44 protein-coding genes and 1 rRNA gene are annotated in these 51,838 nt (G+C 72.3%); 17 read left to right on the top strand and 28 right to left on the bottom strand.

The features are described 5' to 3' along the window. Window positions 1–33: 33 nt before the first annotated feature. Both HGK34_RS15620 and HGK34_RS15615 read left to right on the top strand, forming a co-directional pair. A complete protein-coding gene (locus HGK34_RS15620; RefSeq protein ID WP_201849068.1) occupies window positions 34–2,676 on the top strand; it encodes a DEAD/DEAH box helicase in 2,643 nt (880 codons plus the stop codon). A 189-nt stretch (window positions 2,677–2,865) separates the two neighbouring features. Beyond that, the gene (locus tag HGK34_RS15615) at window positions 2,866–4,155 is read left to right on the top strand and encodes an SGNH/GDSL hydrolase family protein (RefSeq protein ID WP_201849066.1); all 1,290 of its coding nucleotides are present in this window, start codon (window positions 2,866–2,868) and stop codon (window positions 4,153–4,155) included. A gap of 116 nt (window positions 4,156–4,271) precedes the next feature. On the opposite strand, the gene HGK34_RS15610 is transcribed toward HGK34_RS15615, so the two are convergent. Then, window positions 4,272–4,688, bottom strand: a complete 417-nt coding sequence (locus HGK34_RS15610) for a YccF domain-containing protein (RefSeq protein WP_201849064.1) — start codon at window positions 4,686–4,688, stop codon at window positions 4,272–4,274. Between the two features lie 173 nt (window positions 4,689–4,861). On the opposite strand from HGK34_RS15610, the gene HGK34_RS15605 reads away from it, so the two are divergent. Further along, window positions 4,862–5,596: a YggS family pyridoxal phosphate-dependent enzyme gene (locus tag HGK34_RS15605; RefSeq protein WP_201849062.1), complete on the top strand. Its 735-nt coding sequence runs from the start codon at window positions 4,862–4,864 to the stop codon at window positions 5,594–5,596. A gap of 49 nt (window positions 5,597–5,645) precedes the next feature. Here HGK34_RS15605 and ybaK read toward each other — a convergent pair whose 3' ends face one another. Then, a complete protein-coding gene (gene ybaK, locus HGK34_RS15600) occupies window positions 5,646–6,155 on the bottom strand; it encodes a Cys-tRNA(Pro) deacylase (RefSeq protein WP_201849060.1) in 510 nt (169 codons plus the stop codon). A gap of 133 nt (window positions 6,156–6,288) precedes the next feature. Between ybaK and HGK34_RS15595 the strand changes: the two genes are divergently transcribed. Both HGK34_RS15595 and HGK34_RS15590 read left to right on the top strand, forming a co-directional pair. Beyond that, window positions 6,289–7,041, top strand: a complete 753-nt coding sequence (locus HGK34_RS15595) for a sulfite exporter TauE/SafE family protein (RefSeq protein WP_201849058.1) — start codon at window positions 6,289–6,291, stop codon at window positions 7,039–7,041. A 137-nt stretch (window positions 7,042–7,178) separates the two neighbouring features. Further along, window positions 7,179–7,709, top strand: coding sequence for a GNAT family N-acetyltransferase (locus HGK34_RS15590; protein ID WP_201849056.1), 531 nt, complete (start codon window positions 7,179–7,181; stop codon window positions 7,707–7,709). 31 nt (window positions 7,710–7,740) lie between these two features. Here HGK34_RS15590 and HGK34_RS15585 read toward each other — a convergent pair whose 3' ends face one another. After that, window positions 7,741–8,682, bottom strand: a complete 942-nt coding sequence (locus tag HGK34_RS15585; protein WP_244666813.1) for an N-acetylmuramic acid 6-phosphate etherase — start codon at window positions 8,680–8,682, stop codon at window positions 7,741–7,743. A gap of 362 nt (window positions 8,683–9,044) precedes the next feature. Between HGK34_RS15585 and HGK34_RS15580 the strand changes: the two genes are divergently transcribed. Then, the gene (locus HGK34_RS15580) at window positions 9,045–10,202 is read left to right on the top strand and encodes an N-acetylglucosamine kinase (RefSeq protein ID WP_201849055.1); all 1,158 of its coding nucleotides are present in this window, start codon (window positions 9,045–9,047) and stop codon (window positions 10,200–10,202) included. 36 nt (window positions 10,203–10,238) lie between these two features. Continuing rightward, entirely contained in the window at window positions 10,239–11,129 is an 891-nt protein-coding gene (locus HGK34_RS15575) for a MurR/RpiR family transcriptional regulator (RefSeq protein ID WP_201849053.1), read from the top strand. A gap of 53 nt (window positions 11,130–11,182) precedes the next feature. Here HGK34_RS15575 and cimA read toward each other — a convergent pair whose 3' ends face one another. The 4 genes from cimA to HGK34_RS15555 all read right to left on the bottom strand — a co-directional run bounded on the left by cimA (window position 11,183) and on the right by HGK34_RS15555 (window position 17,260). Next, window positions 11,183–12,823, bottom strand: coding sequence for a citramalate synthase (gene cimA / locus HGK34_RS15570; protein ID WP_201849051.1), 1,641 nt, complete (start codon window positions 12,821–12,823; stop codon window positions 11,183–11,185). A gap of 278 nt (window positions 12,824–13,101) precedes the next feature. Next, window positions 13,102–15,873 carry an FtsX-like permease family protein gene (locus HGK34_RS15565; protein WP_201849049.1) on the bottom strand — a complete coding sequence of 924 codons (2,772 nt, stop codon included), beginning with the start codon at window positions 15,871–15,873 and terminating at the stop codon, window positions 13,102–13,104. After that, window positions 15,870–16,649: an ABC transporter ATP-binding protein gene (locus tag HGK34_RS15560; protein ID WP_201849047.1), complete on the bottom strand. Its 780-nt coding sequence runs from the start codon at window positions 16,647–16,649 to the stop codon at window positions 15,870–15,872. Before HGK34_RS15560 ends, HGK34_RS15565 begins: the two co-directional genes overlap by 4 nt. Continuing rightward, the gene (locus HGK34_RS15555; RefSeq protein WP_201849045.1) at window positions 16,646–17,260 is read right to left on the bottom strand and encodes a PadR family transcriptional regulator; all 615 of its coding nucleotides are present in this window, start codon (window positions 17,258–17,260) and stop codon (window positions 16,646–16,648) included. The genes HGK34_RS15560 and HGK34_RS15555 overlap by 4 nt, the downstream gene beginning before the upstream one ends. 192 nt (window positions 17,261–17,452) lie before the next feature. Here HGK34_RS15555 and HGK34_RS15550 point away from each other — a divergent pair, with 192 nt between their 5' ends. Genes HGK34_RS15550 through HGK34_RS15520 form a run of 7 tightly spaced genes read left to right on the top strand, consistent with a single transcriptional unit; the run spans window position 17,453 to window position 24,734 of the window. Further along, window positions 17,453–18,691, top strand: coding sequence for an inositol-3-phosphate synthase (locus tag HGK34_RS15550; RefSeq protein WP_201849042.1), 1,239 nt, complete (start codon window positions 17,453–17,455; stop codon window positions 18,689–18,691). Next, window positions 18,688–19,635 carry an SCO3242 family prenyltransferase gene (locus HGK34_RS23280; protein ID WP_201849040.1) on the top strand — a complete coding sequence of 316 codons (948 nt, stop codon included), beginning with the start codon at window positions 18,688–18,690 and terminating at the stop codon, window positions 19,633–19,635. Before HGK34_RS15550 ends, HGK34_RS23280 begins: the two co-directional genes overlap by 4 nt. Next, on the top strand, window positions 19,632–20,489 hold the full coding sequence (locus HGK34_RS15540; RefSeq protein WP_201849038.1) for a sugar phosphate isomerase/epimerase family protein: 858 nt from the start codon (window positions 19,632–19,634) through the stop codon (window positions 20,487–20,489). The genes HGK34_RS23280 and HGK34_RS15540 overlap by 4 nt, the downstream gene beginning before the upstream one ends. Next, the gene (locus HGK34_RS15535; RefSeq protein ID WP_201849036.1) at window positions 20,486–21,244 is read left to right on the top strand and encodes an EboA domain-containing protein; all 759 of its coding nucleotides are present in this window, start codon (window positions 20,486–20,488) and stop codon (window positions 21,242–21,244) included. Before HGK34_RS15540 ends, HGK34_RS15535 begins: the two co-directional genes overlap by 4 nt. A gap of 2 nt (window positions 21,245–21,246) precedes the next feature. Then, window positions 21,247–22,125 (top strand): TatD family hydrolase, encoded by an 879-nt coding sequence (locus HGK34_RS15530; RefSeq protein ID WP_201849034.1) that lies wholly within the window; start codon window positions 21,247–21,249, stop codon window positions 22,123–22,125. A gap of 9 nt (window positions 22,126–22,134) precedes the next feature. Beyond that, window positions 22,135–23,322: a metabolite traffic protein EboE gene (gene eboE / locus HGK34_RS15525; RefSeq protein WP_201849031.1), complete on the top strand. Its 1,188-nt coding sequence runs from the start codon at window positions 22,135–22,137 to the stop codon at window positions 23,320–23,322. After that, on the top strand, window positions 23,319–24,734 hold the full coding sequence (locus HGK34_RS15520) for an alkaline phosphatase family protein (protein WP_201849029.1): 1,416 nt from the start codon (window positions 23,319–23,321) through the stop codon (window positions 24,732–24,734). The genes eboE and HGK34_RS15520 overlap by 4 nt, the downstream gene beginning before the upstream one ends. A 60-nt stretch (window positions 24,735–24,794) precedes the next feature. Here HGK34_RS15520 and HGK34_RS15515 read toward each other — a convergent pair whose 3' ends face one another. The 3 genes from HGK34_RS15515 to HGK34_RS23595 form a co-directional block, all read right to left on the bottom strand. Further along, entirely contained in the window at window positions 24,795–25,925 is a 1,131-nt protein-coding gene (locus HGK34_RS15515; RefSeq protein WP_201849027.1) for a branched-chain amino acid aminotransferase, read from the bottom strand. A 116-nt stretch (window positions 25,926–26,041) separates the two neighbouring features. After that, on the bottom strand, window positions 26,042–27,106 hold the full coding sequence (locus HGK34_RS15510) for a 3-isopropylmalate dehydrogenase (RefSeq protein WP_201849025.1): 1,065 nt from the start codon (window positions 27,104–27,106) through the stop codon (window positions 26,042–26,044). A 62-nt stretch (window positions 27,107–27,168) separates the two neighbouring features. After that, window positions 27,169–27,870, bottom strand: coding sequence for an ASCH domain-containing protein (locus HGK34_RS23595; RefSeq protein ID WP_307815998.1), 702 nt, complete (start codon window positions 27,868–27,870; stop codon window positions 27,169–27,171). 92 nt (window positions 27,871–27,962) lie between these two features. Between HGK34_RS23595 and HGK34_RS15500 the strand changes: the two genes are divergently transcribed. Then, window positions 27,963–28,988, top strand: coding sequence for a DMT family transporter (locus tag HGK34_RS15500; RefSeq protein ID WP_307815996.1), 1,026 nt, complete (start codon window positions 27,963–27,965; stop codon window positions 28,986–28,988). Between the two features lie 120 nt (window positions 28,989–29,108). Here HGK34_RS15500 and ilvC read toward each other — a convergent pair whose 3' ends face one another. From ilvC to HGK34_RS15475, 5 genes are all read right to left on the bottom strand, one after another. After that, the gene (gene ilvC, locus HGK34_RS15495) at window positions 29,109–30,137 is read right to left on the bottom strand and encodes a ketol-acid reductoisomerase (protein WP_201849023.1); all 1,029 of its coding nucleotides are present in this window, start codon (window positions 30,135–30,137) and stop codon (window positions 29,109–29,111) included. A 94-nt stretch (window positions 30,138–30,231) separates the two neighbouring features. After that, on the bottom strand, window positions 30,232–30,756 hold the full coding sequence (ilvN, locus tag HGK34_RS15490) for an acetolactate synthase small subunit (RefSeq protein WP_201849021.1): 525 nt from the start codon (window positions 30,754–30,756) through the stop codon (window positions 30,232–30,234). 20 nt (window positions 30,757–30,776) lie between these two features. Then, window positions 30,777–32,618: an acetolactate synthase large subunit gene (locus HGK34_RS15485; RefSeq protein WP_201849014.1), complete on the bottom strand. Its 1,842-nt coding sequence runs from the start codon at window positions 32,616–32,618 to the stop codon at window positions 30,777–30,779. A gap of 366 nt (window positions 32,619–32,984) precedes the next feature. Continuing rightward, on the bottom strand, window positions 32,985–33,980 hold the full coding sequence (locus HGK34_RS15480; protein WP_201849012.1) for an NAD-dependent epimerase/dehydratase family protein: 996 nt from the start codon (window positions 33,978–33,980) through the stop codon (window positions 32,985–32,987). Window positions 33,981–34,031: 51 nt separating this feature from the next. Beyond that, window positions 34,032–35,981, bottom strand: coding sequence for an AMP-binding protein (locus tag HGK34_RS15475; protein ID WP_201849010.1), 1,950 nt, complete (start codon window positions 35,979–35,981; stop codon window positions 34,032–34,034). A gap of 267 nt (window positions 35,982–36,248) precedes the next feature. Between HGK34_RS15475 and HGK34_RS15470 the strand changes: the two genes are divergently transcribed. Continuing rightward, complete coding sequence (locus HGK34_RS15470) at window positions 36,249–38,570, top strand: HNH endonuclease signature motif containing protein (RefSeq protein WP_201849008.1); 2,322 nt, start codon at window positions 36,249–36,251, stop codon at window positions 38,568–38,570. Between the two features lie 17 nt (window positions 38,571–38,587). On the opposite strand, the gene yidD is transcribed toward HGK34_RS15470, so the two are convergent. From yidD to ilvD, 8 genes are all read right to left on the bottom strand, one after another. Further along, window positions 38,588–38,911, bottom strand: coding sequence for a membrane protein insertion efficiency factor YidD (gene yidD / locus HGK34_RS15465; protein WP_201849079.1), 324 nt, complete (start codon window positions 38,909–38,911; stop codon window positions 38,588–38,590). A 239-nt stretch (window positions 38,912–39,150) separates the two neighbouring features. After that, entirely contained in the window at window positions 39,151–40,335 is a 1,185-nt protein-coding gene (locus HGK34_RS15460; RefSeq protein WP_307815994.1) for a cytochrome P450, read from the bottom strand. A gap of 113 nt (window positions 40,336–40,448) precedes the next feature. Next, window positions 40,449–41,255, bottom strand: a complete 807-nt coding sequence (locus tag HGK34_RS15455) for a glycosyltransferase family 2 protein (RefSeq protein ID WP_307815993.1) — start codon at window positions 41,253–41,255, stop codon at window positions 40,449–40,451. Further along, window positions 41,252–42,355 carry a 3-oxoacyl-ACP synthase III family protein gene (locus tag HGK34_RS15450; protein WP_307815992.1) on the bottom strand — a complete coding sequence of 368 codons (1,104 nt, stop codon included), beginning with the start codon at window positions 42,353–42,355 and terminating at the stop codon, window positions 41,252–41,254. The genes HGK34_RS15455 and HGK34_RS15450 overlap by 4 nt, the downstream gene beginning before the upstream one ends. 29 nt (window positions 42,356–42,384) lie before the next feature. Beyond that, entirely contained in the window at window positions 42,385–43,377 is a 993-nt protein-coding gene (locus HGK34_RS15445) for an ABC transporter ATP-binding protein (RefSeq protein ID WP_201849004.1), read from the bottom strand. After that, window positions 43,374–44,216, bottom strand: coding sequence for an ABC-2 family transporter protein (locus tag HGK34_RS15440; RefSeq protein WP_307815991.1), 843 nt, complete (start codon window positions 44,214–44,216; stop codon window positions 43,374–43,376). Before HGK34_RS15440 ends, HGK34_RS15445 begins: the two co-directional genes overlap by 4 nt. Continuing rightward, the gene (locus HGK34_RS15435; RefSeq protein ID WP_307815990.1) at window positions 44,209–45,000 is read right to left on the bottom strand and encodes an ABC transporter permease; all 792 of its coding nucleotides are present in this window, start codon (window positions 44,998–45,000) and stop codon (window positions 44,209–44,211) included. The genes HGK34_RS15440 and HGK34_RS15435 overlap by 8 nt, the downstream gene beginning before the upstream one ends. 74 nt (window positions 45,001–45,074) lie before the next feature. Then, on the bottom strand, window positions 45,075–46,937 hold the full coding sequence (ilvD, locus tag HGK34_RS15430; protein ID WP_201848995.1) for a dihydroxy-acid dehydratase: 1,863 nt from the start codon (window positions 46,935–46,937) through the stop codon (window positions 45,075–45,077). 194 nt (window positions 46,938–47,131) lie between these two features. Here ilvD and HGK34_RS15425 point away from each other — a divergent pair, with 194 nt between their 5' ends. Beyond that, window positions 47,132–47,671, top strand: a complete 540-nt coding sequence (locus HGK34_RS15425) for a DoxX family protein (protein WP_201848993.1) — start codon at window positions 47,132–47,134, stop codon at window positions 47,669–47,671. Window positions 47,672–47,692: 21 nt separating this feature from the next. Here HGK34_RS15425 and HGK34_RS15420 read toward each other — a convergent pair whose 3' ends face one another. From HGK34_RS15420 to rrf, 5 genes are all read right to left on the bottom strand, one after another. Continuing rightward, entirely contained in the window at window positions 47,693–48,277 is a 585-nt protein-coding gene (locus HGK34_RS15420; protein ID WP_201848991.1) for a GNAT family N-acetyltransferase, read from the bottom strand. After that, on the bottom strand, window positions 48,274–49,785 hold the full coding sequence (gene gatB / locus HGK34_RS15415) for an Asp-tRNA(Asn)/Glu-tRNA(Gln) amidotransferase subunit GatB (RefSeq protein ID WP_201848989.1): 1,512 nt from the start codon (window positions 49,783–49,785) through the stop codon (window positions 48,274–48,276). The genes HGK34_RS15420 and gatB overlap by 4 nt, the downstream gene beginning before the upstream one ends. After that, window positions 49,782–51,308, bottom strand: a complete 1,527-nt coding sequence (gene gatA, locus HGK34_RS15410; protein WP_201848987.1) for an Asp-tRNA(Asn)/Glu-tRNA(Gln) amidotransferase subunit GatA — start codon at window positions 51,306–51,308, stop codon at window positions 49,782–49,784. The genes gatB and gatA overlap by 4 nt, the downstream gene beginning before the upstream one ends. Window positions 51,309–51,311: 3 nt before the next feature. Continuing rightward, window positions 51,312–51,608, bottom strand: coding sequence for an Asp-tRNA(Asn)/Glu-tRNA(Gln) amidotransferase subunit GatC (gene gatC, locus HGK34_RS15405; RefSeq protein ID WP_201848985.1), 297 nt, complete (start codon window positions 51,606–51,608; stop codon window positions 51,312–51,314). Between the two features lie 112 nt (window positions 51,609–51,720). Beyond that, window positions 51,721–51,838 (bottom strand): 5S ribosomal RNA (rrf, locus tag HGK34_RS15400).

Raw genomic sequence — 51,838 nt, 5'->3', positions numbered from 1 at the left:
TCTACACGAGCCTTATCGTCGGCAGCGTCAGATGTGTATAAGAGACAGCCCCCCCACATCCCCGCCCCGACCGGCAAGGCGCCGGATCCGGACGTGCTGTTCGAGAACTTCGGCACATGGGCGGCCGACGGCGGTCGTCCGCTCTACCCGCACCAGGAGGAGGCACTCCTGGAACTCATGACGGGCTCCCACGTCATCCTCGCCACGCCCACCGGGTCGGGGAAGTCGATGGTCGCGATGGGCGCGCAGTTCGCGGCGCTCGCGGCGAACCGGTCCGGGCGCGGCGGGCGCACCTACTACACGGCGCCGCTGAAGGCGCTGGTCAGCGAGAAGTTCTTCGACCTGGTGGCGGCGTTCGGGTCGAAGAACGTGGGCATGATGACCGGCGACTCCGCGGTCAACCCGGACGCCCCCATCATCTGCTGCACCGCGGAGATCCTGGCGAACCTGGCGCTGCGCCAGGCCCGCAACGACGGCGGCCCGCTGACCGGCGACGACGCGATCGCCCAGGTGGTCATGGACGAGTTCCACTACTACGGCGACCCGCAGCGCGGCTGGGCCTGGCAGGTGCCGCTGCTGGAACTGCCCGACACCCAGTTCCTGCTCATGTCGGCGACGCTGGGCGACACCACGACGCTGCGCGAGGACCTGGAGACCCGCACCGGACGCGACGTCGCCGAGGTGGCCGGCGCCGAACGGCCCGTCCCGCTGGAGTTCGCCTACGTGGTGGAGCCCCTCACCGACACGATCTCCGAGCTGGTGCAGACCCACCGGGCCCCGGTGTACGTGGTGCACTTCACGCAGAAGGACGCCGTCGACCGCGCGCAGGCCCTGCTGTCCATGAAGCTCGCCGACAAGGCCGAGAAGGAGGCGATCATCACCGAGATCGGCGCCTTCCGGTTCGGCACGGGCTTCGGCAGGACCCTGAGCAAGTTCCTGCGCGCCGGCATCGGCGTGCACCACGCCGGCATGCTGCCCAAGTACCGCCGTCTGGTGGAGCGCCTGACGCAGAAGGGGCTGCTGAAGGTGGTGTGTGGCACCGACACCCTCGGCGTCGGCATCAACGTGCCGATCCGCACCGTGCTGCTGACCAGCCTCGTGAAGTTCGACGGCGAGCGCATGCGCCACCTCACGGCGCGCGAGTTCCACCAGATCGCGGGCCGCGCCGGCCGGGCGGGCTTCGACACCCTCGGCGAGGTCCTGGTCATGGCGCCCGAACACGTGATCGAGAACCGCAAGGCGCTGCTCAAGGCGGGCGACGACCCGAAGAAAAAGAAGAAGATCGTCCGCAAGAAGGCGCCCTCCGGTGCGGTGAACTGGACCGACTCCACGTTCGAACGCCTGCGCGACGCCGCTCCCGAGCCCCTGAGCAGCAACTTCACCGTCTCTCACGCGATGGTGCTGAACGTGCTGGCACGTCCCGGCGGCGACCCCGTCGCGGCGATGCGGCACCTGCTGACCGTGAACCACGACACCGAGGCCGCCCGGGCCAAGCACGTGCGACAGGCCTTCCGGATCTACCGCAGCCTGCGCCAGGCCGGTGTCGTGGAACGGATCCGCATCCCGGACGCCTCCCGGCCGTCGGGCTACCGCCCGAGCGCCCGGCTCACGATGGACCTCCCCCGCGACTTCGCGCTGAACCAGACGCTCTCCCCGTTCGCGCTCGCCGCCATGGACCTGCTCGACGTCGACAGCCCCACGCACGCCCTGGACGTCGTTTCGGTCATCGAGGCGACGCTCGACGACCCGCGCCAGGTGCTGTTCGGCCAGCAGAAGACGGCGCGCGGCGAGGCGGTCGCCGCGATGAAGGCCGAGGGCATCGAGTACGACGAGCGCATGGAGCTGCTGGAGGAGGTCACCTGGCCCAAGCCGCTCCAGGACCTGCTGGAGCCGGCGTTCGCCACCTACAAGCAGACGAACCCGTGGGTGGCGGACGCGGAGCTGTCGTGCAAATCGGTGGTGCGCGACATGCTGGAGAAGGCGATGACCTTCGGCGAGCTGGTCAGCGCCTACGGTCTGGAGCGTACGGAGGGCGTGGTGCTGCGCTACCTGGCCGACGCGTTCCGCGCCGTGCGCCAGGTGGTGCCCGACGAGCACCGCACCGAGGACGTCCACGAGGTCATCGAGTGGCTCGGCGAGCTGGTGCGCAACGTCGACTCGTCGCTGCTCGACGAGTGGGAGCGGCTGCAGAACCCTGTGGACGACGACGCCGACCTGGTCGTGGAGGGTGAGCTCGCCGAGGCCGGCGCGGAGGCACCCGCGCGCCCCGTCACCGGGAACACCCGCTCGTTCCGCCGGCTGGTGCGCAACGCGATGTTCCGCCGCGTCGAGCTGGCCGCGCGGGAGGCGTACGAGGCGCTCGGCTCGCTCGACGGCGCGCTCGGCATGAACGCGGACGCCTGGGGCGACGCGCTGGACCCGCTGTTCGAGGAGCAGGGCGACGACGCGATCGGCATCGGCCCGCAGGCCCGTGCCGCGAGCCTGATCACGATCGTCGAGCCCGGCGGCGAACTGCCGGACGGCAGTCGCGTCCCCGAGGGCACGTGGTGGGTGCGGCAGGTGCTCGACGACGCGGACGGCAACCACGACTGGGCCATCACCGCGGGGGTCGACCTGGCCGCGAGCGACGAGGCCGGCCAGGTCATGCTGCGGGCCCTGCGCGTCGGAACCATCTGACCGGGACCCTCCTGCGGGCGGGGTCCGGCGGTCACCGGCGGACCCCCTCACCGGATGGTCGATCTCCGGCAAGCCTCCCGTTCGTCATATTTTGCCGATCATTTGCTCTTTGGTGACAAATTTGTAGACTCCGCTATTGTTACCCGAGTCAGCAACGAAGCTGACTCGTCCGACAACAGGAGTCTGGTCATGCACACCTTGTCTCGCATCAGATCGTCCCGTACCGGAGCCGCCCTGACCGGGCCGGCCGTCGCCCTCGCCACCGCCGCCCTCATCGCCTCGACCTCCGCCGTCGCACCCCCCGCCGCCGCCGACGGCCCCGGCAGCGGCGACCCGTGGGTCGTCACGCTCGGCGACTCGTACATCTCGGGGGAGGCCGGGCGCTGGGCCGGCAGCTCCAACGACGACTACCACCGCGCCGACGCGCTGGGCCCGAGCGCGTACCACGACAACGCGTCCGGCACCGGCGAGACCATCCCGGGCTGCCACCGGGCGGAGTCCGCCGAGGCGTACATCGGCGCGGGCACCAGGGGGCTCAACCTCGCGTGCAGCGGCGCGGAGACCGCGACGTCCACGGGGTCGGACTTCAAGCCCGGCATCGACTTCTACGACGGCTCCGCCGGACAGGGGCAGGCGCTGGCGCTGCAGGAGGCGGCCGCCACCCGGAACGTGAGCATGGTCGTGGTCTCGATCGGGGGCAACGACTTCGACTTCGCCGGCATCGTGCAGCAGTGCGTGGTGGACTTCCTCACCTCACCCACCTGGTGGAAGAACTACTGCCACGACGACGACTCGGTCGAGGCCAACTTCACCTCCGCGAACGTCGCGGCCGTTCGGGCCGAGGTCGCCGGCGCACTCGGGAACGTGGCGACCGCCATGCGCAACGCCGGATACGACGACAGCCAGTGGACGCTCGTCGTCCAGACCTACCCGTCCCCGGTCCCGAACGGGGGCGGGATCCGGTACTCCCAGTCGGGATACACGCGCCAGTTCACCGGCGGCTGTGGCCTGTGGAACGCGGACGCGAACTGGGCGAACTCCACGGCGCTGCCGGTTATCAACGGCGCGCTGCTCGGCGCGGCGTCGGACGTGGGCCTGTCGAACGTGCGCACCCTCGACATGACGCACGCGTTCGACGGGCAGCGCCTGTGCGAGGAGGGCGTGGGCCTGTACGAGGAGGTCGGCCTGGCGAACTGGCAGTCGCCGGGCGCGGTCGACAGCACGGAGTGGGTCAACCAGATCCGCACCGTCTCCACGATCGGCGACTCCCCGTACGCGGTCCAGGAGTCGCTGCACCCCAACTACTGGGGTCAGCTCGCCCAGCGCAACTGCCTGCGCCAGGTGTGGAACGGCGGCAGCCCGGTCAGCGGAAGCTGCGTGATCGGCGGCCTGGGCGCGACGACGCTCACCGCGACGGGCGAGCCGCGCATGACCCTGGGGCCGCTCGACCAGGAGGTCATGTCGCTCGGCGAGAAGTGACGCCGCTCGGTCAGGAACCCGGCACGGACCGCTGAACGGCCCGGTGGCCCGGGTCTCCGGGGCGAGCGCGTCGCACCGGAGACCCGGGCCACCAGGGCGAGCGCGCCCGGCGCCGGTCAGGCAGCGCGCCGATAGGTGGGCAGCAGCGCGTCGCTGGGCACGATCTCCTTGCCCAGCGGCATCAGCGACACGGGGATGAGCTTGAGGTTCGCCCACCCCATCGGGATGCCGATGATCGAGACGAACAGCGGGATCGCCGTGAGGATGTGACCGATCGCGAGCCACCAGCCGGCCACGATCACCCAGATCACGTTGCCCACGAGCGAGAACGCCTCGCCCACTCCGGACTGCTGCTTGTCCACCACCGCGCGGCCGAAGGGCCACAGGGCGTAGACGGCGATCCGGAAGGACGCGATGCCGAACGGGATCGTCACGATCAGCAGGCAGCAGATGATGCCCGCCAGCGCGTAGCCGAGAAACAGGCCGAGTCCCGCGAAGACGAACCAGATGATGTTCAGCAGCGTCCGAAGCATGGTCCGATTCTGCCGCATGCCGCGGCCCGGACGTCACCAGGTATCGCCCTGATCCGTCCCTGATCACGGCCGCAGCCACCAGCACACCCGCACCGGGCCCGCCCTCGCGGGCGCGCGCCACCCGCGGACGGCCGTTGCGTCGCCGGGCAGCCACGGATCCATACACTCGGACCGTGCCGTCTTCCTCCATCGCCGATCGCCTCGCCGCCGTCCGTTCCCGCATCGACACCGCCGCCCGCACCGCCGGGCGCGACCCCGGCGAGGTCCGCCTCCTGGTCGCGACCAAGACCCAGGACGCCGACGCCGTGCGCGCCGCGGTCGAGGCCGGTGTCGACCTGATCGGCGAGAACCGCGTGCAGGAACTCGTCGCGAAGGCTCCCGCGCTGGCCGACCGCGTCGCGGCGGGCACGCTCGAGGTCCACATGATCGGGCATCTGCAGCGCAACAAGATCAACCAGGTGCTGTCCACGTCGACCGGGGTCGAGACGGTCGACGCGCTGGCCCTCGCCCGGGCGCTGTCCACGCGATGCGTCCGCGACGACCGCACGCTGGACGTGATGGTCCAGGTGAACGTGTCGGGCGAGGACACCAAGTCCGGCGTCGTGCCCGGCGACGCCGTCCCGCTCGCCCTCGACGTCGCCGCCCTGCCCGGCCTGCGCCTGACGGGCTTCATGACGATCGGCGCCCACCTGGACGCCGGCGGCGAGCCGGCCGGCGACGCCGCCGTCCGCGCCGGGTTCGCCCGTCTGCGCGCGATCCGCGACGAGGTCCTGGCGTCGGACGCCCCCGGCACCGCCGACGCCCGAGAGCTCTCCATGGGCATGACGACCGACCTGGACCTCGCGATCGCGGAGGGCGCCACGATCGTCCGCGTCGGCACGGCGGTCTTCGGCCCCCGCGCCCGCTAGGCCCCGGGAATGGGCCCCGGGAACGAGCCGGCCTCCGGTGTGGGCGGGGCTAGCGGGCGATGGGGGCCGCCGTCCCTCCGGTGAGGGCCAGGAGGTCGGCAGGCGCCAGGCCGGCCTCCAGGCCCCGGCGCCCGGCGGAGACGTAGACGACGTCGAACGCCTCGGCCGACTCGTCCAGCACCGTGACGTGCCGCTGCTTCTGGCCGAGCGGCGAGATACCGCCCGCCACGTAGCCGGTCGCCCGTTCGGCCCGCGCGACGTCGGCCATCGCCGCCTTCTTCCCGCCGACCGCCCTGGCGAGCGCCTTCAGGTCCAGCTTGTGGTCCACGGGCACGATGCCGACGGCGAGCACGCCGTCGACGTCGGCCAGGAGCGTCTTGAACACCTGCCCGGAAGGCAGCCCGAGCGCGTCGGCCGCCTCGGCACCGAAGTCGTCCCGGGACCCGTCGTGCTCGTAGGCACGCAGCACATGGTTGACGCCGGCCGTCTCCAGGGCCAGGACGGCCGGCGTCCCGCCACCGCCGGCCCCCGCACGCTTCTTCTTCGCCACGAGCCACATTGTCGCGGACCCTCCGACAGGCCTGCCGCCCCGTCCACGCGCCCGGGGAGGAACCACTCGGGGTTCGCGGCTCGCGGTCCGGGCCGCACCGCAGGTGGCCCGAGGGCGCGTTGCCCGAGCGTACAGTTGCCCCGTGCTCGCTCTCCTCGTCCTGGCAATCCTGGTGGGCGGGTCCCTCCAACGCGTGGCCGGCATGGGGTTCGGGCTGGTGGCCGGGCCGTTCATCGTGCTGCTCGTGGGCCCGCTGGAAGGAGTGCTGCTGGTCAACGTCGTCGGTGCCGCGATGGCGCTGCTGATCATCGGCCGGGTGCTCCGCGAGGTGGACTGGCGGCGGTACGCGTGGCTCGTGGCCGCCTCGGTGAGCGTCAGCGTCCCGGCGGCGCTCCTGCTGCGCGGCGCGAGCTCGGCGGCCCTGGAGATCGGCATCGGGCTCGTCGTCATCGGTGCCATGACGCTGGCCCTCGTCACGGCGCGCCTGCGCGGTGAGCGGCGCCGGTTCGCCGCGCGGGACCCGCGCCCCCTGCTCGTGACCGGCGCCGCCTCCGGGGTCGGCAGCGTCGCGGCAGGGATCGGCGGGCCGCCGCTCGCCGTGTACGCCGTCCTGGACCGGTGGGACACCAGGTCGTTCGCCGCCACGGCGCAGCCGTTCTTCATGACCAACGCGCTCGCCGCGATGGCGGCCAAGCTCCTCTTCGCCGGGGCGACGTTCCCGGCGTTCGCGGTCTGGGAGTGGCTCGTGATCGGGCTCGCACTCGTCGGCAGCATCGCCCTGGGCGAGCTTCTCGCCCCGCGCCTCTCGCGGGAGGCGACCCGGCGCGTTCTCGTCGTCCTGGCCTACGTGGGTGGCGCGGCGACACTCGCCCGGGGCGTCGCACAGCTGCTGTGACGCGGCGGCCGGCCACCGACACCATCTTGTGACGCCGTCTCGTGAGGCCGCTCACGATGTGGGCCGCGCCACTGATCCGGACGTGCGCGCCCGGTATTGTCGGAGCGATCCCATTTCCTCAAGGAGAGGATGCTCCCATGCCCGTCGCCGCTCCCGCGAGCCCCTTGCTGCGGCCCGCGACCGCGTCCGACGTCCCGGCCCTGGTCGAGCTCAACAACGCCGCAACACCGGCGGTCCCGGTGACCCCGGCCGACGCGATGCAGGACCTCCTGGACATCTCGTCGCTCGCACTGGTCGCCACGGACCCCGAGAACAGCGCTGACCCGCTCGGCTTCCTCCTCGCCCTGGACCCCGGTGCCGAGTACTCGTCGGAGAACTACGACTGGTTCGAGGATCGCGGCCTGGATCACCTGTACGTGGACCGCATCGTGCTGGGCGAGCGCGCCCGCAACCGCGGCATCGGCCGTCAGCTCTACGACGCCGTGTTCGACGCCGCCCGCGAGGCCGCGCGCGACGTCGTCACCTGTGAGATCAACCTCGACCCGCCGAACCCCGGATCGATGCGGTTCCACGGCCGGCTCGGGTTCGAGCAGACCGGCGAGCAGCTCACCAAGGGCGGCGAGGTCCTGGTCGCGAAGATGGCGGCCCAGGTCCCCGAGCGGGTCTGACACCGCCGGCCCGGGGACCCGGAAGACACCGTCAGCGCAGGCGGTCGAGCGCCCCGCGCACCCCTCGCACCCCTGGCGCGGCGAGCGCGGCCCTGGCGGCCGTCTCGTCGACGCCGACGAGCAGGGTCACGAGCGCCACGCGCAGGTCTCCCCCGACGTCCCGCAGAGCCCGCTCGCAGTCCTCCGTCGGCCGGCCCGTGGCCTGCTCGAGGAGGCGCACCAGCCGGCCGCGCAGCTTGTCGTTCGTGGCGACCACCTCGACCATGAAGTTCGAGTAGGTCTTGCCCAGCCGGACCATCACGGCGGTGGAGAGCGTGTTCAGCACGAGCTTCTGCGCCGTACCCGCCTTCATCCGGGTGGATCCGGTGATGGCCTCGGCCCCGGTGTCGACCAGGATGGCGACGTCGGCCAGCGGGGCCAGCGGCGCGAGCGGGTTCGACGCGAGCAGCACGGTCGACGCGCCGATCTCCCGGGCCGCCTCGAGCGCACCGCGCACGTAGGGCGTACGGCCGCTGGCCGCGATGCCGACGACGACGTCGTTCGGGGAGGCGTCGTCGAGCAGCGCCCGCCCTGCCGCGACATCGTCCTCGGCCCCCTCGACGGCCCGGGCGAACGCACCGGCACCTCCCGCGAGGTGCGCGACGAACATCTCCTGCCCGACCCCGAACGTGGGCAGCAGCTCGGCGGCGTCCATGAACGCCATCCGCCCCGAGGTGCCGGATCCCGCGTAGTGCACGCGCCCGCCGGCGAGGATCCCTTCGACGGCGATGTCGACCGCCGCGACGATCTGCGGGTGCTGCGCGCGCACCGCGTCCACGACCCGCGCGTCCTCGTCCGAGATCATCGCCACCAGCTCGGCCGTGGGGACGACGTCGATGTCCCGCGTACGCGGGTTGCGCTCCTCCGTCGGCGACGAGACCCGCACCGGCGGGACAGAATCAGCCCTCTCGTACCTCATGTCGGTGATCATCATGGTTCTCCTTCCCGACCGGCAGCTCGACCGTGCCGGCTGGAACTGGCCACGGCACGCACCCTGTCGCTCACGCTGGTCCCTCTTTTGTCACACCCGGCATCCGACCGCGTGAAATGCAGTTACCCGACTTGCCGCCACTCGCGGAGATTACCTCCACGCAGTAGGGGCGAATAACCATCACCACCGACCGTTATCGAAACGTGATCTTATCCATGTCACGCGAGCTGTGCAGCACGACACGCCGAGGGCGCCACGCGGCTCCAATAGCACACTGCGGCATGCCGGATATTTCGCGAGTAATATGCGCGAATTTCCACGACTCTTTACGCAATCTTGGGGGGAAATCGTGGCAGAATGGATTGGTGCAGACTGACACAGAGGCGGACGGGACAGCCCTCGGTGACACCCCGGGCTGGATCGTCGCCATGGACGTGGGTGGCAGCGGCTCACGGCTGACCGCCGAGTTCAGGGACGGCGGCAGGCAGCGTGAGGGCATCACGATCACGCTGGAGGGTGAGCCCGTCAAGATGCTGCCCGAGGGCAGCAATGCCGCGCAGGTCGTCAGGGGACTCTGTGAAACATTTCTCTATTGGGTGAAGAATGCGGAATACCACTTCCAGCAGCCCCCGCACGTCCTCGCTGCCGCCGTCGGGACGACCGGCCTCACCACGGTGGTGCCCAGCGCCTCCGAGATCCACGACATCATGGGCTCGATGCTGCAGACCAACCGTACGGCGGTCGCCGGCGACGCGCTGACCGCTCACATGGGCGCCCTGCGCGGTCGCGCGGGTGCGGTGCTCTCGGTCGGCACCGGGGCGGTCGCCTTCTCGTTCGACCAGAAGGGCCGCTGGCACCGAGCCGACGGCTGGGGCCATCTGCTCGGTGATCTGGGCGCCGGTGTCTGGGTGGGCACCGAGGCGCTGCGCGCTGCCACCGCCGCGCACGACGGACGCACGCGAGGCAAGTCCGAGCGCCTCCTCGAGGTCGCCACGCAGAAGCTCGGCCCGGTCGCCAGCTGGCCCGCCCAGCTGTACATGAGCAGCGACCGCGCGGCCAAGCTCGCGTCCTTCGCCCCCGCGGTGATGAGCGCGGCAGCCGCCGGTGACACCACGGCGCACGGAATCCTGGTCGAGGCCGGGCGCCATCTCGCGGCGACGCTGGCCACCGCGCTCAGCCCCGACATCCCGCAGCTCGCGTCGATCACCGGCAGGCTCGCGCACCGCCCGTCCCCGCTGACCGAGTCCCTGCACGAGAACCTCATGCAGGAACGCCCCGGCGTCCGGCTGGTGCCGTGCGAGGGCACGCCGCTCGACGGCGCCAGGGTGCTGGCGCGCCGCCTCGCGGCCGATCCGTCCAGCGTGGTCGGCTATCGTCCGTGGCTGACGGTGCGGGTCGACGGTCGTCACACCACCGGCGAGCACGCCGATATGGGGGCAGATATGTTCAGCTCCATGTCCACCGCGCAGTTCTCCGCGACGGAACTGCCGGACGTCCTGCCCGACACCCCGGGGCTCGCATGATGCCCCGGGGCCCGATGACAACTGGAGATCCCGCCGATGACCGGTGACGTGCTCGTCAAGCTCCGACGCTCGCTCCCGACGCTGCGCCCCGCCGAGGCGCGTGTCGCCGAGACGGTGCTGGAGAACCCGAGCCTGGTCGTCGCCTCCACGATCACCGAGCTCGCCGGCGAGGCCGACACGTCCCAGGCGACGGTCGTCCGCTTCTGCCGCGCGATCGGCTACGCGGGCTACCCCGAGTTCCGGATCGATCTCGCCCAGGCCACCAGCCGCCGCGACCTCGAGCTCGAACGGTCGGGCATCGCCCAGGGTGAGCTCACCCAGACCGACGGCGTCGACGACGTCGTCAACAAGATCGCCTTCCACGAGGCCCGCACCATCGAGGACACGGCCCGCACGGTGGACCGTGAGGTCCTCGACAAGCTCGCGGAGGCCATCTCCACGGCGCCGCAGCTTGCCGTGTACGGCGTGGGCGCCTCTCACATCGCGGCGCTGGATCTCGCGATCAAGCTGCAGCGCATCGGACGGATCGCCTTCTGCTCGCCCGACGCGGACCTGCAGCAGTCCTCGGCCGCGGTGCTCGACCCGGGTGCGGTCGCGATCGGCATCTCGCACAGCGGCCAGACCCGGGCGACGAACACCGCCCTGGAGCTGGCCCGGCAGCGCGGTGCCATCACCGCCGCGATCACCAACTACCCCGACGCGCCGATCGGCAGGGTCGCCGACCTCGTGCTGGCCACCACCGCGCGGGAGACCAAGTTCCGCGCGGGCGCCATGGCGAGCCGTATCGCGCAGCTGACCATCGTGGACTTCCTGTTCGTCCGGGTCGCGCAGCGCACCTACGAGAAGTCGCAGGAGGCCATCCGCCTCACGGCCGACGCGGTGGCGGACCAGCGCATGGCGTTCAACCGCCCCTCCCGCAACGACTGACCACGCGCGCCGCGTGCGTTCCGCGCCGGAAGGCGTCACGCACGCGGCGCGTCTCAGGCGGACGTCCGGGCCGGTGTGGCGCCGGCCTTGATCAGGCCGTAGACGTAGGCGCCCGTGACGGCCTCCCAGGCCGCCTCGATGACGTTCGGGCCGACGCCGACCGTGGACCAGGAGTGCTCGCCGTCGGCGGTCTCCACGAGCACGCGGGTGCGGGCGTCGGTCCCCTGGTCCGTGTCGAGGATACGGACCTTGAAGTCGATCAGCTCGAACCGCTCGAGCACCGGGTACTCGGCCGTCAGCGCCTGCCGCACCGCACGATCCAGCGCGTCGACCGGACCGCTGCCCTCCCCGGTCGCGACGATCCGCTGGTCGCCCACGGTGATCTTCACGGTCGCCTCGGCGAACGCCTCGGCCTCGGGCCCGTACACGTCGGCGGGCGTGTGCCCGTCCGGGACGGTCTCCACGATGGTGCGCCACGACTGCGTCTCGAAGTACCGGGGCAGGTCACCGAGCTCGTCCCGGAGCACGAGCTCGAACGACGCGTCGGCGGCCTCGTAGGTGTAGCCGCGCGCCTCGTCCTGCTTGACGCGGTCCGTGACCCGGGCGAGGACGTCCTTCTGGTCGGACAGGTCGAACCCGAGCTCGCGTCCCTTCAGCTCCACCGAGGCACGCCCCGCCATGTCGCTGACCAGCATCCGCATGTCGTTCCCGACGTCCTTCGGATCCATGTGCTGGTACAGGTCGGGGTCCACGCGGATAGCGCTGGCGTGCAGGCCCGCCTTGTGCGTGAACGCGCTCTGCCCCACGTACGGCTGGCGCGCGAAGGGCGAGATGTTCGTGATCTCGCTGATCGCGTGGGCGATACGCGTCGCCTCGCGCAGCCCGGTCTCCGGGACCAGCTCCATCCCGAGCTTGAGCTGGAGGTTCGCGGTCACCGCGATGAGGTCGGCATTCCCCGTGCGCTCGCCGTACCCGTTCACGGTCCCCTGGACGTGCGTCGCGCCGGCCTCGACCGCTGCCAGCGTGTTGGCGACGGCGCAGCCGGAGTCGTTGTGGGCGTGCACGCCGAGCATGTGCCCGGTCTCGCGGCCGCCCACGCCGTCGAGCACCTCCGCGACGATCTGCGACACCCACGTGGGGATCATCCCGCCGTTCGTGTCGCAGAGGCAGACCACCTCGGCCCCTGCCTCGAAGGCCGTACGTGCGGCGGTCAGGGCGTAGTCGGCGTCGTGGCGGTAGCCGTCGAAGAAGTGCTCCGCGTCGAGCACGACCCGGCGGCCCTCGCGGGAGAGGAACTCCACGGTGTCCCGGATCATGGCGAGGTTCTCGTCGCGCGTGGTCCTCAACGCCCGCTCGACGTGTCGCGAGTCGGACTTGGCCACGAGCGTGACCACGGGCGTCTCGGCGTCGAGCAGGGCACGGACCTGCGGGTCGTCCCCGGCGCGGGTTCCGGCCCGGCGGGTGGCGCCGAACGCGGCGAGCACGGCGTTGCGCAGGGTCAGCTCCTTGGCCGCGCGGGCGAAGAAGTCGGTGTCCTTGGGTACCGCGCCCGGCCAGCCGCCCTCGATGAACCCGACACCGAGCTCGTCCAGCTGCTCGGCGATCGCGAGCTTGTCCGTGACCGAGAGGTTCATGCCCTCCTGCTGGGCCCCGTCGCGCAGGGTGGTGTCGTAGACGTGGAACGGTGTGCGCATGCGTCGGGTCTCTTCCGTGCGAGGATCCGCGGCCCTGCCGGGCCGGGACTGGCGTGCGAGAACGTGCGGAGGAGCTTGTGGCTCTGCGGGCAAAGAAAAAGACCCTCCGGGGTGCGGAAGGTCTGCGCGTCCAGCGAAAGCAGCTGGACGCGCTAGCAAATGATGATCGCCGGACGCGGGGTGATGCGCAGGGTCATGCGGGCCATGGTGCCACAGGTCCGGCCGGCGCGGTAGGTGTGCTCCAGGATTCGGGATCTCCTACCGCGCCGGCGGGCCCGTCACATGTCGTGGCGACGGGTGAGCTCCAGGCGGGAGCGGGTGACCAGCCAGGCGGCCCCGGCGGCGAGCAGCGGAAGGCCCACGAGCAGCAGACCCGCCCACTGCCACGGCACGTGCAGCGTCCAGCGCGGGTCCGGGAAGTCACCCCGATAGCGTTCGAGGAGGACGAACGCCCAGGCCGTGAGGATCCCGAGTCCCGTACCGAGCACGGCCCCGGTCACCGACACGACCGCCGCCTGCGCGGCGACGAGCCGGCGTCGCGTCGCCGGGGACGCTCCTGCCGCCGTGAGCGTCGCCAGATCGGCCCGGCTGTCCGCGGCCGCGAGCGCCGCCGCGAGCCAGGTCGCGACCAGGGCGACGACGCCGCCGACCAGCGCGAGCGCGAAGGGCGTGGGGTCCGGGCGGTCGGCTTCGGTGCGCGGACCCAGCTCCGCGTAGACGAAGATGCCGTCGCGAACCTCCGCGAGGGTCTGGCGCAGCCGTTCCTCGGAGAGGGCGGTGGGTTCCGTCTCGGGGATCAGGGCCACGCCGGCGCGGACGACGTCGAGGCCGAGTTCGTCGGCGGCCTCGGGCGACAGCACGATACCGTCGAGAACCTCGTTGACACGTCCCGCGCCGGCGGCGGCGAGCCGCTTCTCGGACGTCTCCTGCTCACCTTCGACGACGACCTCGCCGTCGTCGCCGAACTCCGGCTCGATGTAGCGCGTCACCACGATCGTGGCCGTCCCGTCGGCATTCATCACCGGTGGTGCCACAACCACCTTCCCGGCGCCCAGCGCACGCGAGGCGGCCTCGGGGTCGGTGTACGGCAGGACCGCGGTGATGTCGCCGTCCGAGACCAGCGGCATCCAGAGTCCGTTGCCGGACCACGTGTCGAGCTGTGCGTCGAGACACTCGCGGTCGCCGTCGTCGCACACCTCGTCGGCGTCCGCCGCCCGGATCTCCTCCAGCAGGTCCTGCGAGAGCAGGATCTCGGTGAAGTCGGAGCCCGGCGAGACGACGGTCCGCAGTTCGACGGCCCGTGCGGGGCCGAGCACGTCGTGGGACACCTCGACGACCCGCTCCAGTTCGGCATCCGTCAGCGGTTCCCCGGCCTGACCGTGCTGGATCAGGACCACGCCGTCGTTCACGCGGGCGCCGTAGGAGGCGCTCTGGAACGCCTGTGCCGAGGCGAAGTACGACACGGCCCCTACCCCGGTTCCGACCGCCGCCACGACGGCCACCACGGCGGGAACGGTCCGGGAGCGCTGCCGCACGGCGTCGCGCAGGGCGAAGCGTCCGGAGAGCGGCAGCAGCGGCGCCACACGTCCGACCGTGGCCAGGATCGCGCCCATCGCCAGGATGACGCCCAGCTCGGCGAGCACGACGCCGGTGACGATCCACCAGGGCTCCTGCCGGACCGGCCCTGCCAGGGCCACGACGACACCGGCACCGGCCAGGACGGCCCCGGCCACCAGGAGCCACGGCCGGGGTGGTTTCCGCGGGAACCGGCCCGCCAGGGCCGCCGTCACGTCGGTGCGCCCGGCGGCCCATGCGGCAGGCATCGCCGCGACCGCGGCGAGGAGCGCCCCTCCGGGGACGAGCAGTGCGAGCAGGGGCGGGACCACGAGATTGGGCAGCGGGCGCAGGAACAGGTCGATGGCGACCACCCCGCCGATGCCGAGGCCGAGGCCGGCGACCGCCGCCACGAGTCCCGTCACGATCGCGCCGGAGAGCGTCACGTACCGCAGCGTGGCCCGGTCTCCGCCTGACGCCGCCACGACCGCGAGGCTCCGCGCGGCGGACCTGCGGCCGATCGCGAACGCCGGCATCACGATGAGGATCCCCTGGGCGAGTGCGATCCCCATCACCGCCGCCACCATCAGCATCAGATCGAGATCGGCCCCGGACGGCTCGGGCATCGCCTCAGGGGGCGGGTCCTGCGCCAGGGCCGGGCTGATCACCGTGCTTCCCAGGGCGTTCACCGCGCGCGCCTCGTCCCAGGTGATGGGCTCCGGCGAGTCGACGTACCAGTCCCGCGTCGCGGGCCAGGCGCCGGGCTCGGGCATGTGCGTGAAGGGAACGAGCGGCCCGTCGACGTCGACCACGGCCGTGATGGTGGTCGCCTGCCGGGCGGCGAGCAGGCCGGTGACGTCGAGATGGTCCAGGTCGATCTCCTCGCCGTCGTCGTCCCAGCCGTTGACCGTCACGGTCTCCCCGATCGCGACGCCGAGGAGTTCCGCGACGGAGGTGTCGAGAGCGATCTCGTCGCTCCCGTCCGGGAGCCGGCCGGCGTCGAGGGGGTAGACGGCGGCAACCTCGGGAACGGACAGATCCGTCTGGTGGATCTGCACCGGCCAGCGCAGACCGGTCCCCTGAAGATTGCGGTCACCGGCGAGCACGGGGTACAGCGTCGATCCCGCGGGCAACGCCTCGGCCAGCTTCTCGCCGTACTCGTCGACCGTGAGCAGTTCGCCGTTGTCGTCAAGGCCGCTGTCGTTGTCACGCCGCTGCTCGTGCACCGGGTTTCCCACGAGGTCCTGGGAGTCGACCGCCGTGGTGCTCCAGTCGATGCGGGCCTCGAGCTCGGGCCCGACCATCTGTGCGGCATAGGTCGTGGGGGTCGGGTCGCGTGATTCCAGCCAGGTGAGGAACAGCGACGCCGCCGCCACCGGCAGCCCCACCATGAGTGTGACCAGGACTGTCCGGACCTTGTGCCGCCGCGCGTCGCGCACCCCGTAGCGCAGCGCGACCCGCCAGCGACCCCACCAGCGCGCCATCCGGCCCCTCACCGGCCGGCTCCGGCCACGCCGTCGTCGGGGTCGTCCGCGGCGTGGCCGCCCGTGGCGGCTGCCCCCGCGAGCAGGCTCTCCGCGGAGGGCGCCGCCGTCGTGCCGTCCACGAGCAGCCCGTCACGGAGGAACACGGTCCGGTCCGCCCAGGCGGCGTGCCGCGCGTCATGGGTCACGAGCACCCCGGCCGCTCCCGCCTCCACCCGGGCCCGCAGGACGCGCAGCACGGCCTCGCCCGTGACGGAGTCCAGGGCGCCGGTGGGTTCGTCGGCGAGGAGCAGTCCGCGTGTCCCCACCAGGGCGCGGGCGATCGCGACCCGCTGCGCCTGACCGCCCGACATGTCGTCCGGGAACCGCGCTCCCATGTCCTCCATGCCGACCTCCGCAAGTGCGACCCTCGCATGCTCCCGGGCACGCCGCGCCGGCATCCCGTCCAGCTCCAGAGGCACCATCACGTTTTCCCGCGCGGTCAGTGCGGGCACGAGGTTGAAGTCCTGGAACACGTAGCCGATGTGCTTGCGGCGCAGCGCTGCGCGCTCCCTGGCGCCGGCGGAGCCCACGTCGCGTCCGGCCACCTCGACACGGCCCGACGTCGCCGTGTCGAGCCCGCCCGCCAGGTGCAGCAGGGTGGACTTGCCGGAGCCCGACGGCCCCATGACGGCCACCATCTCGCCCCGACGGACCTCGAGGTCGACCCCGCGGAGCGCGTGCACCTCGCCCGCGCCCTTGCCGTGCACCCGCGTCACGCCGGTCAGTTTCAGTGCGACGGCGCTCATCGGGTCGCCCCCTTCCGGTCCGCCGTCTTCCTCGCCGTCGCCGACGAGGGCGCGGGCGCGCCCTGCTCCGCGCGTTCCGGGTGCTGCCGCGCGGCCCGGACGACGCTCGCCTCGACGTGGTCGAGCCAGCGGATCTCCGCCTCGGCCGCGAAGACCAGCGAGTCCAGCACGAGGGACCAGGCGAGGTCGTCGCCCGCCTCCCGCTTGAGCCGGGTGAGGTCCCGCAGCACGGTCATCGTCGCGGTGCGCTGTCGCTGGACGATGGCCGGGACGTCGACCGGCTTCCCGTCGACGCGCACGGTGACCGCGAGCGCGAGCTTGATCGCGAGCTCGTCACGGGCCGGGGTGCCGCGGTCCACCGGGGTGTCCCACCACGAGCGCGCCTGCTCGGTTCCGTCGTCGGTGAGGCGGTAGGTCTCCGGAGCGTCCGGGTCGTCGGACCCGACGGGGGCGACCAGGCCGTCGCGTTCCAGACGGGACAGTGTGGAGTAGGCCTGGCCGATGTTCAGGGGCCAGGTGCCGCCGGTGCGGCGCTCGAACTCCTGGCGGAGCTGGTAGCCGTGCATGGGGCGCTCGGACAGGAGCACCAGCAGGGCATGCCGGACGGACATGAGATCCTCCGATAGTTACCGGGTAAGTGTCAGCGCCATACTTACTCAGTAAGCACGGGTCGTCAACCTCGCCCTCCCCGGCCGCTTGTGCAGATTTCATCGTGACTTTTGATTGATTCTCGGCATAAGCCGGGCTAGCGTGAAGACCGTCCGGGGCAGCGCCGCTCCGGCGAGCGACGAACGGGAGCACCGATGACGCACGCCCGCACCCGCGAGACCACCTCCGCCCGTACCAGCAGCCGGGCCACCGGACTCTGGCTGGTCGGCGCACGCGGATCGGTCGCCACGACCGCCGTCCTCGGCCTCGCCGCCCTGGCGGGGGGCCACGCCGAACCGACCGGCTGCGTCACCGCCCGCCCCGGCCTCGCGCCGGATCCGATGCCGGACTTCGAGGACATCGTGGTCGGCGGGCACGACCTGTCCGCCTGTCCCCTGCCGAAGCGCGCCGAGGCCCTGGCGGACGCCGGCATGCTCCCGCCCCGGCTCGTCACCCTCACGCGCGACGCGCTGGAGACCGCCGACGCGCAGGTCCGTCCCGGCCACGACCCGGCGCGCGCCGAGGGCAGCGGCCAGGCCACCGCGGAACGCCTCGCGGCCGACATCGTCGCGTTCCGGGAGCGGCACAGCCTCGAACGCGTCGTCGTGATCGACGTGGCCTCGACCGAACCGCTCCCGGAACCGGCTCCGGAGCACGACGACGACGCCCTCCTCCTCGCGGCCCTCGCCGACCCCGACCGCGCACCACTCCCGCCGTCGTCCCTGTACGCCTACGCCGCGATCCTCGCGGGCGCGCCGTACGCGGCCTTCACGCCGAGCGCGAGCATGGCACTGCCCGCGCTGGCCCGCCTGGCCACCGAACACGGCGTTCCGTTTGCCGGCCAGGACGGGAAGACCGGCCAGACCTGGCTGCGCACCGTGGTCGCCCCCGCGCTGGCCGCGCGCCACCTGCGCGTCCTGTCCTGGTCGGGCACGAACCTGCTGGGCGGCGGCGACGGCGCCACGCTCGCCGACCCGAACGCCGTCAGCTCCAAGCTGGGCAGCAAGTCGCGCGGACTGCAGGCGATCACCGGCACCGACAGCACGCCGTTGCACATCGACTACGTGCCCGATCTCGGGGACGTCAAGGTCGCCTGGGACCACGTCCACGTCGAGGGCTTCCTCGGCTCGCGGCTCACCCTGCAGACCACGTGGAGCGCGTACGACTCCATGCTCGCCGCTCCCCTGGTGCTCGACCTGACCCGGCTGCTCGCCCTCGCGCACGCGGCCGGCCTGGCGGGCCCGGTCCCGGAACTCGGGTTCTTCTTCAAGGATCCGTGGGGCACCGGCGTGCACGACGCCGCCGCTCAGGCGCGCCTCCTGGACGACTGGATCCGGGAGACGGGATCCCGGGCCTCCGCCTCCGGAGCGGCGACCGGCCGGAGCCACCGATGACGGCACCGCGACCGGCAGCATCGCGGCCCACGGCATCGGCCCTGGCCGAACTGGTCCGGCTCCCCGCCGCCCTGACCGTCGTCGGAGACACTCTCGCCGGGCACGCCGCGGGGCGCGGCCGCGTCACGGCCCGCCACCTGCTGCTACCCGCGGCGTCCTCGTGCCTCTACCTGGCCGGCATGGCACTCAACGACTGGGCGGACCGCGAACTCGACGCCGTCGAACGCCCCGAGCGCCCGATCCCCTCGGGGCGGGTCACCCCACGAATCGCGCTCACGGTCGGCGTGACGCTGACCGCCGCGGGGATCGCCGCCGCCACCCTGGCGACCGGCCACCGCGGTGCCGTCCTCGCGACCGGCGTCGCCGCCGGCGTCTGGGCCTACGACACCGCGCTCAAGCACCATCCGGTCCTCGGTCCGGCGGCGATGGCGGCCTGCCGCGGCCTCGACGTGCTGCTCGGCTCCACCACCGGCACCCCGCGCGCCGCCGCCGGAGCCGCAGCGGGCATCGCCGCCCACACCGCGGCCGTCACCGTCCTGTCCCGCGGCGAGGTCCGGGGCACGACGCCGGCCGTGGCGGGCACGGTCGCGGGCGTCACGGTCGTGGGGGCACTGCTGCCCGCGCTATCCGTGCCGTCCGCCTCCTCGCACCGCCCGGCCGCGACACCATCGCGGACCGCACGGCTGACCGCCGCGATCTCCGCCCTCGCCTGTTCCGCCACCTGTGTACCCGGCCAGGTCCGCGCCGCCGGCGACCCCACCGCAGGCGCCGCCCGCTCCGCCACCCGCTCGGGCCTGCAGGCCATGATCCCGCTCCAGGCGGCGTGGGCCGCCCGCTCCGGCAGACCGGGGATCGCGCTGGTGCTGGGCGGCGTCGCGGCCACCGGACACGCGCTCCGCCTGCGGGCACACGCCCGGGGACGGCGGCAGGTGAGCATCACATGAGGCCGCCCTTCCTGCTCGGCTACGGCACGAACGGGCTGTCGGACCACCCGCTGCCCGCAGCCCTCGACCTGCTGGACGAGGCCGGGTACGACGCCGTCGCGCTCACCCTCGGCTTCCCGCACCTGGACCCCCTGTCGGCGCCGCCGGACGCCGTGCGGGCCGTGGCCGCCCGGCTCGCGTCGATGCGGCACGGCGCGGGCGCCGCCGTCGTCGTCGAGACCGGCACGCGCTACCTGCTCGACCCGGCACACAAGCACCGGCCCACCCTGGTCGACCGGGACGCCGGCCACCGGATGCGGTACCTCGCCCGCGCGGTCGACGTCGCCGCGGACCTCGGCGCGGACTGCGTGTCGTTCTTCTCCGGCACCCTGCCCGCCGGCGAGCGCCCCGCCGAGGGCCGTGCCCGGCTGCTCGGCCGGCTGCCCGTCCTCCTGGAGCACGCCGCCGCGCGGGACGTGGCTCTCGCCCTCGAACCCGAACCCGGGATGCTCGTCGAGACGGTCGAGGACGGGCTGCGCCTGCGCCGCGACCTGGGCGACCCGCCCGGCCTCGGCCTCACCGTCGACGTCGGGCACTGCCTCGTGGTGGAGCCCGGCGGCGTCGACGGCGCCCTGCGTGCGGCGGCGCCCGTGCTGCGCAACGTGCAGCTCGACGACATGCCCCGCACCCACCACGAACACCGCCCGTTCGGCGAGGGCGACCTCGACCTGCCCGCCGCCCTGGCCACTCTCGCCGACATCGGCTACCGCGGCGTCGCAGCCGTCGAGCTCCCCCGGCACTCCCACGCCGCACCCGACCTCGTCACCGCGTCCCTCAAGGCCCTGACCAGCGCCTGGAAGGAGGTCCGCCCATGACCGGCGCCCCACCGGACGTCCCGGCCGGCACCGCACGCGCCAGGCCGGGTCCGGCGGGGCTCGCCCTGACGCCCGCCGCGCTCCGCCCGCTGCTGCGCGACGCGGACTGGTTCGACGCCGCGCGCGAGGCCGTGGTGGCCGACCCAGCGGTCCTGCCCCGCCTCTTCGCCCTCGCCGGCCGCCACGCGGGCCGCGGACCGCTACGGCCGGACACCGACCCGGCCGGCACCGTGCACGGCACCGTGGGCGACGCCGCCCGCGCCGCGCTGGTCGTCACGCTCGTCACCACCCCCTCCCCCGCAGGTAGCCCCGGCGACCCCCCGCTGCCCGGCCTGGCCACCCGGCTCACCACGCTCTACCACCAGGGCGACACCGGCGAGCGGCGCGGCGTCCTGCGCGCCCTGGACGCACTCGTCGTGCACGGGGACACCTCGCCGCACGCCCCGTCGCCGCCCGAGCCGCTGGTCACCGCCGGGGTCGCGCTCGCCGAGGACGCCCTGCGCGCCAACGACACCAGCCTCGTCGCGGCCGCCGTCGGCCCGTTCGGCGCACGGCACCTGGACGCCCCCACCTGGCGCCACGCGGTGCTGAAGCTCGTGTTCCTCGGCGTCCCGCTGGACGCCGTCGACCGCCTGGCCGCACGGGCCGACGCCGACCTGGCCCGCATGGCGGGTGACCTGGCCGCCGAGCGCCGCGCCGCGGGACGCGACGTCCCACCCGACCTCACCCGGCTGCTGACCGTCACGAAGGAGTGAGCATGCGCATCCTGGACCCCCACATCCATATGACCAGCCGCACCACCGACGACTACGAGGCGATGTACGCCGCCGGCGTGCGCGCCGTCGTCGAACCCGCCTTCTGGCTGGGGCAGCCCCGCACCTCGGCCGCCTCGTTCACCGACTACTTCGACTCCCTCGTCGGCTGGGAGAGGTTCCGCGCCGCGCAGTTCGGCATCCGCCACCACGCCACGATCGCGCTCAACCCCAAGGAGGCGAACGACCCACGCTGCCGCGAGGTGCTCACCGAGATACCTCGCTACCTGGTCAAGGACGGTGTCGTCGCCGTCGGCGAGGTCGGCTACGACTCCATGACGCCCGCCGAGGACGAGGTGTTCGCCGCCCAGCTCGACCTGGCACGCGAGGCCGGCCTGCCCGTGCTGGTCCATACCCCCCACCGCGACAAGCTCGCCGGCACCCGCCGCACCCTCGACGTCGTGCGCGAGTCCGGGCTGCCTCCGCAGCGGGTCCTCGTGGACCACCTCAACGAGACCACGGTCGCCCTCGTGCGGGACGCCGGCCTGTGGGCCGGCTTCTCCGTCTACCCCGACACCAAGCTGGACGAACCACGCACCGTGGCGCTGCTGCGCCGCTACGGCGCCGACCGCATGATCGTGAACTCCGCCGCCGACTGGGGCCGCTCCGACCCGCTCACCACGGCCCGCACCGGCCGCCGCATGCTGGCCGACGGCTTCACCGACGACGACGTCGACCGGGTCCTGTGGCGCAACCCCGTCGAGTTCTACGGGCAGTCCGGAAACCTCGTCCTGGACCCGGTACCCGGGTTCGTGGCCGGTGAACCACCCGAACCCGGCGCGCAGTTCGCCGGTTCCTCCGTGCTGCGCGGCGCGCGGGCATAGGGGGCCGCCATGCACCTGTCCTACTGCACCAACGTGCACCCCGCCGAGGACGTCGACGGCGTCGTCGCCCAGCTGGCCACGTACGCCGGCCCCGTCCGCGAGGCCGCCGGGCTCGACGTCCTCGGCGTCGGGCTGTGGCTCCCCGCGCAGGTCGCGCACCGGCTCGACACGACGCCGACCGACCTCGACCGGCTCCGCGGCGCGCTCGCCGACCACGGCCTGGAGGTCCGCACCCTCAACGCCTTCCCCTACGGCGGCTTCCACTCCGCGGTGGTGGGCCGCTCCGTCTACCGCCCCACCTGGGCCGAACGCGCCCGCCTGCAGTACACACAGGCGTGCGCACGGGTGCTCGCCGCCCTCCTGCCCGGCGGCGCCGCCGGATCGATCTCCACCCTGCCGCTCGCCTGGCGCGCGCCCTGGACCCCGGCCGACGACGACGAGTCGGCCCGCGCACTGGCCGGCCTGTCCCGTGACCTGCGGGAGCTCGCCGACCGGACCGGTCACGTGGTCCGGATCGCGGTGGAGCCCGAGCCGGGCTGCGTGCTCGACACCGTGGACGACGTGGTGCGCTGGCTCGCCGCGCGGACGGACGCGGGGCTCGCGCCGGAGCAGCGGATCGACCCGGAGCACGTCGGGGTGTGCCTGGACGCGTGCCACCTGGCCGTGTCGTTCGCCGATCCGGCCGGCGCCGCGGGACGGGTCGCCGACGCGGGCCTGCGGGTCGTGAAGGTCCAGGCGTCGGCCGCCCTGCAGGTGGACGACCCAGGACAGGAGGCGTCGCGCGCCGCGGTCGCCCGGTTCGCCGAGCCGCGGTACCTGCACCAGGTGCGCGAGCGGACGCCGTCGGGCACGGTGCTGGCGGCCGACGACCTGGACGAGGCGCTGGGCACCGCCCGGGGCCGCCCCGGCCTGCCGGGCACCGGACCGTGGCGCGTGCATTTCCACGTGCCGCTGCACGCCCGGCCCGCTCCCCCACTGGCCTCGACCACCGGGGTGCTGCGCGAGGCGGTGGCGGCGGTGCACGCCACGCCGCACGGTCGTGAGGCGCATCTGGACGTGGAGACGTACACGTGGACGGTGCTGCCCGCCGGTGTCGCGGGGCTCGGCGACGAGCCCGGCGGCCTCGTGGCGGGCATCGCCGCGGAGCTGCGCTGGGCGCGGGAGAACCTGACCGCCGACGAGGAGGTGGCCGCATGAGGCCCGTGCTGCTGCTCGACGTCGTCGGGCTGACCGAACGCGCCCTGGCGCACATGCCGCGCCTGTCCCGCCTGGCGCGGGCCGGCTGGTCCTCCCGCCTGGGCACGGTGCTGCCCGCGGTGACGTGCACCGTGCAGTCCACGATGCTGACCGGGCTGGCCCCGCGGGACCACGGGATCGTCGGGAACGGGTGGTACTTCCGCGACCTGGGCGAGGTGCACCTCTGGCGGCAGCACAACCGGCTGGTCGGCGGGGAGAAGCTGTGGGAGACGGCCCGCCGCACCGAGCCCGGCTACCAGGCGGTGAACGTCTGCTGGTGGTACGCGATGGGGATGACCACGCAGGTCACGGTCACCCCCCGGCCCGTCTACCACGCGGACGGCCGCAAGTCACCGGACGCGTACGTCCGCCCGCCCGCGCTGCACGACGAGCTCACCGGCGCGTTCGGCGACTTCCCGCTGTTCCGGTACTGGGGCCCGACGGCGTCGATCGACTCCACGCGGTGGGTGGTGGCGGCCACGCGACACCTGCTGACCACGCGCGCCGCCGACCTCACCCTGGCCTACGTGCCGCACCTGGACTACGACCTGCAACGGTTCGGCCCCCGGTCCCCGCAGGCGGACCGGGCCGCGGCCGAGCTGGACGCCGCGCTGACGCCCCTGCTGGACCAGGCGGAGGCCGACGGGGTGACGGTGCTCGCTGTGTCGGAGTACGGGATCGGCCCGGTCTCACGGCCCGTCCACCTGAACCGGCCGCTGCGGCGCGAGGGGCTGCTGGAGGTGTACACGCAGCAGGGACGCGAGCTGCTGGACCCGTGGACGTCCCGCGCGTTCGCCGTCGCCGACCACCAGGTGGCGCACGTGTACGTGGCCGACCCGGCGGACCTGCCGCGCGTGGCGGCGATGCTGCGGGCGGAGCCCGGCGTGGACGAGGTCCTGGACCGGGCCGCTCAGGCCGCCTACGGCCTCGACCACGAGCGGTCCGGCGAGCTGGTAGTGGTCGCGGAGCCGGACTCGTGGTTCACCTACTACTACTGGCTCCGCGACGACCGGGCGCCGGAGTTCGCCCGCGGCGTCGACATCCACCGCAAGCCGGGCTACGACCCCGCCGAGCTGTTCTTCGACCCGGCGGACCGGTTGGCCAAGGCCCGCGCCGGGCTGAACCTGGTGCGCAAGAAGCTCGGCCTGCGGTACGCGATGAGCACCACGCCGCTGGACGCGACCTGGGTGCGCGGCTCGCACGGCCGGCTCCCGGACGCGGCGGCCGACACCCCCCTGGTGCTGTGCTCGGACCCCGGCGTGCCGGCCGTGGTCGCCCGGCAGGTGTCCGACGACGACGGGCTCGTTCCCGCGGCGTCGGTCCGGGACGTCGTGCTCCAGCTCCAGGGGGTGGACGTGCCCGCCCGCGCGTGACGGGTCCGCGCTCCCGAACGCGACCAGCGCCTCGGGAAGCCCGTCCCGCGCGGGCGACGGCTAGGCCAGGCGCATCATCCAGCCGTGGCGGTCGTCCGCGCGGCCGTACTGGATGTCGGTCAGCTCGGACCGCAGCGCCATCGTCAGCTCGCCGGACGCTCCGCCGTTCACCTCGACGTCGAAGTCCGACGACGCCAGCCGGCCGATCGGGGTGACCACGGCCGCCGTCCCGCAGGCGAAGAACTCCTTCACCCGGCCGGACTCGATGCCCTCGACGAGTTCGCGGACGGGGATGCGGCGCTCGACCACCTCGTGGCCGCGGTCGCGCGCGAGCTGGATGATCGACTTGCGGGTGATGCCCTCGAGGATGGAACCGAGCCCCGGGGTGTGGACGGTGCCGTCGGCCATCACCAAGAAGATGTTCATGCCGCCGAGCTCCTCGAGGTAGGTGCTCTCGGCACCGTCGAGGAAGCAGACCTGGTCGAACCCGCGCTGCTGGGCCTCCTGCTGCGGGAGCAGGCTGGCCGCGTAGTTGCCGCCGAACTTCGCGTCACCGGTCCCTCCGGGCGGGCCGGCACGGTGGTACTTCTCCGACAGGAAGATCGACACCGGCTTCACGCCGCCCGCGAAGTACGGCCCCACCGGCGAGGCGATGACGAGATGCTCCACCTGCAGCGCCGGACGCACGCCGAGGAAGGCCTCGCTGGCGAACATGAACGGACGCAGGTAGAGGGAGGAGTCCTCGCCGTCCGGCACCCACTCGATGTCGGTGCGCACGAGCGCGGCGATCGAGGCGAGGAAGTCCTCCTCGCTGAGCTCGGGGAGGGCGAGACGGTGCGCGCTGCGGGCGTAACGCCGGGCGTTCTGCTCCGGACGGAACGTCCAGACCGACCCGTCGGCGTGCTTGTACGCCTTCATGCCCTCGAAGATCTCCTGGGCGTAGTGCAGTACCGCCGTGGCGGGGTCCAGCTGGAGCGGGCCGTACGGCTCGACGCGCCGGTCGGTCCAGCCGTCGGCGGAACGCCAGGTGAGGCGGGCCATGTGGTCGGTGAAGACCGTACCGAACTTGGGCTTGGCGAGCAGGGATGTGCGCTCGTCCTCCGACCTGGGCGCGTCGGTGCGCCGCACGTCGAACCGAGCCACGAGGTCTTCGAGGTCGGCCGGGAGGATGTTGTGGGACGTAGTCGTCATGATCTCAGAGCCTTTCACCGGATGCAGTCAGTGTTCCATGCCCGGCCGGTGAAAGGGGACCTGTCCTGTGGGGACGCCCCCGACGGCCGGGCTGCGGGCCCGGCCGTGGGGTTGTGCTACCCCGCGACCCGGGCCGCGATGTCGGCGCCGATCTGCGCCGTGTTGCGTACGGACGACGACGTCGCCCGCTCCGCGATGTCCGCGGCGACGGCCGCCTGTACCGCCGCCGCCTCGTCGGCACGGCCGAGGTGGTCCAGCAGCAGCCCGACCGACAGGATCGTCGCGGTCGGGTCGGCCTTGCCGGTCCCCGCGATGTCCGGGGCGGAACCGTGCACCGGCTCGAACATGCTCGGCGCCGTGCGGTCGGGGTTGATGTTGGCCGACGCCGCCAGCCCGATCCCGCCCGTGATGGCCGCCGCCTGGTCGGTGAGGATGTCGCCGAACAGGTTGTCGGTGACGATCACGTCGAACCGGCTCGGGTTCGTCGTGAGGAAGATCGTCGCCGCGTCCACGTGCAGGTAGTCGGTGGTGACCTCGGGGAACTCGGCGTTCACGGCCTCGACCGTGCGGCGCCACAGGTGCCCGGCGTGCACCAGCACGTTGTGCTTGTGCACGAGGGTGAGGTGCTTGCGCTCACGCTGTGCGGCGCGGGCGAACGCGTCCCGGACCACGCGCTCGACACCGAAGGCGGTGTTCACGCTGACCTCCGTGGCGACCTCGGCCGGCGTCCCGACGCGCAGCGCGCCGCCGTTGCCGGTGTAGGGGCCCTCGGTACCCTCGCGGACCACGACGAAGTCGATCTCACCCGGGTCGGCCAGGGGGCTCGTCACCCCTTCGAAGAGGCGCGACGGACGCAGGTTGACGTAGTGGTCCAGCGTGAACCGGAGCTTGAGCAGCAGTCCGCGCTCCAGCACCCCGGACGGCACGCTCGGGTCGCCGATCGCGCCGAGCAGGATCGCGTCGTGCTGCCGGATCCGTTCGAGGTCCTCGTCGGTGAGGGTCTCGCCCGTGGCGTGCCAGCGGCGAGCGCCCAGGTCGAACTCGGTCGTGACGACCTTCGTGCCGCTCGGCGCGAGCGCCGCCTCAAGGGCTCGCAGGCCCTGTTCCACGACCTCGCCGCCGATGCCGTCGCCTGCCACCACTGCCAGGTCGATCTGCTGGTCCGTCCCGTTCTGCGCCATGCACGGAGCCTAGCGCGTCCGCACGCGAAAATGAGACACCGGTCTCATGGTCTGGGACAAGTTCACCGCTTGGGGTACAAGAGCTCGAAGCGCTCCACCACCACCGGCATGTCACCGGCGAACTCGCGCCCCTCGGGCAGGTGGCGCCGGAAGAAGCTCTCGTGCTCGGTACGCCAGTACTCCAGCGTCTTGTCACCCTCGCCCTCGGCACGGGCCACGTCCTCGTCGACCTCGTCGAACGGGACGGTGTCCACGCTCGTGGTCCGGATCAGCGCGCGCGGCTGCCGCTCGCCGTCGAGCAGGATGAAGAGCTCACCGGACTGCGGCAGCGGCTCGCCGGCGTCGTCGTACTCCCACGCCATCGAGGACGTCGCGGTCTTCTCCCGCGCCAGGATCAGGTCCAGCAGCTCGTCGGCGACCTCCGGGTCGTCACCGAAGGCCCACGCCGGCGGCGGCACCGTCTCCGAGGCCAGGACTCCGGTCACCACGCCCGTCTTCGCCATCCCGGCGTACGGCCGCACGGCCTCCCAGAAGGACTGGACCGCCTGGGCGACGTCGGCGTCGCCGGGCTCCGTGTCGGCGTAGTCCTCCGGGTCGAAGGTCGCCGGGTCGAACGTGTCGGGCCCGCTCGTCCCGAGGCCGGCCTCCTCGTCCGAGCCGGCCGCCGCCGGGCCGTAGGCGGGTGCCGCGGCCGTGTCGTCCACCCGGTCCGCGGCGCCTGCCGCCTCGTCGTTCCGCTCGGGTTCCCGCGTCTCGTCGCTCACGCTGACCATCCTGCCTCATCCACCGGCGATTGTGACCCATCCGACCTCGTCGGACCCGCCGGGAACGTCCCGCGGAACATACTCTCGGAACCGTGTCCCGCCCCAGCGCCCGTCCCTCCCCGACCGGCATCTCGCTCACGGTCCCCGTCGCCCTGGCCGTCCTCGCGGGCGCCGGGCTCGCCACGCAGAGCCGGGTCAACGGCACCCTCGCCGACCACGTCGGCAGCGGGTACCTCGCCGCGGTCATCTCCTTCGGCAGCGGCCTGCTGTGGCTGAGCATCGCCCTGCTCTTCTCGCGGCGCGGCCGCGCGGGCCTGCGACGTATCGCGCGGGCGCTGCGCGAACCCGCGGGGCAGGACGGCGGGCTGCGGCTGTGGCAGTGCCTCGGCGGGGCGGCCGGCGGGTTCTTCGTGGCGTCCCAGGGGCTGGCGGTCGGGACGCTCGGCGTCGCGGTGTTCATCGTGGCGTTCGTGACCGGGCAGTCGGTCGGCTCGATCGTCGTGGACCGGATCGGGCTGGGTCCGGGCGGCGTGCGGTTGGTGACGCTGCCCCGCGCCGTCGGACCGCTCCTGACGGTGGTGGCGGTGGCGACGGCGGTGTCCGGAGACGTGGGTTCACCATCGGCGCTCGCGCTCACCGTGCTGCCGCTCCTCGCGGGCGCCGGATCGGCGTGGCAGCAGGCCGTGAACGGGCGCGTCCGCGCCGCCGCCGAGGACGTGCTGGCCGCCACCTTCGTCAACTTCCTCGTGGGCACGGCCGCGCTCGTCCTCGCACTCGGCGTCTCGATGCTGTTCGACGGAGTGCCCCACGGCGCCCTGCCGGCCAACCCGCTGCTGTACACGGGCGGGGCGATCGGGATCGGGTTCATCGCGGTCGGCGTGGCGGTGGTGCACCGCGTGGGCGTCCTGCTGCTCAGCCTGAGCATGATCGCCGGGCAGGTCGTGGGCGCGCTCGTGCTCGACGCCGCCCTCCCCGACGCCGCCCCGCCGAGCACCCTCACCTACGTGGGCGCAGCCCTGACGCTGCTCGCGGTGGCGATCCCGCTGACGGCCGAACGCCGCGCGACACCCTCACGCCGAACGCCGGAGCACCGGGACGACGGCGAACGAGGTACCTGACACGTGCGGGTGCGGCCTGAACCGCACCGCAGGAGCCCTCATACGCGACGTCGCCGCCGGTCCCGGGACCGGCGGCGACGTCGTGTGTCAGGGCAGCGCGCAGGTGCTACCCGACCTGTGTCAGCGGGCGACCGAGCCCTCCGTGTAGTCGGTGTCGGTCGGCTTGATCCAGGCGAACATCTTGCGCAGCTCGCGGCCGGTCGCCTCGATCGGGTGCTGCTCGCCCTTGGCGCGCAGCTCCTTGAACTCGGGGGCGCCCGCGTCCTGGTCGGCGATGAAGCGCTCGGCGAACTTCCCGTTCTGGATGTCCTCGAGCACCGCCTTCATGTTGTCCTTCACGTGCGGGTCGATGACGCGCGGGCCGGACACGTAGTCGCCGTACTCGGCCGTGTCGGAGACGCTCCAGCGCTGCTTCGCGATGCCGCCCTCGACCATGAGGTCGACGATCAGCTTCAGCTCGTGGAGCACCTCGAAGTAGGCGATCTCCGGCTGGTAGCCGGCCTCGGTGAGGGTCTCGAACCCGTACTGGACGAGCTGCGAGGCGCCGCCGCACAGGACGGACTGCTCGCCGAACAGGTCGGTCTCCGTCTCCTCGGTGAAGGTCGTCTTGATACCGGCGGCGCGCAGGCCACCGATCGCCTTCGCGTACGACAGCGCGGTCTCCCAGGCGTGGCCCGAGGCGTCCTGCTCGACGGCGACCAGCACCGGGACGCCCCGGCCGTCGGCGTACTCGCGGCGCACCAGGTGGCCCGGGCCCTTGGGGGCAACCATGAACACGTCGTGGCCGGCCTCGGGCTTGATGTAGCCGAACCGGATGTTGAAGCCGTGGCCGAACACGAGGGCCGCGCCTTCCTTGAGGTTGGGGGCGATCTCGTCGGCGTACACCAGGCGCTGCACCTGGTCGGGGGCGAGAATGACGACGACGTCGGCATCGCGCACGGCGTCGGCCACGCTCGCCACCTTGAGGCCCTGGTCCTCGGCCTTGGCCCGGGAGGCGGAACCCTCACGCAGACCCACGGTGACGTCCACACCGGAGTCACGCAGGTTCAGCGAGTGCGCGTGACCCTGACTGCCGTAGCCGATCACCGCCACCTTCTTCTGCTGGATGACCGACAGGTCGGCGTCGTCGTCGTAGAACAGCTCAGCCACGGTTCTTGCTCCTTGATCGATGGAATTCGGTCGACGTCTTCTCGGTGAGTCCTTCGCAGCGTAAGCCTGTCGCTCCGCTACGGGAGGTGTGGTCTCACGCGGACCGCACCACGCGCTCGAGCGCGCGGTCGGTGATGGAACGCGGGCCCCGCCCGATGGCGAGGGTCCCGGACTTCACGATCTCGCGAACCCCGTACGGGTCGAGTGCCGCGAGCAGGGCGTTCAGTTTGTCCCCGGTGCCGGTGGCCTCGATCACCACGGCGTCGGGGGTCACGTCCACGACGTGCGCCCGGAACAGCTCGACCACCTCGAGCACGCCGGACCGCGCGGCGGCGTCGGCCCGCACCTTGACGAGCAGCAGCTCGCGCTGCACGGACGAGGAGGGGTCGAGCTCGACGATCTTGATGACGTGCACCAGCTTGTTGAGCTGCTTCGTCACCTGTTCCAGGGGGTGCTCCTCGACGTCGACCACGACGGTGATCCGGGAGATCTCCTCGTGCTCCGTCGGCCCGACGGCGAGGGAGTGGATGTTGAACGCGCGGCGGGCGAAGAGGCCCGCGACACGCGTCAGCACGCCGGGCTTGTTCTCCACCAGGACGGAAAGGGTGTGACGGCTCATGGTGTGTTCCTCGTCCTCGCTCAGTCTTCGCGGTCCCACGACGGCGAGATGCCGCGCGCGTACTGGATGTCGTCGTTGCTCACGCCGGCCGCGACCATCGGCCACACCATCGCGTCGCGCGAGACGGTGAAGTCCACGACCACGGGCCGGTCGTCGATCTCGCGGGCCCGCTTGATGGCGTCGTCCACCTCGGACGGGCTCTCCACGCGGATGCCCTCGCAGCCGTAGGCCTCCGCCAGCTTGACGAAATCCGGCACGCGGGCGGTGCCGTGCCCGGTGTGCAGGTCCGTGTTGGAGTAGCGCTCGTTGTAGAAGAGCGTCTGCCACTGCCGCACCATGCCGAGCGACGAGTTGTTGATCACCGCCACCTTGATCGGGATGTCGTTGATCGTGCAGGTCGCGAGCTCCTGGTTGGTCATCTGGAAGCAGCCGTCGCCGTCGATCGCCCAGACCTCCGCGTCAGGCCGGCCGGCCTTGGCGCCCATGGCGGCCGGAACCGAGTAGCCCATCGTGCCCAGGCCACCGGAGTTGATCCAGGTGCGCGGCTTCTCGTACTTGATGAACTGTGCCGCCCACATCTGGTGCTGGCCCACGCCCCCCGCATAGATCGCGTCCGGCCCGACCAGCTCGCCGAGCCGCTGGATGACGCGCTGCGGGGCCAGGTGCCCGTCGTCCGGCTCCGTGTAACCGAGCGGGTAGGTCTCCCGCCACCCGTCGACCTGACGCCACCACCCTTCCAGGTCCGGCTTGCCGACGGTCTCGTGCTCCTTGGCGAGCTCGGGCAGGAGGTCGGCGATCACCTCGCGCAGGTCGCCGACGATCGGCACGTCGACGGCGCGGTTCTTGCCGATCTCGGCCGGGTCGATGTCGGCGTGGATGATCGCGGCACGCGGCGCGAACGACGACAGCTTGCCCGTGACACGGTCGTCGAACCGGGCGCCGAGCGCGAAGATCAGGTCCGCCTTCTGCAGTGCCGCCACGGCCGGGACGGTGCCGTGCATGCCCGGCATGCCGAGGTTCTGCGGGTGCGAGTCGGGCACCGCTCCACGCGCCATCAGCGTGGTCACCACGGGCGCACCCGACAGGTCCACCAGCTTGCGCAGCAGCTCGGAGGCGCCCGAGCGAACCACGCCGCCGCCCACGTACAGCACCGGCCGCCGGGCGGTGGCGAGCAGCTTGGCCGCCTCGCGGATCTGCTTGGCGTGCGGCTTGGTCACCGGGTGGTAGCCCGGCAGCTGGAGGTCCTGCGGCCAGGAGAACGTGGTGTTCGCCTGCATGGCGGACTTCGCGATGTCGATCAGCACCGGCCCCGGCCGGCCGGTCGAGGCGATGTGGAACGCCTCCGCGACCGTGCGCGGGATCTCGTCAGGATCGGTGACCAGGAACGAGTGCTTGGTGATGGGCATCGTGATGCCGACGATGTCCGCCTCCTGGAAGGCGTCGGTCCCGATGGAGGCGGCACCGACCTGCCCCGTGATCGCCACCATGGGGATCGAGTCCATGTGCGCGTCGGCCAGCGGCGTGACCAGGTTCGTCGCGCCCGGGCCCGACGTCGCCATCGTCACCCCGACCCTGCCTGTCGCGTGGGCGTAGCCCGACGCCGCGTGCCCACCGCCCTGCTCGTGCCGCACCAGGATGTGGCGTAGCCGCTTGCTGTCCATGAGCGGGTCGTAGGCCGGAAGGATCGCCCCGCCCGGGATGCCGAAGACAGTGTCCGCACCGACCTCCTCGAGGGACCGCACGATCGACTCCGCGCCGGTCACCTCCTCGGCGGTGACAGCCTTGGCGCGAAGGTCCGCGCGTACCTGCTCACGCGCCTCGGCGCGCGCCGCGAGCTGGGCCGGTGTCGGTGTGGCGGTCATGTCGGTCTCCTGCCGTCGCACCCTGTGCGGGGTGCCTGCGGATGTTTCGGACAACAAGAAACCCCTCGGTCGTCCGTGGACGACAGGCGAGGGGCGAGCGCGCTGACGAAGCCTGCGAGAGTGGCCTCAGTCGGCGCGCTCGGGAATAAGTACTACAAGGTTCGTCTGCACGTGACGCACGTTACGCCGAAATGACGTCCGTGTCACCTGCCGGGCCGAAGATCCCACGATCCGAGATGCGCGCCGCCGGGCATCGTGCTGCCGCGCCCGTTCCGAGCCCCGCCGCGGCATCGGGCCCCGGCCGATCGGTGCAGTTCACCGCGCAGTTCACCGCGCAGTTCACCGCGCAGTTCACCGCGCCGGGACCTACCAGAAACCCGCGCCGAGGATCGAGGTCTCCGGAGGCTCGACGCCGAGACGGTCCCGGAGCACGGTGAGATCGTAGGTCCGTTCCATCGCGAGGTGGCTGAGGGAGTAGCGGGACAGGCGCGGCTCCTTGCCGGCCAGTGCGGCGGCACGTTCGGCGAGCGCCGCCGCACGCAGCGCCGTCCGCTCGGGCACGGGCACGGGCACGACGCGCACGTTCCTCCCCCGCGCGAGCATGAGCAGTTCCACGATCTGGCGCAGCAGGACCGGTTCGGCGTCGGCCACGTTGGCGACCAGCGGAACTCCCGCGACGACCTCGGGCGACAGGTCGGCCGTCAGCGCCGCGCGGACCGAGGCCGCGAGTGTGGTGACGTGGGTGAGATGGTGCATCGCCTCACCCCCGCCGGGCAGCGGCAGCCAGCGGCCCGCGACCAGCGCCCCCTCGATCCGCGGCAGCAGCGTCGTGTCCCCTGGCCCGTACACGGCGTGCGGGCGCAGGACGACCACCGGGCCCCGGTCCGGGCGGGCAGCGTCCACGGCGAGCCAGTACTCCGCCGCTGCTTTCGTGGCGCCGTAGGCGTTGAGGTAGCCGAAGGGCCGGACGCCTCGCTCCGCCGTCGGCCCCTGGTCCTCGTGGATGCGCACGCTCGGCGTTGTCGGGTCGTACACGCTACCCGACGAAACCTGGACGAACCGGGCTTTGGCGAAGGTCGCGCGCACCGCGCGGGTGCCCTCGACGTTCACCACCCATGCCGCGGAGTTCGACCCGCCGTCGCCGACGACGGCGGCGCAGTGCACGACGCCGTCGACGTCGCCCGGGTGAGCGGCCCCCTGAAGCGGGCCGGCACGCAGGTCCCAGGCAAGATGGCGGACGCCCGCAGGCAGCACGGCAGGTGCGCGGCGAGAGCATGCGAGAACGTCGTACCCCCGCGCGGCCAGGTCTCGCACGACGGCGCCGCCGACGAACCCGGACGCTCCGGTCACCGCAACCCGCATGCGCTCCTCCACGTGCCCCTGCCGCAGATCTGACAACCGGTACCGTACCGTTCAAATGTGTACGGACCGCCGGATGAGCTGTCCCGCAGCAGCGGAGAGGGCGGCACGGTCCGGCTTGCGGGACCGGCCGGACAACGGGATGCCGGCCGCCTCGACCACCAGATCGGGGAGCGCACCGTGGTCCAGGATCTCCGGCAGCCGCGGTTCGACCGCGCGGACGAGCGGAGTGTTCCCCGTGAGCGGCACGCCCCGCGCGGGTAGGAGCATGCCCGACGGCGGCATCCGCTGGCCGCCCTGTCCGTCCTCGCGACCCTGGCCGCCCTGCCCGTCCCCGCGACCCTGGCCACCCGGCCTGTCCTGGGTCGCGGTGTCGCCCCGGTCCGCGACGAGAACAAGGACGACCCGCTCGTCGCCGTCGTCCATCGGAACACCCACCATCAGCGCCTCCGCGACTCCGGGCAGCTCTCGGACGCGCGGCTCGAACAGCCCGGGGTAGATGTTCACCGTGCCGCGGATGATCATGTCCCGGGTGCGCCCGACGAGGGTGAGAATGCCCTCGTCGTCGACCTTGGCCAGGTCCCCGGTGCGGTGTTCGCGAACGTGCGGCCGCCCCGCGTCGAGATCGGCCAGGTAGCCCGCCATCAGCGACGGGCCCGAGATCACGAGCTCACCGACGCCGTCACGGTCCGGGTCATCGATGCGTGCGCAGATCCCTCGGAGCGGGGCTCCGATGAGGTCACCGGCGGCCGAGGCGCCGGACGTGCGGCCGACAGAGCCTGCCTTCTCCACACCGTCGACGACCGCGGCCGGCAGCATCTCCGTCGCTCCGTACACACAGACCCAGCGCGTGCCCGGCAGGAGCCGGATCGCCCTTGTCATCAACGCGGGAGTCACCGGCGCCGCGCCGACGGCCATCACGCGCGGTCCCGCCGAGGGATCGGGAGGATGCCCCGATGCCGATGACACGCGGGCGCCGAAGCGGCCGGAGCCGTCTGCTCGCCCGCCTCTCCGGCGCTCCTTCTCGATCACGTCGAGGAGCGCTGTGACATCCGCCGGGACCGCGAAGGAGGAGTCCGCACCCGCGACCCCGCGGGCGAACGCGACCGGGTCGGCGGCGGGAGTGCGCGCCGGGATCTCCCAGGTGCCGCCGGCCAGAAGAGCGGGCAGCCCGAGGAACAGCTGGTCCGTATGCGCGCGCTGCCCCGGACTCAGATCTCCCACCTGCGCGAACAGGCCGAGCATTCCGCCGAGAGAGGCTGTGGTGTGCACGACTGCCCGAGGTTCGGCCGTCGTGCCTGACGTGAAGACGACGAGCGCCTCCCGGTCAGCCACGACCTCCGCCGAGGCCTGACCTGCGGATTTCGCAGGCGCCGGATCCGCATGCCCCGGCCCCGCAGGCGCCGGCCCAGCAGCCCCCGGACCCACAGATCTCTCGGAGTCCGTGACCGTCGTGCTCTCCGCGAGCCGCGCGACCCGCCGGGCTCCCTTCGGGACGCCCGGGAGCCACCTTCCCGAGTAGAGATGCCGGACCGGGAGCCGGGAGTAGGCAGGAAGCAGCAGCCCGCGCGCCCGGGCAACTCGAGCCAGCGGGCCGGCAGAGGCCAGGTACAGCAGCGCCTCGGTCGCGGCCCAGCGCGGATTCGCCGCAGCAAGGCGGGCGGCGAACAGCTCCGGGGTGGAGCCGGGGTCGACGAACACGATCGAACCGCCTGCGTGAATCACCGCGAGGCAGAGGATGATCCCCTCGGGACGCGGCCGGATGCTGAAGAGCACGCGATCACCAGGGCTCATCCCGGCGGCCGTGAGACCAGCGGCGGTGCGCTCGACGCGGTCCGCGAGCGCCGCGAACGTCACCTCTTCCCGGACGCGAGACCCACGGCGGGCGCTCCGGATTCCCCGGATGGGGTCGCCGAACCAGCGCAGCGCCACCCCGTCGCGGTCGACGGTGCCGTCTGCAACCGATGCCAGCAGATCGTCGACGAACGTATGCCCGGTTCTCATGAGTGCCGAACGTAGCGGACGGTACGAGTCACCGATGATCCTGCTCCCGGTGTCGACGAGGTGCATGTCAGTGGGTCCATCTAGCGTCTCCCTCGAATGGCGGTCGGTCCCTGTGTGGATCCATCAGATCACCTTGAGCATCGATGCGGCACGTTATCCACAGATCGCTCCTTCTGATGGCATCGAGTCACGGCCACACATAGGATCGAACGCAGGGCCGAGGAATCAGCAGGACTCAGAGATCAGTGCGACAGGGGGGTGCGCCTCATGCCCGGTTCGACGTCCGACAACGTTGCCGAGCGCATGCCTGCGGGGGATCTGCCCCGTGGTGCCGCGTGCACCGGCCGTCCGGGCGGCATCGGCGGCAACCCCGACCAGGACGCGTTCGATGACCTGGAGGTGGTGGACGAGTTCGGTCTGCCGATCCTGCCTCCGGACCACACGGAGCAGGAACTGGCGGCAATCCTCGCGACCAACCCGTACGACGTTGAGGAGCGGGGAGGCCCCGGCGCCGGGGACATGTCACGTGGCCCGGACGGCACCATGGGGGCGGTCGTCGACGTGTCACGGCTGCTGCTGGACGATCTCCGTCGGCTGGCACCCGGAGTGGCCCTGGTTGGCGCACTGAAGGATCTGACCGGCCTGGAGCCGCCGTTCGACGCCGAACCGAGCCACCCGAGCCGCTCACCCGATGCGGCGCGCGCACGCTCGGAGGAACCGGGCAGGGCGACCGTCCCGAGCGCCGCTCAGGCGCATGCTCTCGCGCTCCTTGCCGACGACGAGCTGCGGAGTGTCGTTGCGGGGTGGGAACGGGTCGTGTCGTGGGTACGCGCCGCTCAGGCCCAGGTGGCGGCCGAGCTGATGGCGCGGACCGAGGGGCCTCTGGCGCGGGACTCGGCCGCCGGTGAGATCTCCGACGAGCTGCACATCACCTCGGGCGAGGGATGGCAGATCGCCGCGCGCGGCGAGGGAACGCGGATGTACCCCTGCCTGGATCGAGCACTGGCTCGCGGGGACGTGGACACCAGGAAGGCAGACACGTTCCTGCGTGCCGGATCCGACCTCACGCTCGAGGAGCGAGGCAAGGCCATCACCGACCTCCTGCCGGCAGCTCGCACGCGCACATGGCGTTGGGTCAGCGAACAGATGAACGCGCGTGCTGCCACACTGCACGGCAAGGCCCGTCGGCGCGGGGTCCTGGACCGATGCAACGTCTGGGCCGAGCAGGCAGGCTCCGGCATGGGACGCATCGTCGCCGACCTGCCGGTCATCAATACCGCCCGTACGTTCAACGCCGTCCAGGCCGCCGCCAGGGCGCTCAAGGACGTCCCCGGCGAGACCAGGCCCTTGGGCGCTCTCCGTGCGGCTGCGTTCAGCGCACTGGTGACGGGCCGCCTCGTCCAGCCCGACCCGGAGGAGACCAGCCGGGCCAAGGGCGCGGACGGTGAAGACTGCGGCAAGAGCCGCAACACCGGCAGCGACGACGTCGGCAGCCGCAGCGAGAACGGCAAGGTCGGCGGCACCGGCTGCGCCGGCCGCCGTGCAGATGGGCGCAGTGCAGATGGGCGCAGTGCCGACCAGCACGATGCCGACCAGCACGATGCCGATGCGCGCCTCGGTGATCGGGAGGGTTCCCTTGGCGGCGGAGACGAGTCGGCTCGGCTGGTCGAACCCGTGCTGGACACCGATCTGATCCCGGTTCCGGACGACTCGCACGGCATCTCGCTGACCGCGCCCTCCCCCGGCAGCGAGACCACAAGCGCCGGTGAAGCCGACGGCACCGATGGAGCCGGCACCATCGGTGATGCGGACACCACCAATGATGCGGACAGCTCCGGTGCGGGTGGCACCCCGCGCCCAGCGCGCCGGACGGCGGGCACCCGAGTGCGAGTCGTCGACGTGTCCGCCACCGTGAACGTGACGGTGCCGGCGACCATGTTGCTGGACCCGGCGGACATGACGCCCGCCGTCCTTGAGGGCATCGGCCCCATTCCCGCCGAACACACCGCAGAGATCGCCCGCGATGCCACCTGGAGACGGCTGCTGACCGACCCCGTCACCGGGATCCTGACCGACCACTCCACCCACGCGTACGCCCCTGGTGCCACCCTGCGTGCCGCGGTGATCGCACGCGACCGGACCTGCATGTTCCCGGGCTGCCAGCGTCCAGCACTCGCGGGCGGCAGAGCGGCGACCGATCTCGACCACATCCAGCCGTTCGAGCACGATCGCGCCCGGCAGCCAGGCCTGCCCGGCCAGACCCGCGCGGAGAACCTGCACGCGCTGTGCCGCAAACACCACAATCTCAAGACCCACGCCGGCTGGCGTGTCACCCGTGACCCTGACACAGGGGTCACCCGCTGGACCCCGCCCACCGGCACGACCACCTCGGTCGAGCCCACCGTGGTGGACCCCACGATCCGCTACGGCCTCGCCCACGGCATGACCCTCGCAGGGCCATCTGACGCACCACAGACCCGCCGGCCCACCTCTCCGGCGGCGGCAACGAGCAGCGCCACCGGCACCGGCACCGGCACCGACGAGTCCGGACCGCACTCAGAACGTGGGCCTGGGCAACCACCCTTCTGACGAGAACATCGGCTCGGTCATACCACCAGCGCGTCCCGGGTCCCCTGCGGCACGTCACGAGTGCACCGTTGGATTCGGCCCAGCGCGAGCCGCGAGCCGAGGAGCAGCCCGTAGGACCGCACCGCGTGCAGCGCGTATGCACTGCACGTGGGAACGAACCGACAGCGGGCCGGGAGCCGCGGTGAGACGTACCGCTGATACACGCGAACCGCGCCGATACCGATCCAACGCGCACCCCACCAGCGCCCGGGCCGCACGAAAGCGCGATGGGGCGGTTCCGCCAACGCGACACGATCGAGGACGCGATGCGGCCACGAAACGTGCTCGTTGGGCGCCTCCATGAGTGCCGTCGGCTCGGTCCCCTTCGCCCGGGTCCACTTCCCCAGGGCCCGCTTCTCCCGGACCTCCTTCGCCCGGCGGAACCGCTGGCGCAGCACGTCGCGACATGACGTACGCCGGTCGGGCAGCAGGTCGCACCCCAGGTCCAGCACATCGTCCGGACCACACCCGCAGGGCTTCGGCGTGAGCCGGTCGGTGTCCGTGTCCCCGCACCCGCCACAACCGGGGTCGCAGGCGTCCATCACCACGCATCACCCGGCCCTTCCGGGGCGAGCGTGACCCAGAGCCTGCGGTACGCCGGCACGAGGACGCCGTGCGCGGGCCGCCGTCGTCCCACGACCATCCGGCGGCCTGTCGCGGCGAGCGGCGCGAGCGCGTCCAGCACGGCCTCCACCTGCGCCATCGCCAGCGGCATCCCGAGGCAGAAGTGCGGGCCTGCCCCGAACCACAGGTGCCGCACGTCGGGGTCCGCGGGCCGGTCCGGATCGAACTCGCCGACGGCACGGCAGCAGTTCACCGTCGCGATCACCACCCGGTCCCCTGCGCGCACCCGTTGTCCACCGACGACGGTGTCGGCCCGCACCGAACGCAGCATGGCCGGGCTCGGCACGGTCACGCGCAGGGCCTCTTCGACGACGCGGTGGCGCAGCCCTCGGCGGGACGCCTCCACGCCCGGGCCGGGCTCCCCCACGCCGCCGTCCACCCCCAGCAGCCGCTCCATCCACCCGGTGTCGTGCGCGATGGCGAGCAACCGCGGCACGAACGACTGGATCGTCTCGGTCCCGGTCAGCACGAATGCTCCCACGGCGCCCATCGCCTCGTGCTCCGAGAGCCCGAGCCCACGCATCCGCCCGGGCACCGTCGACTCGTCGCCCACCCGGTACGCCTCGCGCGCCGATGCCGTGAGACCGCCCAGCACGCGGCGCGCGTGCACCACCTGCGACGTCGTCAGCCGGCGCCGATGCAGCCGCACCATTCCCGTGACGGCCTGCGCCGCGGCCATCGAGTCCCGCACCGCCGCGTCGGTCGGCGACAGCCCCACCAGCCTGCAGATCACCGCCCCGGCCTGGGCCGCGACGACACCGGCGAGATCCACGGCCTCACCCGCGTCCAGACGCGCCACCATCTCGGGTAGCGCTCCCCCGCTCGCCTGCCCGCGCGATCCGGCCCCGCGTGCCCCGACCACCTCCCGGTCCCTGACCAGCTCCCGCACCGCGCGCGGCGCGAAGATCGGCCCGAGCGCCCGCCGCATCGCGGCATGCTCGGCACCCTCCATGTTCAACAGCACGGACGGGCCCAGGATCGGCGTCCACAGCTCCGACGGCGATCCGGGCCCCACCTTGGAGAAGTGCTCCACGTCGAGCAGCACCTCACGTGCGATCGCGGCGTCGCTCACCACGAGCCCGACCCGCGGGATCCTCGCCACCGGACGCCTTCGGAGCGCCCGCACCGCCGGGTACGCGACAGGATGCGCCGCCCGCTGAACGCGCTCCTCCCAGCGGGTCTCACCCCCGCCGGCGGCACCAACCCCGCCGCCCCTCACCGGATGTCCACCACGTCTGGCCGGTACCGGTGGTCCGCATACCACCCCAGCGTCCGCACCACGCCCCAGGCATGCACCCGTCGTGTGGAGGCCCGCACCCACACCTCCGGGTGCTCGCCGTACGCGGTGGTCAGCCGGCGCACCGCATTGACCAGGGCACGGTCCTCGTGCACGTCCTCGATCCTGGTCCGCGGGAACCCCCCGGCCCGCTGGTACAGGTCCGCGGTGATCGCCAGGTTGCACCCTGGCGCCATCACGTAGGGCCCCAGGTACCCCTCACCCCGGTTGCCTGGCCTGACCTTGCCGAACGCACTCGCCAGCCGGACCACGCCGGCCAGCACGGCCTGCTGGACGCGGGACACGGGACGGTCGTCCGTCCGGGGCACGAGCCGCCCGGCGATGAGTTCGTCCCCGGCCTGGAACGCGGTCCGGACCGCCCGCGTCCACTCCGGCGGCGGCAGGCAGTCGGCATCGGTCCGGGCCAGCAGGCCGGCGCCGCCGGTGATCGCCTCCCGCATCCCCGTGTCGGCGGCGGCGCCCGTCCCCTTCTGCGGCTCGTGCACCAGCCGCCACCGCGCCGCGCGCCCCAGCCGCTCGACGGTCGTCCGCACGAGCTCGGCCGTCCCGTCGGTCGACCCGTTGTCCACGACGACCAGGTCGAAGTCGTCGTCCTCCTGCGCGTGGAGGGCCTCGAGCGTCCTCGCGATCCCGCTCTCGTGCGCCTCGTTCAACGCGGGGACGACGACGGCGAGCCGTGCCTCCCGCACGTCGGACCCACCACCTCGGCCTCCGTCACGGGTCACCACCGCACCACCATCGCACCCATGCTGATCCCGCCGGCGAGCCCGACCAGGAGCGCCACGTCCCCGCGCCGCAGGCGCCCCGCCTGCTGCGCGAGGCTGAGCTGCAGCGGCAGGGTCGCGGAGGCCACGTTGCCGTGGTCGGCGACCGTCACGATCGTGCGCTCCCGTGCGACGCCGAGGCTCTCGAACACGTCGTCCAGAGAGGCCACCGCCACTTGGTGCACCGCGACGAAGCCGACGTCGTCCCAGGTCACGCCGGCCTTCGCCAGTGCCTCGACGACCACCTCCGGCCCGAGCTCGCCGAAGGCCTCTCGCAGCCGCGACCCGTCGATCTCGAAGTAGCTGCGTTCCGCGTCGCGCGGGTTGACCGTCCCCCCGCCCGGCAGCATCCCGACGTCCCAGTGCTCGGAGGCAGCCGTGAACGCCGAGGCCAGAATGCCCGACGGCGCCTGGCCGGCCAGTCCCGCGAGCTCCGTGTCCGCGTCGCCGCACCTCTCGACGAGAACCGCGGCACCGGCGTCGGACATCGTGTAGCCCGGCGCCGACAGCGCGTAGGTCTTCCTGTCGGGAACGTCCCAGCGCACGGCTCGGCTCGGCACCTCGCCGCAGGCGATCAGGACACGCCCGTACCGCCCGGTACCGATCAGGGCCTCCGCCACCTCGATGCCGTTCAGCACCGAGTTGCAGGCGTTCTTCACGTCCATCACCGGGCAGGAGGCGCCGAGCTTCGCCGCCACGATGTGGCTCGTCGCCGGCTCGACCATGTCCTGCGAGGCCGAGGCGAAGATCAGCAGGTCGACGTCGGACACCGTCAGCCCGGCTCCGGCCACCACCTGCCGTGCCGCGGCGACGGCGAGGTCCGACGCCTGTTCGTCCGCGGCGGCGACATGCACCCGGCGCGCGCCGGTGAGCCGGGCCACCATCGGGACCCGCGGCACGACCTCAGGGTTCCGCCGATGCAGGTCACGCTCGGCCTGAGCGACGTCGCGCGTCTGCGCGGGCAGGTGAACGGCAACACCGGCGATCCTGGCGACAGGCCCTGTCGGCTCCGGTACGACGGCGGTCGAGGGCGCGACGGCGGTCGAGGTTTCTATCTGCACCCGGCACACGGTAGCGACCACGACCGACATCACGACGTGCTCGTGGCCGCCCGTTCGTAGATCCGGCGCACGACGTCCTCGACGTCCGGCTCGGCGATCGTCAGGTCCAGCACCTCCACCCGTTCCGAGACGGCCGCGAGCACGCGCGCCGCGGTCGTCGCGGCGGGGTCGAACGCGAGCTGCTGCCGCAGCCCGCCGCCCTCGCTGCGCAGGTGGCGCGCTCCCGGCACCTCCAGGTCGCCGTGCGGTTCCGCGAGGTCCACGATCAGCACACGCTCCGCGCCGACGGTCCGCCCCAGCCCGTCGAGGGTCCCGTCGTAGGCGAGCCGCCCGTGGTCGACCACGAGGACCCGGTCGCACAGACGCTCGACGTCGCCCATGTCGTGCGTGGTGAGCAGCAAGGTGGTGCCGTGCTCGGCCCGCTCACGCACCAGGAACTCACGCAGCCGCTGCTTGGACAGCACGTCCAGCCCGATCGTGGGCTCGTCGAGGATGAGCAGTTCGGGCCGGTGCAGCAGAGCGGCGGCCACCTCGGCGCGCATCCGCTGCCCGAGCGAGAGCTGGCGCACGGGGGTACCCAGGTAGTCGCCCATGTCGAGCGTCTCGACGAGCTCGTCGGTGCGGGCGCGCTCCTGCCCGCGGGACAGCGAGTGGATGGCCGCCAGGATGCCGAAGGACTCGCGCACCGGCAGGTCCCACCAGAGCTGCGACCGCTGCCCGAACACCACCCCGATCCGGCGCGCGAGCCGTCGGCGGTCCTTCACGGGCCGCAACCCGCAGGTGGTGACCTCGCCGGTGCTCGGGACGAGGATCCCCGCCAGCATCTTGATGGTGGTCGACTTCCCGGCGCCGTTGGCGCCGATGTACCCGACCGCCTCACCAGGAGCGATGCTCCAGGTCATGTGATCGACAGCGGTGAGCCGCCGGACCGTGAGCCCGTTGCGCACCCGGAATTCGCGGGTCAGGTCGCGTACCTCCACGCTGCCGGCCGCTGCCGGCCGCGCCGTTTCCGTCCTGGTCATCCTCCGCCTCCCTGATAGTGCCGCACTCCCGAACACCACGCGAACAGCCCGAACGCCCAGGACCACGCGGCGGCGACCGGGGCGAACCAGCCGAGCCACGCGGGCAGCCAGGGCGCTCCCGGCTCACCGAGCAGCAGCATCGCGGGCAGGTAGGCGCAGAAGGCCATGGGGAACACGAACCCGAAGATCACCGTGATGCCGCGCAGCCAGACCGTGGCAGGCTGGGTGGACGCGTGCCTCCCGCCGTACACGAACGCGTTGGTCACCTCCTGCGCGTTGAGCAGGAAGAACTGCAGCCCGCCGGCCCCGACGTAGTTCGCGCAGAAGATCGCGAACCCGCACACCAGGGACAGAGCCAGCAGGACCACCGTCCGCGGCCCCCAGTCGACGTCGTTCACGACGAGCGCGCCGACGAGGACGACGACGGCCACCGCGGACCGCCCCAGGCGACGCAGGCTGATGTCGCTGGTGACCAGTTGCGCCAGCAACGGCTGCGGCCGCAGGTACAGGATGTCGACGGTCCCGGCGCGGACCTGCTGCGCCAGGTTGTCGACATGGCCGAACATCATGTCGGCGCTCGAGAACGCGAGCTCGGCCAGTCCGAGCACGAGCAGGGCCTGGGCGAGGTCGAGGCCGCCGAGCGTGCCGTTCGCGGCGGAGAAGAGCACAACCACCTCGGCCATCTCCGTCAGCCCGACGACGGCGGCGCCGACCAGGTCCGCGCGGAAGCTCGTGCGATAGGCGCGCTGTGCACGGACCCGGGAGGCGAGCACGGCGAGGTACGGTCGCAGGGCGGCACGCACCTGGCCTCGCGTCTCGGCGAACGCCCCGTCACCCACCCTGGACCTCCAGCTTGCGACGCCCCAGCCGCGTGGTCACCGCGCCCGCCGCGAGCGCGAGGGCGAGCCAGCCCGCCTGCGCGCCGATGAGCGCCAGCGCGTCGAGGCCCGTCGTGCGGCCGCTGAGCACGTCGATCGGGTACATCATCACCGCGGGGAACGGCGTGGCAACGGCGATCATCCGCAACCAGTCCGGGAACAGCCAGACCGGCGTGATGAGGCCGGTCAGCAGTCCGGCCACGCCCATGTACAGCCCCTGGAGCCCACGCACCTCCACGAGCCAGAACCCCGCCGTGCCGAGCAGGTAGGTCAGGGTGTGCGAGAGCGTGATCCCGAGCACGAGGCTCACGGCGCCCAGCACGTACGGCAGCGCCTCGGACGGCATCGCCATGCCCACCAGGAGGACGCCCACACCGACGCTGGGCAGGCCGCGGGGGATCAGCGCGAACAGGCCGCGGCCGACGTCGTCCGCGATGCTCGCGAGCTGCACGTCCGCGGGACGCAGGAAGTCGACGGCGATGTCACCGGACTTGATGCGCTGGGCCGAGAGGGGCAGGGACCAGATGTTCACCGACCCCAGCAGTCCCTGGCTCAGCCAGACATAGGCGGCCATCGTCCCGGCGGTGTAACCGCCGATCGCGGCGCCATCACCCACGAGCGTCAGCAGGATCCCTGACTTGAGCAGCCCGAACGTCGCGTTCGCGAGCAACCCGGCGAACGCGGCGGGAAGGTAGCGCGACTGCGTGCGGAAACCCGCCGCGAGGATCCTGGCGTAGACGCGCACAATCGCAGGACGGTACCGGGATCCGGGCCACGTGTCCCGGCATTTTCCGATCGGGTCAGGCGTCCCGCGGTTCCTCAGCGCGCCGGAAGCCGGGACAGGTCCCGCACCGCGCCCTTGTCGGCGCTCGTGGCAAGGGCGGCGTACGCGCGCAGCGCGGGCGACACGTACCGGTCCCGCGCCGCGGGCTGCCACGGGCGCTCGGACGCCTCCATCTTGACGCGGCGTTCCGCGAGCACCTCGTCCGGCACGTGCAGCACGATGGACCGCTCCTCGACGTCGATCGAGATCTCGTCGCCGTCCTCGACCAGCCCGATCGTGCCGCCGGCGGCCGCCTCCGGGGAGACGTGCCCCACGGAGATGCCGCTGGACCCACCCGAGAAGCGTCCGTCGGTGATGAGCGCGACCTGCTTGCCCAGGCCGCGGCCCTTGATGAAGGAGGTCGGGTACAGCATCTCCTGCATGCCCGGCCCGCCGGCCGGCCCCTCGTACCGCACGACGACGACGTGCCCCGGCTCGACCTGCTTGGACAGGATCTTGTCGACGGCCTCGTCCTGCGACTCGCACACCAGCGCCCGCCCGCGGAACCGGAACACGTCCGGGTCGACGCCCGCCGTCTTGAACACGGCGCCGTCCTCGGCGATGTTGCCGCGCAGCACGGCGAGGCCTCCCTCGACGGTGTAGGCGTGCTCGACGTCGCGGATGCAGCCCTCGGCAGCGTCCGTGTCCAGCGACTCCCAGCGGTTCGACGTGGAGAAGGCCTGCGTGGTGCGCACGCCGCCGGGCGCGGCGTGGAACAGTTCGAGCGCCTCGTCGGTGGCCTTGCCGCTGCGGATGTCCCAGTCGTCGAGCCACTCACGCATGGTGGGCGTGTGCACGGTGGTGACCTCGCGGACCAGCAGCCCGGCCCGGTCCAGTTCGCCGAGCAGCGCGGGGATCCCGCCGGCGCGGTGCACGTCCTCCATGTGGAAGTTCGGGTGGTTCGGCGCGACCTTGCTCAGGCACGGCACGCGGCGGCTGAGGTCCTCGATGTCGGCCAGCGTGAAGTCGACCTCGGCCTCCTGGGCCGCGGCCAGGACGTGCAGCACCGTGTTCGTGGAGCCCCCCATGGCCACGTCGAGCGCCATCGCGTTGAGGAAGGCGTCCTTGGTCGCGATCCCGCGCGGGGAGGCGGTGTCGTCCTCCTGCTCGTAGAAGCGACGGGTCAGGTCGACGATGGTCCGTCCGGCGTTGAGGAAGAGTTCCTTGCGCGCGGTGTGCGTGGCGAGAGTGGAGCCGTTTCCGGGCAGCGAGAGGCCGAGTGCCTCGGTGAGGCAGTTCATCGAGTTCGCGGTGAACATCCCCGAACAGGATCCACAGGTGGGGCAGGCGTTCTCCTCGACCAGCCCGAGCGCCGTGTCGTCGACGTTCTCGTCAGCCGAGTAGTTGATCGCGTTGACCAGGTTGAGGTGCGTCTTGGCGACGCCGTTCGCCACGACCGCCTTGCCGGCCTCCATCGGCCCGCCGGAGACGAAGATCGCCGGGATGTTCAGCCGCAGGGCGGCGTTGAGCATGCCGGGGGTGATCTTGTCGCAGTTGGAGATGCACACCAGCGCGTCGGCGGTGTGCGCGTTGACCATGTACTCCACCGAGTCGGCGATGAGGTCGCGGCTCGGGAGCGAGTAGAGCATGCCGCCGTGGCCCATCGCGATGCCGTCGTCGACGGCGATGGTGTTGAACTCCTTGGCCACGCCGCCCGCCTCGCGGACGGCGCCCGCCACGAGGTCGCCCATGTCCTTGAGATGGACGTGCCCGGGTACGAACTGCGTGTAGGAGTTCGCGATCGCGATGATCGGCTTGCCGAAATCCTCCGAACCCATGCCGGTGGCGCGCCAGAGGGCGCGAGCACCCGCCATGTTCCGGCCGTGCGTGGAGGTGCGGGAGCGCAGCGGACGACTCATGCGGTCACGATAGTCCCGCCGTCCACCGGCTGACATACCGGGGCCACAGTGCGGACAGGGTGCGAACCGGTGCGAACCCGGCCGCGCTCACTGGGACGCGCGGCCTCGCCATACGGCCCGTCGCGGATCCATCATGGCGCGTAAACGTTTTATGGCCTGCCGCGGAATGCCGTGGGCGCATCACGATGCGGCGCATGACTTCCACCAGGACAGCCGCACCCACCACCCCCGTCGTCGCCCCTGACCCGGCAGGCGCCAGAATGCTGGCCGTGTGCCGCATCCTGCTCGGCTTCGTGTTCCTGTGGCCCGCGCTCGACAAGTCGTTCGGGCTCGGGTACGCCACCCCCGCCGACGCCGCGTGGCTCACCACGGGCAGCTCACCCACCGCCGGGTACCTGGGCCACGTGACCGGCCCGCTGGGCGGGTTCTTCGGGGGCCTGGCGAGCCCGGTGTCCGACGTCCTGTTCGTCGCCGGGATGTTCGCCACCGGCACCGCCCTGATCCTGGGTGTCGGGCTGCGGGTCGCCGCCGTGTCCGGGACGCTCCTCATGATCCTGCTGTGGCTCTCCACCTGGACGTTCGCCCCCGGCTCGACGAACCCGGCCGTCGACACGCACGTGATCTACGCGAGCCTGGCGATCACCCTCGCCGCCGCGCGGGCCGGAGACCGGTGGGGACTCGGCCGCGCCTGGGCAGCCTCGGGCATCCCCGGCAGCCGCACCTGGTTGCGCTGACGTGCGGGCCTCCGGGTCGGGTCAGGCGCTCGTGTCGGAGTACTCGTCCTCCAGGACGCTCATCACGTAGGCGTCCGACCAGCCCTGACCGTCCGGGTAGACGTCCCGCAGCCGCCCCTCCTCACGGAAGCCGAGTGACTCGTAGAGCGCCTTGGCCCGAGGGTTGATGCTCAGGACGTCCAGACCCACCCGGTGCAGGTGGGGGCCGGGGTGCTCCGGGCCGCCGACGAAGGCGAACCGGAGCACCTCCTCGATCGCCTCGCGTCCGTAGCCACGGCCACGGTAGTTCGGCAGCATCTGCAGCCTGAGATTCGCCGAGCGCGCGTCCACGTCGATGCCGTTCAGCACGATCTCACCGATCAGCTCGTCGCTGACCGGCACGCCGTCACGCATCGCCGCCGGGACGATCGCCCAGTCGAACCGTCCGGGGCGGTCCGAGACGGTGGCCGCCCACTTGTCGATCTGCTCGCGGGTGAAGGTCGCGGTGGTCCCCGTCAGGCGCATGCCCTCCGGGTCCTGCACCCCCTCCCAGAGGCGGTCGGCGTCGCGTGGTTCGATCGGCCGCAGGCGCACCAGCTCGCCCCGCAGCTCAGGCCCTCTGGTCACTGCCCGATCCGCTCCAGCACGAGTTCACGCACGCGCTTCGCGTCCGCCTGCCCCTTGGTCGCCTTCATGACGGCACCGATGATCGCGCCGACGGGGCCTTGGTTGCCGCCACGGACCTTCGCGACGACGTCGGGCTGCGCGGCGAGCGCCTCGTCGATGGCGGTCAGCAGCGCGCCGTCGTCGGACACGACCTCGAGCCCGCGCGACTGCACGACGGCGGCCGGGTCACCTTCTCCCGCGAGGACCCCGTCCAGCACCTGGCGCGCCAGCTTGTCGTTGATCTTCCCGCCGGCGATGAGCTGCTCGAGCTCGGCGATCTGGGCGGGAGTGACTGCCATGGACTCGAGCGGGACGTCGGCCTGCTTGGCGCGACGGGCGAGTTCACCCATCCACCACTTGCGGGCACCGGCCGGGGTGGTGCCCCCGGCGACGGTCGCCTCGATGAGGTCGAGCGCGCCGGCGTTGACGACGTCGCGCATCTCGGCGTCGGCGTACCCCCAGTCACCCTGCAGCCGACGACGGCGCGCGGCGGGCATCTCCGGCAGACCGGCGCGGATCTCCTCGACCCAGTCGCGGCTCGGCGCGACGGGAACCAGATCCGGCTCCGGGAAGTAGCGGTAGTCCTCCGCGTCGGACTTCACGCGGCCCGGCGTGGTGACACCCGTGTCCTCGTGCCAGTGCCGCGTTTCCTGGACGACGGTGTCACCCGCGTCGAGGACGGCGGCCTGGCGGGAGATCTCGTGCCGCACCGTGCGCTCCACCGAGCGGAACGAGTTGACGTTCTTCGTCTCGGTACGGGTGCCGAGCGGGGCTTCCGGTCCGGTGCGCAGGGACACGTTCACGTCGGCGCGCACGTTGCCGCGCTCCATGCGCGCCTCGGACACGTCGAGTGCGCGGAAGATGTCGCGCAGCGTCTGCACGTACGCCCGCGCCACCTCGGGTGCCCGTTCCCCGGCGCCCTCGATGGGCCTGGTGACGATCTCCACCAGCGGGATGCCCGCGCGGTTGTAGTCGACGAGGCTGTACTCCGCGCCGTGGATGCGGCCGGCGGTGCCACCCACGTGGGTGTTCTTGCCGGCGTCCTCCTCCATGTGCGCGCGCTCGATCTCGACACGGAAGGTCTCGCCGTCCTCGAGCTCGACGTCGATCCAGCCGTCGTAGGCGATGGGCTCGTCGTACTGCGAGGTCTGGAAGTTCTTCGGGACGTCCGGGTAGAAATAGTTCTTCCGGGCGAACCGGCAGGACTCCGCGATCTGGCAGTTCAGAGCGAGGCCGATGCGGATCGCGTACTCGACGGCCGTGCCGTTGACCACGGGCAGCGCACCGGGCAGGCCCAGCGACACGGGGGTGGTCTGCGTGTTCGGCTCGGCCCCGAACTCGACCTCGGCCGCGCAGAACATCTTGGTCCTGGTGCCGAGCTCGACATGCACCTCGATGCCGAGCACCGGGTCGTACCGGCGCACGGCGTCGTCGTAGGCCACGAGGTCGGTGGTCGGTACGGCGGTCATCGGGTCAGCTCCGTGGTCTTCAGCTCGGGGGCCTGGGCCAGCAGCGGCCCGCCCCAGGTCTTCTCGAGCGACGCCTCGAGGGCGGCACCCACGCGGTACATGCGGTCGTCGGCCTTCGCCGGGGCGAGGATCTGGAAGCCGACCGGGAGCCCGTCGTCGGACAGGCCGTTCGGCACGGAGACCCCGGGTACACCGGCGAGGTTGGCGGGGATCGTCGCGACGTCGTTGAGGTACATCGCCAGCGGGTCGTCGAGCTTCTCACCGAACTTGAACGCCGTGGTGGGTGCGGTGGGCGACACAAGGACGTCCGCCTGATCGAACGCGGCGGCGAAGTCACGCTGCACGAGTGTGCGCACCTTCTGCGCGCTGCCGTAGTAGGCGTCGTAGTACCCAGCGCTCAGGGCGTAGGTGCCCAGGATGACGCGCCGCTTGACCTCGTCGCCGAAGCCCGTGCCGCGCGTCGCCGCCATGACGCGTTCCGCCGTCACCGGCCCCTCGGAGGGCTGGACCCGCAGGCCGAACCGCATGCCGTCGAACTTCGCGAGGTTGCTGGAGGCCTCCGCGGGCATGATCAGGTAGTACGCGTCGAGGGCGTAGGTGAAGTGGGGGCAGGAGACCTCCACCACCTCGGCGCCCAGGGCACGCAGTGTGTCGAGCGACTCCGCGAACCGCGCGCTCACACCCTCCTGGTAGCCCTCACCCGAGAGCTCCTTGACGACGCCGACCCGAAGTCCCTTCAGGTCGCCGGCCGCGCCCAGGCGGGCCGCGTCGGCGAGCCGGGGCAGCGCCTCGGGGATCGACGTGGAGTCGCGGGGGTCGTGACCGCCGATGAGTTCGTGGAGCAGGGCGGCGTCCAGCACGGTACGGGTGACGGGGCCGGCCTGGTCGAGGCTGCTCGCCATGGCGATCAGTCCGTAGCGCGAGACACCGCCGTAGGTGGGCTTCGCGCCGACCGTCCCGGTGACGGCTCCCGGCTGCCGGATGGAGCCGCCCGTGTCCGTGCCGATCGCCAGCGGTGCCTCGAAGGCGGCGACCGCGGCGGCCGAACCGCCGCCGGACCCGCCGGGGATGCGGTCGAGGTCCCAGGGGTTCCTCGTGTTCCCGTAGGCGGAGTGCTCGGTGGAGGAGCCCATCGCGAACTCGTCCATGTTCGTCTTGCCAAGGATCGGCAGGCCGGCGGCCTTGATGCGCTCGACGAGGGTGGCGTCGTAGGGCGGGATCCAGCCCTCGAGGATCTTCGAGCCGGCCGTGGTGGGCAGCCCCTTGGTGACGACGACGTCCTTGATCGCGATCGGTACGCCGGCCAGCGGGCCGAGCTCGTCTCCGGCGGAGCGCCGGGCGTCGACGTCCGCGGCGGTCGCCAGTGCCTCCTCGGCGCTCACGTGGAGGAAGGCGTTCAGGTCGCCGTCGACCTCGGCGATACGGTCCAGGTGGGCCTGGGTGGCCTCGACGCTGGAGACGGTGCCGTCGGCGAGGGACGCCGCGAGTTCGGACGCGCTCAGGCGCGTGATGTCAGTGGTCATCTCTCACTCCTCGCCGAGGATCTGCGGGACGAGGAACCGGCCGTCCTCCTGCTCCGGGGCCGCAGCCAGCACATCCTGCTGCGAGAGAGCCTGCTGCGGGACATCGTCGCGGAACACGTTCGTGAGCGGGATCGGGTGGCTCGTCGCGGGGACGTCGGCGGTGGCAACCTGGCTGACGCGGGCGATCGACTCGACGATGACGTCGAGTTCGCCCGCGAGGCGGTCGACCTCGTCCGGGCGCAGATCGATCCGGGCCAGGCCCGCGACGCGCGCGACCTCGTCTCGGGAGATGGTGGACATGCCGCAAGTCTAGTGGCGATGCGGGCCCTGGACCGCGTCCGGTGGCGTGATGCTGGTCCGGAAATGACTCGAGGCCCGCACCGTTTCGGGTGCGGGCCTCGAGTGAAAGGGAGTCCGGCGGCGTCCTACTCTCCCACCCCCTGTCGAGGGCAGTACCATCGGCGCTGTAGGGCTGAGCTTCCGGGTTCGGAATGGAGACCGGGCGTTTCCCCTACGCTATGACCGCCGTA

Source organism: Myceligenerans indicum (genome assembly GCF_016742955.1).
Lineage (GTDB): Bacteria > Actinomycetota > Actinomycetes > Actinomycetales > Cellulomonadaceae > Myceligenerans > Myceligenerans indicum.
The sequence above is the reverse complement of the archived record's forward strand: the minus strand, read 5'-3'. Positions and strand labels throughout refer to the sequence as shown.

Coding starts and splice junctions, on each gene's coding strand:
- HGK34_RS15615 (WP_201849066.1), top strand. CDS start 2,866: ATGCACACCTTGTCTCGCATCAGATCGTCCCGTACCGGAGCCGCCCTG.
- HGK34_RS15610 (WP_201849064.1), bottom strand. CDS start 4,688: ATGCTTCGGACGCTGCTGAACATCATCTGGTTCGTCTTCGCGGGACTC.
- ybaK (WP_201849060.1), bottom strand. CDS start 6,155: ATGTGGCTCGTGGCGAAGAAGAAGCGTGCGGGGGCCGGCGGTGGCGGG.
- HGK34_RS15590 (WP_201849056.1), top strand. CDS start 7,179: ATGCCCGTCGCCGCTCCCGCGAGCCCCTTGCTGCGGCCCGCGACCGCG.
- HGK34_RS15585 (WP_244666813.1), bottom strand. CDS start 8,682: ATGATGATCACCGACATGAGGTACGAGAGGGCTGATTCTGTCCCGCCG.
- HGK34_RS15575 (WP_201849053.1), top strand. CDS start 10,239: ATGACCGGTGACGTGCTCGTCAAGCTCCGACGCTCGCTCCCGACGCTG.
- cimA (WP_201849051.1), bottom strand. CDS start 12,823: ATGCGCACACCGTTCCACGTCTACGACACCACCCTGCGCGACGGGGCC.
- HGK34_RS15560 (WP_201849047.1), bottom strand. CDS start 16,649: ATGAGCGCCGTCGCACTGAAACTGACCGGCGTGACGCGGGTGCACGGC.
- HGK34_RS15555 (WP_201849045.1), bottom strand. CDS start 17,260: ATGTCCGTCCGGCATGCCCTGCTGGTGCTCCTGTCCGAGCGCCCCATG.
- HGK34_RS15550 (WP_201849042.1), top strand. CDS start 17,453: ATGACGCACGCCCGCACCCGCGAGACCACCTCCGCCCGTACCAGCAGC.
- HGK34_RS23280 (WP_201849040.1), top strand. CDS start 18,688: ATGACGGCACCGCGACCGGCAGCATCGCGGCCCACGGCATCGGCCCTG.
- HGK34_RS15540 (WP_201849038.1), top strand. CDS start 19,632: ATGAGGCCGCCCTTCCTGCTCGGCTACGGCACGAACGGGCTGTCGGAC.
- HGK34_RS15535 (WP_201849036.1), top strand. CDS start 20,486: ATGACCGGCGCCCCACCGGACGTCCCGGCCGGCACCGCACGCGCCAGG.
- HGK34_RS15530 (WP_201849034.1), top strand. CDS start 21,247: ATGCGCATCCTGGACCCCCACATCCATATGACCAGCCGCACCACCGAC.
- eboE (WP_201849031.1), top strand. CDS start 22,135: ATGCACCTGTCCTACTGCACCAACGTGCACCCCGCCGAGGACGTCGAC.
- HGK34_RS15520 (WP_201849029.1), top strand. CDS start 23,319: ATGAGGCCCGTGCTGCTGCTCGACGTCGTCGGGCTGACCGAACGCGCC.
- HGK34_RS15515 (WP_201849027.1), bottom strand. CDS start 25,925: ATGACGACTACGTCCCACAACATCCTCCCGGCCGACCTCGAAGACCTC.
- HGK34_RS15510 (WP_201849025.1), bottom strand. CDS start 27,106: ATGGCGCAGAACGGGACGGACCAGCAGATCGACCTGGCAGTGGTGGCA.
- ilvN (WP_201849021.1), bottom strand. CDS start 30,756: ATGAGCCGTCACACCCTTTCCGTCCTGGTGGAGAACAAGCCCGGCGTG.
- HGK34_RS15485 (WP_201849014.1), bottom strand. CDS start 32,618: ATGACCGCCACACCGACACCGGCCCAGCTCGCGGCGCGCGCCGAGGCG.
- HGK34_RS15480 (WP_201849012.1), bottom strand. CDS start 33,980: ATGCGGGTTGCGGTGACCGGAGCGTCCGGGTTCGTCGGCGGCGCCGTC.
- HGK34_RS15475 (WP_201849010.1), bottom strand. CDS start 35,981: ATGAGAACCGGGCATACGTTCGTCGACGATCTGCTGGCATCGGTTGCA.
- HGK34_RS15470 (WP_201849008.1), top strand. CDS start 36,249: ATGCCCGGTTCGACGTCCGACAACGTTGCCGAGCGCATGCCTGCGGGG.
- yidD (WP_201849079.1), bottom strand. CDS start 38,911: ATGGAGGCGCCCAACGAGCACGTTTCGTGGCCGCATCGCGTCCTCGAT.
- HGK34_RS15445 (WP_201849004.1), bottom strand. CDS start 43,377: ATGACCAGGACGGAAACGGCGCGGCCGGCAGCGGCCGGCAGCGTGGAG.
- ilvD (WP_201848995.1), bottom strand. CDS start 46,937: ATGAGTCGTCCGCTGCGCTCCCGCACCTCCACGCACGGCCGGAACATG.
- HGK34_RS15425 (WP_201848993.1), top strand. CDS start 47,132: ATGACTTCCACCAGGACAGCCGCACCCACCACCCCCGTCGTCGCCCCT.
- gatB (WP_201848989.1), bottom strand. CDS start 49,785: ATGACCGCCGTACCGACCACCGACCTCGTGGCCTACGACGACGCCGTG.
- gatA (WP_201848987.1), bottom strand. CDS start 51,308: ATGACCACTGACATCACGCGCCTGAGCGCGTCCGAACTCGCGGCGTCC.
- gatC (WP_201848985.1), bottom strand. CDS start 51,608: ATGTCCACCATCTCCCGAGACGAGGTCGCGCGCGTCGCGGGCCTGGCC.